A 41,769-nucleotide genomic window follows, 5' to 3' on the forward strand; every position below is an offset into this window, starting at 1 on the left:
CCGATCACGGTTGCAGCGGGTGAGACGATCCAGATCAGAGGTTGTGATTGTTATGGAGGTAACTGCGGTTCAGGGGGGTGTGCTAACCCGCATGTGGGTTGGAAAACGCCTCATCACGATTACTTTTGTCCAAATTACTTCTATTCGCAAAACTACAACCCAAGCGCTGGTGGTAGAGACTTTACCAGTTTAATGGCAGCATTCCTCGCTTCCGGGGATACCATAATTGGCACTCCACAATGTTGGGGAGATTGGGATGAAGATAATAGTAATGGCGGTTATGACCACGACTTTGAAGATTTTGTCTTAATCTGGGCTTATCGAGATACCTTTACTGGCTACCATGACGGAGCCTCTGGAACAGTACCTCAATCCCAATGTCGGGCTTACGGTTGGGTGATGCAAGATGCCGCTCCAGGGTTGGATATTAATTACCGCATCCTGGTAGATGGCAATTTGGTAGCGAATGGAGTCGCTAACCAGTACAGGGCGGATCTGACTGGAACCTGTACAGGTGGCACGTGTGGATATAGCCAGGATTTATGGGGGTTAATATCGCCCAATGTTCAACACACCATACGCGTTCAGGGTCAAAATCCCTATAATTCCTCCTGGTTTGATTTGTCAGGAACATATAAAACGATTCGGTGCTCACTCCCGCCCAGCGTGGATTTGAAAGTGAATAACCAGGATGGGACAATCCGACTGACTTCTCCCGCTCAATATCTGTTGAGCAGGACTTCCAGCAATGCAGATACTTGTACTGCCTCAGGAAGCTGGACTGGAACGAAGGGTCAGTCCGGCTCGACGAATTATGCTGGCATCACAACCGGAAGTTACACCTATACGTTGACATGTTCCAATCCCATTGGCTCCGCTTCAGATAGTGTCACGGTGATTGTCTACAATCCACCCGCTGTGGATTTGAAGGTTAACAACACAGATGGTCCTCTGACTTTAATTTCTCCCGCAAACTTTACCCTGAGTTGGATCAGTCGCGATGCAACCAATTGTTCAGCAGCTAGCTCAAATGGCAGCTGGGTTGGGAATGTGGTCGTAGCTGGAAATCAATCTATGAGTGGAGTTTCGACTGGAACTCACACCTACACAATCACCTGTTCAAATCAGTATGAAAGTGCCAGCGATTCAGTCACGGTTATTGTGATTGCACCACTTCGTGGGACAATAGCGGTAACCTATGCGCGTTTATTGTTGTTTGCTCCTAGCCTAGATCAACCCGCACAGACCCTAACTGGCGAGGTAACAGGTGGTGTTCCACCTTATTCTATTTTGGTACGAGTTCGGGCACCATCGGGAGCCCAATTTTCTTTGAACAGGAACGGCTCGGCCTGGTCGGTGACTCCTGAGAACTCAGGAGATCTCAATTTTGGAACCACAGAAGAAGGTATCTGGACCGCATGGGCTGATTTGACGGATGATTTTGGCCAGATATATCGAACACCCAGCGTAGTTTGGGAGGTGGCATGGCATCCCGTGCGTGGTCGCCCGTAATTCGAATTCTACTTGCCGCCCTTACCGTGATGACCACTGCCAGTTGGGAAACAACATCTGTGAAGGCTGACAGTGGTGGAACCTGCCAGATGGCTTATGGCTTAACCCCAACAGCAATTCCTGATTGGTTAATGCCCGTGAGCGGGAACTCGAACCTAGCCACTGCCAACCGTTATGATGTTTTGGCTGCTGAGTTATTGACCTCCGGATTAGTCGATGGTGCTATCTGCCCAGCACAAGGGTTGAATCCTGATGGCTCTGCTAATGGTTGTGGAATCGAACTTACGAAAGACCAGGTGCTCACCTGGCAGAATCAATTTGACTCGGTGATTCTCTCTTCTTCTCAGGCTGCAGAGTTACCCCCAAAGGTAGTTAAAGCTGTCATTGCCGTTGAATCGCAATTCTGGCCAGTGGCAAATTGGACTCTAGGTGAGATTGGATTGGGTCAGATGACCACATATGGCGCAGACCTTGTTTTGATGTGGCGACCGGCTTATTTCCAAACCATCTGCCGGCAAACATACGGTGAAGTAGGATGTACCACCCAATATCAATTCCTGGATTCTTCAACGCAATACCTATTACGCGGAATGGTTTTACGAGATATCGAGGCCACCTGCCCGAATTGTCCAGGGGGTGTTGATCTTGAAAAAGGAAACCAAGCGATACGAGTTCTGGCTGAAACCCTCAATGCAAGTTGTTTGCAGTCAGCCCGAATTTTCAATCTGGCAACCGGAAGACAACCAGCTGCGTTTTTAAGTTATGACGATTACTGGCGTCTGGTTCTCGCAAATTACCATGCCGGCGCTGGGTGTGTTTATCAGGCTCTTCGAAAAACCGGAAATCCGAACAGTTGGAATAGCATTGCTGTTAATTTTTCCAGCGGGTGTGCCAGTGGTGCAGAATACATCCGACGTATTGAAGGGCAGATCAAGCCGTAGAAAAAGAGGTGTTATGGATTGGATTATTTTTGGTCTTGTTGTAACCTGGTTGGGAATCGTATCTTGGTTCGATATTCGAAAAAATGAAATACCACACAGCGCCTGGGTGGTTATTCCTCTCATTGGTGCAGGTCTTTATCGGATCTGGCAGGGAGACTGGACATTAGTCCTACTTGCTGCTGTAGTTGCAGCTGTTAGTGAACGGGATAGGATGTCTCAAGCATTTGGCTGGGAAGAGTTAAGCCGAATAATCACCTGGCTCCCATTGCTATTTTTGGGAGCATTCCTCTCGATTCAATCTTCTCCACTTTCAGCTCTGGCAATCATGGGCTTCTGGGCTGCCTGGGAATTGAAGTGGTGGGGTGGTGCGGATGCAGTGAGTGCAATTACAGTTTGTCTAATCTGGCCAGGGATGTCCTTTATTGTATCGTTTTTGGTTATTCACTTTATCGTTGTGATTGCTTCAGGATTGGTTTCAATGAAACGGGAACAGAAAATCAAGTTTCACCGATTACCGGGATTGCCGATATTGTTAGCCTCGGTATTGATCTTGAAAGTAGGGAATATCTTTTTAGGTTAATCCGCAATGTCTGGATTATGCTTATATTATCATAGCCAAACTTGCGAGGCCTCCCTCTCGTACACCGTGGCGAAACACTTGAGTACACACTACTAAACGCCTGGGACAAGGAGTGTAATGGTTTTGTTCTCTGAGGGCTTAAGGGGGACTGGTCTACCCAAATTTATTCGCCAGTTCATTAAGCCCATTTTCATCAAACGCTATATCAGCTCGATGAACTACCTCTCGAACAAAGGCTAATTCAGTATCTGAAGGTTTGTCATCAACCACAACAGCAATGCATATTGCTTTAAATATAGTTTGCCTTTCCTCAATAGAACAGTTCGCTAATAGGTTGAGAATTTCTTCTTTATCGAAGTTTACTTGTTTTGAAAAGTTCTCGATATCTGGAATACTCCCAATTTCCTGGATTCGCGTGGTAAATGCTCGAAGAAACCATGCTTCCGGACGCGTGACTTTTTTGTCAGAATAAATGGCTAGCCAGATCAGGTTCAGGAAAAGGCATTTATTCTGTATTCCTTCAAGGGGGAAATCGCGCACAGCCTCATCAATGGCGGCGCGTCTCCGATATTTTGTCTTGGCACGTTTCCCAATTTGGCTGGTATTGTAATAGTTCAGACCTACTCCAAGGGGGATATTGATGCCAGGGATGGCTCCCTTAATAATCTTATTTTGAAGAAGGTATTTACCAACGACAGGCAGGGCTTTGAGTGCTTGTAGACTACTGCCCGTAAGTGTTTTTTTTATGAATACTCGTATAAATTCAGGAGCGAGTTGTTGTAAGCTTTTATTTAGTGCCTCTCCTGCTTTAACGCCGAAAGCAAGATCGATAAGATCAGTGAGGTCTTGCGGATCTTCATAATCCAGCGGATGTCCGTATAGGATACCGATATCGTACGCAAGGCGTAGTTGGAGCAGACTGGTGTATCCCAAATCTGCCACAAGAGTCGTAATGGCAGCAGGTATTATAACCTTCGAGGCTCCACCACGTTTACCAATAGTTGCTACTATTGCTCCTGAATAAGCTAAACTTGTCATGCCACCACTGATTGCTGCAAACTTTTTCGCTAATGCTATCCTTAAGTCGACGATTGCATCTGGTGGCAAACCAGGATACTCCTTCTGAAAGTATTCTGCCGTTACCTTTTTCTGATAATTGCTCAAAGCGAGATATAACAACTTCTCAAACCAGGCACCTTTATAAATATCTTCTGGCATCATATTTCTAAAAAAGGTTTTGATCTCTTCAAGCGTTTTCTTTGAGGATTCTTCGGTACCATCTAGCAATTGATCAACCATGTAACTCCCTTTTGCGGTCTGGGCTTGCTGTTGAAATAGATTCTTCTATTTGTTTAGGAAGAGGAAGGACAAGTTATTCACAAATCTTGATGAAATGAGAAATGGTTTACCCTTTAGAAATCAGTATATACGAATTCTAATAAAACTTGGTAAATAAACCTTTCAGATATGATTCTATTGGCCACCTTGGATAACTTCATTCCATCATTATAATTATTAATAGACAATCTTTGATTAATCGTTGGCTGGACAGAACCTTCTGGGCGCAGAAGTGAGTCCAGCTTTAATTTTTAAGCACTTGCACTGATGCAGAATGGATAGGAGCGCCTTCTGATTGCTACTTTCGCCGTTTTAGCCCTGTTTTTTGCCTGTATGGTCTACGATCTCCGCAACTACCAGGTCCCCACACCATTAACCGTTGGTGGGATGGTTGGTGCAGGTGTGTATGCCCTTCTCAATGGCTTATGGGCTCCAGTATTGTTGATGATTGCACTAACTCACGTATCAGATTTCAACCCCCGAGAAAAACGTCTGGCATTCGCCCTCACGCTGTCCGCATTTTCTGCAATTTTTCAACCTTTAGCGGCGTTGATTTGTCTTCTCATCCTTGTCGTGTGGGTACTTTGGGAATTTGGTGTTTTGGGAGGTGCGGATGTCAAGTTGATCATTACTGCTACCCTGGTTCTTGGAAATCCAATTTTTCTGATCCCGATAACAGTTGTCGGTGGAGTGCAGGGCGTAATCGCGAGCCTTCAGAAAAAGAGGGAAATTCCTTTTGTCGTATCAATTTTTTGTGGGACATTGTTGTTCGTTCTCTATCCGTATTTCTAAAGAAGGAAGGAGGTGATTGGCATTGCGTTTCCTGAATGATAACCGGGGAATCGAGTCGACTGAGGTCGCATTGATCATTGCAGTAGTTGTTCTGGTGGCTTATGGTGCATACCGGTTGCTGGGCCAAAATATCGCTGCCATCGTGACTGATATTGCTGGAAAAATTTAGTCAAATCAATGGTCTGCCAGCAATGTTCCCTTCGGGGATGTTCCATAAACTGGCAGATCAATTATTCCTCAAGGAGGATTATGAGGTTTATTAAAGACACACGTGGGATGGAATTGCTTGAGGCTGCAATTACAACTCCAATTGCGATTATGGTGATGTTGGCGATTGTCAACCTGGGGATGTTAGTCTATGCCCAACAGGCAGTGCAAGCCGCTGCCAGGCATGGTGCGCGTATGGGAAGTGTGGCGCAGCAATGCCCAGCCTGTTATGCCATGAGTGGAGCAAGAGACGCAATCGCCCAGGCTGGGATTCTGGAAAATACATCGGTCAGTGTCTTGGCTCCTGGAGGAAGTGCCGGCAGCATTTTAAAGATTCAAGTCAGCGGCAGTGTACCCAACTTTATGGCTCCTCTGACCAGCCTGTTTCCAGGTTTGCCAGGGCAGACGTTTACTGTCCGTGCTGATTCAACATTTCGGCAAGAAGGCTGGTAATATGCTGTGGCGAGATCGACGTGGCTATTCAATGACTTTCTGGGCGGTATTCATTGGGTTGGTGATGATACCTGCCCTGGCATTGGCTATTGAACTCGGACGGTATTTTTATGCCATTTCAGAAGTGGCAAAGGCAGCGGATGCTGCAGCAGTTGCCGCTTCCGCTGAGATCAATCAGCAAGTTTTTCAAGATACCGGAAGTCTTGTCCCTACTTCAAGAACCTGGGGGAACGCCCAGGCTTATGTGACGTCAAATACAGCCAGCTTATCCGCTAAAGGGGTGCATGCCTTTGTTACAGGAATTCAGGTCAGTGGGGGAGACAACACTGTACGGGTTTCTGTATCCGCAGATTTATCTATCCTGTTTCCATCAGTAGTTCCCAAGGTGCTAGTAACTCAAACTGGCGTGGCCAAACTACGTGTCTTCACACATTGATCGTTTCTTACCCATAAAGGAGCGTGGGCATTATTAAAAAGAAATTGACCATCTAGGATAAGCCCCTTGTAATTGATATACTCTGATTGACAACTCAATAATTCTTAATCAATCGTTGGCCGGACAAAACCCACTGGGATCTGTTCGGCATTTTCTTTTTAACCATAGATGACGAAGGTTTTATAAACAAGGAGGTCAGATGATAAACGATGTAGTTCTAGAAGGAATCGTGGTACGTGATCCATGGAAATTTATGGATGACCTGTTCTTCCGGTTGGCGATCTATAGAGACAGTGATCTGCCTGCCAAGAAATTGGATCTGGAACGTGATGCAGGCGATTACATCAACGTCCGGGTCAATGGCGGAGCCAATGGGTTGATCCATATTCGCCGCGGCATGCGATTGCGAGTGCATGGTTTCCTCCAGTCTCGAGATTTCCGCGAAAGCTTGGAAGAGTTTATCAACAAAGCGCGGAAATCCAAGAATTGTACTGACCTGACGGTGGATATCAAAGCATGCGATTTGAAACAAAACCAGGTATTCATTGATCGAAACGTGGTAGAGGCAGTCGCCAGGCGCATTATTGTGTTGGATTCTGCCACACCGAACGAGAAAAAAGCCAGATCAATTGAGAGAGTTACGACTGGCAAGCACGCTGAAGCGGAAAACAATTCACGTGAGATGGAATCTACTTCTGGAGAAATTGACGCAACTGCTGAATAACTCATCCTATCAACAAACCGAAGGTGAGCATGGGTAATTATCTTTTTGGATTACCTGCAAAAGGTCTAAGAGTGTAAAAAAAATAGAGAGATGGATGAGTTCAGACCTGAAGCGAATTCTTAATACTTCAGGGTACGTGGAGGATCACAAGATGACGTCCGAATCCCTTGCATAAAGCAAGCTGGATTTCGAGAACTGTCATCGTAAGCTCCCATTGGTATTGGGAGTGTGTGATCCTTCTTTTTATTTCCGGGAGTCCCCGGATAGTGGGCTTGCACTTTAACAAACAACCTTTTCCTCCCAGGAGGCGTCATGGCGTGCTGAGAAGCAGAAAGGTTCATATCACAAGGAGAAAACAATACTGTGTGGGTGGGATGAATGACTCATCCCACCCATATATTTTCACATCCATAGGGCTGCAAATGTCAGCGATGAAGAAAAAGTCTTCACCATTGTCGTTTTCTGCCCTGTGTTTATTCACGGGTAGCAAATAACGTCGGAACACTCCTGGTACTTAGCCATGAGTTGATCTCTCGAATCGACTTTTTATTAATCAACGTCGGATATTTCCACAAGGAGGATTATGCAAAAAACACAAGACCTTACCCAAGCACAAGTTGAACGTACTGAACGTGCACAATCTGCGATTCTCGCTGGCAAGTTCCAGGTCACCCGAACCAATCCCCACCAATGGACGGTCAAAAATGGCGACAAGCTACCGTATGTAGTCTCATTGAGACCATCTCAAGGTGATTCTGAAGAGGTCAATTGGGCGTGTACCTGTATGGACTATCAGCAGCGGGGACCTCAGATTCTCTGCAAACACATTGAAGGTGTCCGCCTTTTAGAAGCGGCGCAACCACAAATTCACATAATTCAAGAAAAGGAGAGTCACATGAATGAAACCATCCCTTCAAATGATGGGAACCTGAGCGACCGGCTGAGCCGCATCCTCTGGGAACTTCGCCAGCCATTGGACATGTCTCGCGTCAAACGCCGCCAAGCGCCAGGTATGGGATCCGTCCCATATCTGGAAGGATACGACGTTATTGATCGAGCCAACAGTATCTTCGGATTTACCTGGTCATTTGACTTGATTGGTGACCCGGTCATCGTGCGTTGGCAAAAAAAGGTGCTGATCTGGAATCAACAGGAAAAACGCAAGGTTCCTGCCCTGGATGCCAATGGGAATGTTCAGACCGAGGAAGTCGGTTTAGTGTATATCACTGGCAAAGTATCTGTCGATCTGGACGGAAAAACATACAGTCACGCCGATCTTGGTCGTTGTGTCTTCACTGGTGATACACCCGAAGCTCTTGATATGGCCTTGGCAGGTTCAGCCACAGACTGTCTGAAGCGCTGCTTCCGCCAGTTGGGTGAACAGTTCGGCAATCTGCTGTATGACAAGGAAATTGCTCAGAACGCAGGCCTTGATCAAAACCGATCCAATGGCACCTCATCTACGGCAATTCCAACTTCGAAAGCAAATTCAATGCCTCCCACCACCTCTATCGTACGCAAGTATGGGGATAGTGTCTCCGTGAATGGTAATGTCTCTGAACAGGAGGCATTTGACCAATTCAAAGAGAAAACCGGGAGAGTTCCTGCTTCAAAGGATGAATTGCGTAATTGGCTAGCCAGTCAACGCGCCACACCGACGCCTGCATCCGTTGCAGCGTAAAAATCACATACCAAAGAGAAAGGAAAAACACCATGTACCAAACGATTATCCTCATCGGTAATTTGGGAAAAGATCCCGAAATGCGCTTTACCCCTGGCGGACAACCGGTGACTACCTTATCGGTAGCCACAAATCGCCGTTACAACGGTCAGAATGGACAGCCAGTCAAAGAAACAACCTGGTTCCGTGTCACTGTGTGGGGAAAACAAGCAGAGTCCTGCAATGAATTCCTACACAAAGGAAGCAAGGTGTTAGTGGAAGGGCGTCTAACCCCCGATCCTGAAACTGGTGGGCCACATATCTGGGAAAACAATGGAAAAGTTGGCGCTTCATTCGAAGTAACCGCCTCAACCGTACGTTTTCTTTCTGGACGTGAAGACCAGGAGGAAGCAGAACCCGCAGTAAATACTCAGGTCCCGCCAAATGTAGACCCAAGCGAAATTCCATTCTAGCCAGAGTCAGAACGCACCGGTGAATCACAACGAAGGACATGCCATTCAGGGCATGTCCTTTCTCATTCCTATTGAAAGAATACAGGAGGAACACATGGTAAAAGCTGAAATCACAATCGGTACATGTTATGGAGATGCGATCATACCCGTTGAGGTAGTGGGAAAAGGCCCGAGACCTGGAACAGTATGGGTACGCGCGCTCAATGGACTGGAGCCATTTACCAAGAACAGCCACGGTGGCCCTTATCAGGACAGCACAACGGTGGTTCATATCCCTCACTTGAGGGATGTCCGTGTTGAGAATGATCCTGAAGTAGCACCAATCTGTGAAACGATTGCACCAGGAGAACTAGAAGTTCAAATCTCTCCGCAGGATCACTTGCTTCCAGCGGATTGGTTTCTGGAGAGTGCTTATGAAGACCAAACTTGCTCCGAGTAGAACCGCAGGTACGGTTAGAAGCAGTCAGGGGATCCCAAAAGCGCATGACAGTGCAATGATCCGGGAAGACTTTACGGTGTTCACGCCATCCGTTTCCGTCCAGGGATATCAATACCTGGTTGATTTTGGTTCGGGTAGTGAACCTCGTTTTCACAGGGTCAATAAAAACAAGGAGTGCTCTTGTGGTGCAGCTTATTGCGAAGCGATTGATGCTGTTCGTTTTTATCTTCAAGCTGGTGGTGCACGAGCGCCTGATCCAGAAGGGATGCCACCTTGTCCTATCTGTGGCAGCAAGACTTTCCGCGATCGAAATTGGGATGGCAAGTACACCAAGGAATTGGGGTGGCGCTGCACAAAAGGCGACCTGCGTCATTTCCTGGATGCAAAAGCTGAAAGGATAAAAAAGAACCTTGCAGAAAACCCCTGGCTCATACCTCCCGCACCTGGATACCCTGGTGTGCGGCGCGATGAATTGATGACCTGGGAAGAATGCGAAGCTATCAGCCGCAAGGTATTTCTTGAAACCGGATACGATCCGACCGCCTAAGGACATAACCCTATCGGAGGGGACACCACCCCTCCAGGGGTGGTCTGTCCCCTCAATAACAGGAGACAGACATGAACAACCTACAACCGTACCTTATAGAAAGTGCACACCCTCAAACTTACAACTTTCCCCGGCTCAAGCACCTGCCCGTTCGAGAGCAGCCGGCTTTCCGGGTAAGCAAGGATTCAGATGCATGCAGTCTGGCTGAATTGCTGGCAGTCATCATTGGTGGTTCAAATCAAATTGAGTCCGCTGAACAACTGCTGGCACAATTTGGCACGATCCAGAAAATTGCCCAGGCACATGTGAATGAGATTGCCAAAGTGCCGGGTATAAGCAACTTGACTGCACTGCGACTCAAAGCAGCTTTAGCACTTGGACGTAAGCTCCTTCAACCAGAAGATGAACGCCCAACAATTCATTCACCTGGAGATGCTGCTCAAATCTTGATGCCGATGCTGGCGCATCGTGAACAAGAATTCATGGTCGTGATGCCGCTTGACACACGCAACCGCATGTTGGATGTGATTGAGATATATCACGGCTCGCTTAATTCCTCGATGGTGCGGGTTGGCGAGTTATTCAAACCAGCACTGCAGCGGAACGCGGCGGCTATCCTGATCGCACATAACCATCCCAGCACAGATCCCACACCCAGTCCCGAAGATGTCAGCGTGACTCGTGCCATTGTCCAAGCCGGCAAACTTTTGGATGTGTCAGTCCTGGACCATTTGGTCATTGGATTATCACGATGGGTGTCCCTGAAGGAAAAAGGGTTGGGATTTTCATAATCCACAGGAGATAAAAATGGATCAACTACCTACACTACAACAACTTGAATACCTTGAATCTGGTTTCGAGGTGTCCAAAATTCTGGCGCATGCTGGGTTTTCAATGGAAAAGCCGGCGTTTTCAATCACATGGGGACAAATCGCTGAAGAAATTGCTCACACACTGGCCGATCATGGTTTACCTCCAGATCGATTTGAAGAAGACTTTTTAATCGACTTGGTGCAAGGAATCCAGAAAGTTCTTCAGAACGATGATGTACTTTTCTGGCGCAATTGCATTCGTGCCTATACCTCGGATCAACCCATTCTCAGAGCTTTGATGAACTCGCAGAACGAGGATGATGACGAAGGCTCCCTCACTGAGCAATACGAAAATGCAATTCGCTTAGGGGATGAAGAGGCATATTGGCCAGATGGTGGTGCATCAGCCGATTTATTCGACGAATTCTAGACAGACTCAGACACGCAGCTTTTTAAAACCTGCGTGTCTGATACTACAACAAGGAGATACAGAATGACCTGCAAAGTGACTGTTCAAAAGAATACTTTTTCTGAAAGCCTGGTAATTGTTGGGCGAGCGGTAGGTTCTCACTCCCATCTACCGATCTTATCGAACATTTTGCTCAGTAAGGATGAGGATCAGCTTCGCCTTTCGGCTACCGACTTGACCGTGGGTGTCACGGTTTGGATGGATGCCAATTTGGATGGTGACCTGGGTTTGACCTTACCTGCCAAAACACTGACCGATGTGATCAATAGTCTAACAGATCCCGAGGTTGTTTTTTCAGTAAATGGGAAACCGGAAGTTTCACTGAAGTGCGGAACTTATAAAGGGATCGTCAAGGGAATTGATGCATCCGAGTTTCCAACCATCCCGGAGTACCCTATCACCAATGGGGTTTCAATGGACGCAAGTATGTTCAAAGATATGATCCAAAAGGTTGCGTTCGCTGCCTCCATGGATGATACCCGACCTGTTCTGACTGGAGTCTTGATGAGCATGGAAGGAAAGACCGTATCCATGGTCGGAACGGATGGATTCCGTCTCGCTATCTGTAAAGCGATCCTTCCAGAACCGTTCACCAAGAAGCAGTTAATCATACCGGCTGCCGCATTGAAAGAGGTGGTGCGAATCCTGAACGCGACAAAAACAGCCAGGATCACTTTTGTTTTACCTCCGAATGGTAGCCAGGTGGTGTTCCGTTGTGAAAATGTGCAGATGGTCTCACAATTGATCGATGGGAAATTCCCCGATTACCAGGCGATTCTACCCAAAGGTCACAAGACCAAAGCAGTCCTTGACGCGGGAGACCTGCTCAAAGCCTGCAAACAGGCCAGCATCATTGCTCGCGAAGGGAGCAATGTGGTGCGCTTTCATCTTCAACCCGGAGCTGATCAAACAGGGAGGGTCAAACTGTTGGCTGAATCCGATGAGACCGGCGCCAGTGAGATAGAGCTTGAAGCCACGGTTGAAGGACAGGAATTGGAGATCGCATTCAATGTGAAATTCTTGCAAGATGGTTTGGAAGCCATTACTACCAAAAATGTGACCATTGAGGCGAATGCCCACAACACACCGGCGGTTCTCCATTCGACAGGAGATGAGGAGAATTTATACGTATTAATGCCCATGCATATCGATGGAAGGTAGATAATCACGGGGAAGCATTGGGCTTCCCCGTGAACCTTTCCAATGAAACTACAGATTCTTGGTTAGAAATAATAGAGCTCTTGATACCAGCGTACCCATTCAGATAAAGCTGGCTCATTTATCTCTTTAGCGCGGTTTATCAATTTTTCCGATGAAAACGCAAAGAACCGGTCGTTGTAACCAATCAATTTTTGAAATTCATCAATGGATGGCCGTAAGGAATCATTTCGAGGATGATATACCACCGAAAAATACACTTTCTTGTAGGGCCACTTGGGTGAAGGCGATATTTCAAGGCTTGTGGCAAGCAGTTGATTCCGCCACAACTGATTCATGCCACCTTTGAATGGGCATTCGTCATATTCTCTAATACGGTCGGCAGTAAACGGTGAAGTATCTTGCACCGTAATCTCCCAATAACGAAATTTACATTTGCTGTGGTAATAACAAAGATTTTTATTATCCAGGATTGCGGATGCTGGTGCGCAGGCATGAGAGGGAGTACGGCCAAGGCTTTTAAAGCCTCCGCAAGTTGTAAACTCCACTTCCGTCAGTTTATGTTCAATCATCCATAGGTTGAGATTGCCCAGATTGTCATAGTATGCAATGGCAATATCTGCGTCGGTTCCGCTCACATTTGTATGGTCATTAAGCACATTGTCAGGTTCATCCCAAAACTCAATCCGAAATCCTCGGTCTAGATGATCCGTCGCAATTGACTTGAGGTCTGTTTTTACAGCACGTAGAACCTTGGCAGCGATCAGCGGATCCTCGAGGAGAGGCAAGAACAAATTTGCGCATGCAGCCTGAGAACTCGCCATATGTCCAAGAAACTTATGGGATTTGAAGGGGAATCGTTGTTGATGATCCAGGAAACGTTCTTTTATTGGGCGATACAGCGGATAACCCTGTGATTTCAATTCATCCGGTAGCAACGCATCATAAGGAGAGTTCTTGAAAAATCCCGATTCTTGAGTCAGATGAGCCCATTTCCAATTTATCAAGTGAACGTACATTTGTAACTGAAAATCGGTAAGTTCATTGGGTAGCCGATATTTATTTCTATCGATTTCATAAATTTTCATAATATAGTCCGGCTTTCGTTTTTGTGGCGAATATAAAAAAGACCTTCTTCATTTTACTTGCGAATGGACAGGGCATGAAACCTGGTTGCTGAAACAATATTCAAGTTTCAGGCACCTGGTTTGATGTTCTGTTATGCAGTGCATGCAGAAACGCAAGAACGTTGGCTATTTTTACAATTCAACGTTGGTTATTCAATCCATATCTAATCCAAAGGAGGATCACATGAATGTATACGAAGACAAATACCTGCGCGAAAAAGTGAACCGCATTATTGCCAGGCAGAAGGAGGGCAAGATCATCATTGCTGCTTATAAGGATGGCAGTGGTTTACCTGCGAGAGAAGACCTTGGTCAGGAACTGACACGGGCAGCTTACCCATACGATTATGCAGTTGGTAAAGCCGGTTTCCTTAAGTACGATTCGGAACTCGGAGCTTACCTGTTTACCGCAAAATCAGGCGAGAAACTACCTCAAGTATTAGCTAACTACCGAGTTCTATCTTTAGGTGAAGCAATCCTCGATGTAAAGGACAGGAGTATCCGTATTCAATGCGGCGAAACCAGCGTTACCTTTACCGGAGCACAACCCTGGAAAGGTCTGTACGAAGTTCTGAGAGAGGTCAACGAAGAACTGGCTCGAGTCAATTCTGGGATTGTTGTTTGGAAGATTGTTCCGAAGGAAAGCGGGGATTCCAAATCGGGTGATCGTCTATTTCCTGAAGCGGTACCAAAGCTTCGGAACGGGCAAGCAATGGCACATGCCGCCGGCTATGCCTATGACACCGATCACAACCTGGCGTATATTGGCCTTGTAGGTTACAAGACCAGCCTGGAGTCACTACGAGTGACCCTTATGTGCGGGAAATCCCTACAAATGACTCAGGACGGCCTAAGCGATGTGTCCCTGATTCCCACTGATAAGTATGAACAAGCCTGGCAAGCCATGCCTGAATACACCAGTCATCATGTCGGGTTTGTATCTCGGCTTGCGCTTCCTGGAAAATGGGAACCAGAAGACCTCAGTGCATATCTGCTTATTTTTCGAGGAACACCTGATCCAGGAAAGGAATTGATACAGCTTTTCGTTGAACGAATCAAAGAAGCTCTGGAGGTGCCGATCCTGGATGAATGGTCAGTAGCCCTTTGGAAACAAGCTCGCAGTCGTAAGTTGGTTCAAGATCTGACCACAGGTGGCGATTGTATCCTTGGTGCCAGAATTGACCTGCAAGCTGACTGGAAAGACCTGTTATCTGAGTTATTAGCTCAGGAGGAAATCTCACTGACCATCTGAGAGAACAAGTAAAACTACTCGCAACATCACCCTGGAGGGGGCGCTTTTCATCCCCTCAAGGGGTTGGACGCGTCTCCTGCGGGGATTTTATTATCGCAAAGGAGTGAACAATGCGTCCACCAGCAATCGAAAGAATGGGGTATTACCCCACGGATGAACCGGTTGTCGAGATCATCCGCACTTACCTGAAACCGCCCAGCGAAAGAGGGCGGTTATTTGATCCCTGCGCAGGGGAAGGAAAAGCTGTTTCTTCCTTGGGCAACGCGCTCAACTGCGAAACCTGGGGTGTAGAACTCTCACCAGAACGAGCAGGGAAAGCTCAAAACGTGATGGATAAGGTTTTCCAGGCTCCCTGGCAGGCTTGTGTTCTGAGCGATGAAAGCATTTCCTGGCTCTATCTGAATCCGCCCTATGAATTTGACCGTTTTGAGGGTCAAAAGAGGCTCGAATGGGATTTTCTCAAGACGACCTCCTCCAAGTTGATGCGTGGCGGGCTGCTAACCTATATCATCCCTCAGAAAATTCTGGGAATGATTGAAGTTGCTCGGCTGTTAGCCGGACATTATGAAGCCATCACAGTCTATCGGTTTCCGGACGGATTGTACGAGAAATTCAAGCAAGTGGTGGTGTTAGCCTATAAGCGCAAGCTCTACCAGCTACCCACGGACAAGGAGATTCTTTCGCTTCAAAGCCTGGCATCAACTGAACTGGAGCCCATCCATTCCGCTGTTGAACCGATCTATGATCTGTTGCCTGCGCCATTACGAGGTGCAAATGGCAAACCAGTAGTGTTCAAACGAACGGATTGGGAACCGGAAGAGGTGGTTGAAGCCACGAAGGAAGCAGGTGTCCATAAGACCAGTGATTGGCTCGACCTGATTCGCCCAACGCGTGGTTTGGCTCAACTCTCCCAACCGGTCATGCCCTTGAAGAAAGGACATATCGCTATGCTCATGGCCTCTGGCATGATGGGCACGGTGAAGTTGACTGATGAAGAGGGTAGGCCAATGCTGATCAAGGGAAGGGTAATCAAGGTGGTCGAAAAGACTGAGCAGCCGGATGCCAAAGAAGCGGATACAGTCGTAGAAATCTACAAGGATCGTTTTGTTACTACGGTGGCTGTGCTGAAACAGGATGGTATCCAGGTGATCCAGGACGTTAAAGGTCTTTCAGAGTTTATGAAAGTTCACGGCGAGATGATCGCTGCGCATGTCCTGGAAACCTATAAACCCATCTACAATCTGGACCCGACTGCAACCGAAATTAAAGTCCTCGATAGTCTTGGTACGCAACGAAAAGCCCTTCCCGGACAAGAGCGTGCTGGATTGCTTCCTGCCCAAAGACATGCGGCAGCGGCGTTAGCTCGTTCAATTCGCAGAAATGGCGTGGCCAACTGCCAAGCAGAAATGGGGACCGGGAAGACGACAATATCAACTGGGGTGATAGAGCTGCTGGATTCTTATCCTGCAATCGTGCTTTGTCCTCCACACCTCGTACCCAAATGGATCCGCGAAATCGAGGAAGTGATCCCAGGAGCATATGCACGAGAAATCCGTCGCATCGGTCGGAATAGTGACGAAGTTTATGATGTGAACGATGTCCGTGAATTCCTGGATCAATATAAGGAAGCTTATGACACTGCTCAAAAGAAAGGAGGTTCAAAGCCCAAATGGGTGGCAGTAGTAGCACACACCTCTGCCAAGTTTGGGGCAGGATGGCAGCCGGCAGTCATCACCAGGAGAGCGAGAGACCCACTGACTGGAAAGATTGTGGATGCCTGTGCTTGTCCTGGTTGTGGTAAGGTCGTGATGGTCGAAAAGGACGGATTTGTGGTTCCGGTAACTGACGCCTCTGAATTGGCAGAAAAACGCCAATTCTGTCACAATCGAATCCCTGGTTGGGAGTTGGATGCAGACGGGAGGACGAAACTTGATGCCAACGGTGACTCGGTATGGGGCACACGTCCATGTGGGACACCCTTGTTTGAGTTCAATGGGGCGAGGCGACATAGCATTTCGGAGTACATCACCAAACATGCGAAGGGCGCTTTCAAGCTTCTGATAGCCGATGAGGTCCATCAGTTTAAATCCAAGTCGTCAGATCGAGGTGTCGCGTTCCATCAACTGGTAACAGCTGTGAAGTGGACGCTAACGCTCACCGGGACATTCTTTGGTGGCAAAAGCACTTCAATTTTCTGGCTGCTGCATCGCTTGAACCATGGCGTCCGTCGTGATTTTGCTTTCCACGACGAGAAGCGCTGGGCGCGGTTGTATGGTGTGCTTGAAACCACCCGAAGACGAAGACGCGATGATGATGCGGACGAAGATGGGGTGTACACAGGAAACCGGCGCTATCGCAATCAAGCGAAGGAACAACCGGGCGTCAGTCCGGCCATCGTGAGTCGGTTATTGGATACCACCATATTCCTGAGCCTGAAGGATCTGAACCTGGCTCTACCATCGTATAAGGAAGAGGTGGTTGCCCTGGATATGCTCGATGACCAGGGACAGCAATACCACAGCATGGACAGCGTCTTGAAACAACTGGCTATCCAATCCAGTCGCTATCTATCCACCTGGCTTCAATGGACACTGGCGCGACCGAATTCAGCTTTTCGGGATGAGGTCGTCGTTGTGGATGAGGTGGATGGTGAGGATGGCAAGTCAGTCCGCAAGGTGCCGCTGATGGAACTGCCGGCTATCAACCCAAATGGTCACAAGTGGCTGCCAAAAGAAAACTGGCTGGCCGACTTCTGCAAACTGGAGAAGCAGCAAGGGCGTAAAGTGCTGGTCTATGTTCGTCAGACCGGCACACGCGACATTCAAGATCGGGTGATGATGCCGCTGCAAGCCAACGGACTGAGAGTTTCCATCCTGAGTGGAAATGTTGACCCACGCAAGCGTGAAGAATGGATCGCCAAACGTGTGAATACAATCGATGTTTTGATATGTAACCCCCGGCTTGTGGAAACGGGTCTTGACCTGGTGCAGTTTTCTACCGTGGTGTTTTTCGAGATCGAGTATAGCTTGTACACGTTGTGGCAAAGCGTCCGGCGTGTATGGCGGTTGGGGCAGACCCAGCCGGTCAAGGCAATTTTCTCGGTCTACTCCACGGCGATGGAAGCAACTGCCTTGGCCCTCATGGGAAGGAAGATGAAGGCTGCGCAGCTCGTCTACGGCGATGAAGTCGGAGGAGCAATTGTACCTGAAGAGGAAGGCGACTTCTTGACTCAGCTAGCGCGTGATGTGCTGGATGGGGCGAAGCTATCCGACTTACAGACCCTGTTTGCGGATGACCTGCAAGTCAGCCACAATCCGATGGGCAGTTTGACGACCCCGAGCGCGGTAATTGTTCCGGGTCCGAAGGTGATGACCTGGGATGACTGGGTTAGCCAAAAGACCGTGGTTGTCAGACGGACAAGGAGAAAGGAGGTGGTTCCGGAAGGACAGATGGGATTTGGAATTTAGATGGACATTAAAAAGCCTTGGGAGATTATTACCCAAGGCTTTTTAATAAAATCTAATAATTAGCCTATTCCTGAAATGGTTTAGGATCAAAATCGATCCACTCTATGTTATTGACAAATTTAAACCTTCTAGCCATCACTTCAAGTGCGGAAGGATTATTATCAATTAATATAAAATGCCTTCCCAATTCTTGTGCAGCTGCACCGGTGGTGCCACTGCCTGCGAAAAAGTCTAATACCTTCCCATTTTCGGGTGAAGAAATCTGAATAATGCGTTTTAAAATACCAAGTGGTTTCTGCGTAGGATAACCAGTCTTCTCTTTACCATTCGTTGGGACGATTGTATGCCACCAAGTATCAGTCGGCGTTTTCCCGCGAGCAGTTTTTTCCGGTCCTACAAGACCTGGAGACATATAAGGTATACGCTCCATATCATCATAATTAAACACATAATCTTCTGGGTCCTTTACGTAAACAAGGATGTTGTCATGCTTGGTGGGCCATTTCTTTTTTGACCGAGCTCCATAGTCATATGCCCAGATTATTTCGTTTAGAAAGCTATCTCTTCCAAAGATCTTATCTAGTAAAATTTTACAATAGTGGACTTCCCGATAATCAATGTGAAAGTATAAAGAGCCGTTAGGCGCTAATAATCGATAAGCCTCCAGCAATCTCGGCTCCAAAAAATCCAAATAATCATCAAATAAATCCGAGTATGATCTTGCTCCGATTTTTATTGTCTCGTATCTTTGGCCTTGAAAACCCACTCGGTCACCATTTTCTGACCGTACAGTCTTAATTTGTGTGCGCTGTTGAACTTTACCAGTGTTAAACGGTGGATCTATATAAATTAAATCAACAGATCCGGAAGCAATATCTTGCATGATTTTTAAATTGTCGCCAAAAATAATTTTGTTTTCCATATAACTCTCAAAAATTCCTAATCAGTGGTTAATAACTTCAGAGTTGTCTACACTTGTCTTGATACTAATTACTCAAGGATCGCTGTAACTGACGATTTCGTGTGCTCCCTTAGTTTAATTAGATCGGTATACAAATCATCCATTATTTTCTTAACTTCTTTGAATTGTTCTTGTTGTCCCATTCTGATCGCAGCATATACTCTCTCGGCTAGTTGAGAATCAGAACATCTATATACGTTTTCGATTTGATTAAGGGTTAAAGCAGCACATTCAAATGGGATTTCTGTGTGTTGCCCACGTGTTCTTTGCCCGACTAAATGGACAACCTCTTGGGGAGGAATAACGTACCAAACACCATCATAATAGATAACCAGTGTTTGGTATCTTATCGCACGAATTTGGTTAATCGTATTTGAGGTGCAATCCTTGACGTCAACATGATACCAAACTCCATCGATATTTACCTCAGTGTCACCTGAAGAAAAGTCATTGGAACGACGAACATTAGTTACTAATTTTATAAATCTATCCTTAGCTTTTTGACCCTTTTGACGTAATGACTCGGCCATTTTTACTCCTCCTTATCCAAGAAATCTCCAGTTCTTTTTTGGTCTCAATGGAAAAAACTAATAGGATACTAGACTTATTCCTTGAAACTATGAATTATCTGTTTGGATGTAAATAATCTCTGTCTCTCGACAAAGACGTTTGGTCTGGTCGATTTCACTTAATTCATATTTTGAGTCGGGTTTTTGAAAAATATCCAAACCGCGGTCACTTATGATCTTCCACCCATTATCTGCTTCGATACCACGCCGATGCACAGTCGTGCTAAAGTCGTAACTGAGAATTACGCCGTGTTTGATCACACTAGTTTTTATTTCATCTAGTTTTTTGCTTACTTCTCTCTCTTGATAGGCATCTTCTGCAGATGTTGTCAGATTAAGTTGGACAGGCCCCCCCGATGTGTCAATGATCCCGATGAAAGTGATTAAATTTCGAATTTGATATTCTAACCTAACATAAGGGTCAATAATTTGGATTGACTTTGCACCGCTAAGGTATGGCCCAAATAGATTCTTATAACTATGCCCTGTCTCTTCTTCATGGATGTGAATTGTTTTAGGTACTAGAACATTTTCACTGATATCTAAAGGGCTGGAAGTCATACGGATAGGCAAATCTGTTTTTTCTTCAGGTTGATCTTCATCATCTGATGAAATCGGCACTTGCAGGTGAGTCTGGTACTGAGGTAAATCGTTAGGATCTATATATTTAGCAGGCCGGTGATATTTTTGAAATTCATCAGGATATGATGTTTTCATAGTTATGGGTGCATATTCCCTGTCAAGTTTACAAAGCTCGTCTCGCACGCGCTGGCGGAACTCTACCGCAGGATTCACGCAATAACTATAAAAATCCTGTTCGGAAGGTTGTTTGTCGGGGAAGAGTATTTTTAATAGACCAGTTGCACCTGCTTCAACATTCTTACTGTCTCGCATATCGTCGCAGTTTTCAACCTGCATATTAGTTTTTACAAAATCTCGAAAACTTATATCTGCCCGTAGCATGTGGAGAATTTCACCAAAGATATCTCCCTTCAGGCCAAAGCAAATAGAGGGTGTATCTTTACTAATTCTTGGCAAATCCCATCCCGGCAATAATCCAGAAAAGCGATCTAGAAATGCTGTTTCTCGCAGAAAATTAGGGAAATCTCGGAACAAACCAATGACTTCGTGAAGGGGGCGTTTATTTTCGTCAAGATCGATATTTGCCAGAATTACGATTCCAGCTTCAGCAGTAATTGAACCAGCACTACCTCTCCCGAAACGACCTGCTTCCAAATAGGATTTTAGAAGTGCAGTTAATTCTCCCGACTTATCTCCTTTAACTTTCTGCGCCTCATCAATTACAACGCTGTCAAAACGCGTAATTAATCCTGGAGTCTTGCGTGCATCATTGTAAAAAAGCACAGGGGCAGAGATTGCTCCAGATCGGACAGAAACATATCTGGACATATTCTCATAAACAAAGCTTTTACCCGTTCCCTTAGGCGCAAGCTCAATTAAATTGAATCTGGGTTCCACCATCGGAATCAATCGGCTAATTAAAAGCAGCTTTTGTCGTTCACTGTAAATATGGTGGTTAAAACCCATCGAATTGACAATAAAGTTAATCCATTCTTGAGTGGTAAATTCCTTGCGCCGTGCAATGAAGAAATCTAAATCAAGACTGGCGAGTTGGAATGGTGTAAATGCCCGCATGATCACCTGGCCGGGACCATCATCGGTCGGGGGGGCATATGAAAGCGTACCCACCCCCCATATTCCACTGCTTAGTAACATTTCATTGTCCCGAACAATGTTGGGCGGTACAGAGCCTTTACTCTCATCTAAAAAAGGGATAATCAAATGACGATCACCCTTTGCCAGGTCAACATACACTGAAAAATCATCTAGTAGTTTCACGTCATTTTGTTCGTAAAGACGGTTCTTGATTGTTTCCCGTTCACTTTTATCAGGAACAAACCTCCGAACAAAATCAGCAATTTTGGAGCGCGATTCATCGGTCAGATCAGGAGAGTCCCCCACATAATTTGCCACAATCCATTCTCGAACATAAACCGGGATAGCCCGACTACCGAATCCTGCTTTCCGTGCAAAGGATTTATTGATAATCAATGACCCAAAGTTGTCTAATGCTTTTTGCTCAAATGTTTCCATAGCTTGCTCCTAAAGGTTATCCAAGTCGAACTTTGGCTTTGCAGGCTCGATGATTTCTATCGGTACCATGATATCGTTTATACAAGGCTGCCCAAGAAATTCGTATGTAAGTCTGATGTGTAGTTTTCGAAGACCAGTCTCTGCATTCCGGACACATCGAGATGGAATAGCAACTGGGAGCCGGACTAATTTTTCAAGACTTCCAAGTTTGAGTTTACTGGTTTCAAGGTTAACATCCATGATTTCTATTTGACATTCATCGCATGAATAATTATTTAAGTTGGTAATTTCGAGTAAAAGGTCAAATTTCGTACCAACATAAATTTTGTTACCTCCTGTGATTGCAATTGCCAATTGTTTGGGCGACACAATGACAGGTCGATATACTGCGGATGGGATGAGTGTTTCTTCGGGTGTTAGTCCACCGTGAATATATGCATTTTCATCTGTTGGCAAGAAACGGTAAAGCCGGCGAGCAACCAGGTAATTGGTTTCTAATTCCAATAAATCCCTTTTCAATAGATAACAATCGTATTTATAATTTTCAGGCAGTTTCTTTATTTCTTCATCCGAAATAGAAATATAGCGATGATGTTCATCGTCCGCGCGTTTTCGATAGTAATCCCCTTGAATTACGTTAATGGTTCCCTTAGGGATGCGTGTGGATCCGTGATCCGAAATAATCACTACAGTTAGATCTCGTTCCGCTCCAATTCTTTCAGCAAAAGCCCGAATGTCTTGCGATAAGGAAACTAGATAATTGCGAATAGCTTGAGGGTGTGATAGGCCGGTTTGGTTCTCATCTTGGTGGAGAGTAATATCCAATGGTAAATAATTTAAGAAATAGATATCATGTTCTCTAGTAGAAATTGATCGAAATTCACCAATACTGCCCACATAAAGAACTTTCTTTTGTAATCGTGCTTTCCAAGTACTTTCCACTTGGTTCTTATACGATGTTTCTTTGAATGGTTGATAATGACCTGTAATAATACATTTTTTACTTACCTCAGTACAAGAAGGCAACATCGAGAAGCAATAATCCATTTGTTGCTCGTAAAAGCCTTGTACTTGTAATTGATGCAACAAATCTGGATAAAATTTGGCATTTAAATTGTCTGCCATAACAACCAATACCGGACTATCCAGCTGTTTCCATGCATTACTGAGGTCTAATAACCATTTCCATGCCATTCTCTTTGAATGATATTTTAAGCTGCCATAATTTGAATTCAGCCAATCAGAATAACAACCAGCAAATTCTGCAATTTCGTCATTCAGTTGACCTGTATTTTCTAACCAGAATCGATATGGTAAGTAAGACTCTACTGCCCAAAGAACCCATTCTTCCTCCGTCCAGTTGGATTGTGGCTGGACAGGTTGAGGGCGAGTGATTAGTAAATCAAGAGCATTAAGGATTTGTGAAACATTCGGGATTTCTTGGATAGGTTTAAATTTCGCCCTAATTTTTTCCACCAAGGGTGCATCAATATTTAATTGACCTTTTTGAAGTATCTGATAAATCGTATTAAATTCGATTTCCAACAAGCCACTCATCTGATCAACAAGGTGATTTAATTCCTCTACATTGCCCGGTGTGTTTTTGCCGGAAAGATAAACTCTAATTTCATCAAGCACCCTTTCGTTGCCTCGTAGAAGAATTGGAACTTTTCGGTAATCAAGCTTGCTTTCTCGTAGATGTAAAAATGCAGTTCCAAAAAGACGTTTTCCTATGGCTTCCGGGTAGCCAATCAACATTTTCATGGCAGACAGATTACGAATTAATACTTGTGGCGATTCTTCTAACCAGCCTAAAAGGACTTTTTCACCATTTCTTTTCTCAGATTCTAAGAGAACACGAAGATCCCTAAGTCTTTTTAAATACAAATCTCTAACGATTGGACGATTAAGCGCTGCATCCCATTGGTCAGTCTCGTAATTGGTAATAAAATCTCCGATCCTTTTCAAGCCTCCATCAGATATGAGAAAATTTCCAAAAAATACTTCCAACAAGTATTCTTCAAAAGTTGCATTTGCTGATGCGGGAATGCTTAGATCAAGTAGAGAAGACTCTTTGATTTGTTGATCAGTAATTGATTCAGGAATTGAGATTCCTATTTGTTTGGCCAGCTGTTTTCGGAAATTTATTTCCTCAACAGTGATGGTTTCTTTTCCATATCGTTTTTGTAGGATGCTTAACCATTTCCCAACTTGATTATTGGTTATTACAACATGAAGGTCTCTCTGAGAATGAATTGTACTTACGATGCGATCATATCCTGAAACGTATTGATCAATATCGTTCAGGGTTACATCCGCATCTGGAACATGAACATCTAGGGAAAGGTCAAGAATTGTAAGTTTAATCACTCGATTACCCCGGTTTACTTTTTGAACTCATCTCGGATTGTCTCCTCTATGGCAGCCAAAATATCCGCATCCGTAATGATATGATCTTGTTTGATGTGAGAAATAATATCTCTTAAGAGGACGATTAGACCCACCTTATCTCCGGGATTCTTGAACCTGTAAATCCTTTCTTTGGGATCTAACTTGGGTGCTGGCTCGGGGATTAATTTGCTTTCATCGTCAAGGTTGGTAAATGCAATGCGCTCAACCTTGCTTGCTTCGTTCTGGCCGTTCGTCGTTACCAGATAATAGGTGCAGCTCTCAGCAATTTCAATTTCCTGGGGAAGAGAATCAACTGTTATGAACTGTTTTGCAGTCAATGGGTCTTCATTCTTTGTAACACGTACTTTCACCCCAGCTTCAGGAAGTGAAACTGTTAACTTAGTCGAGCCATGATATTTTACTGCCCAGGTTCCCTGATAGCTCTGAGTTAATTCAGACGTACAGGTAAAAACAGGTGCCGGTACTTTAGGTAGACTGGTTTCAATCTTTATAAGTGCATCCTGGAATTTGTTGACATAACCAGTCGTTTGATCATAAGACCAGTCATCTACCTTACCAAGGGTGAATCCATAAGCGTTCGGGATCACTTCCAAGAAGGTTTTCTCAATATCAACCAATTTCTGCAAAGCTTCAAGCACTGTCTTTGTTGAAGGAGTTTGCCAATCTGAAGTTAGAAGTTTCTGCTCAGGATGTAAACTTTTCAACCAGGTATTAATGGCGTTGGTGTAATCCTGATACGTTTCTCCTTCTGGATGGAATAATTTCGATAATTGGGAAACAATGTTCGTTTTTATTGTAGTAGCTCGTGTTTCAATTTCTTGCTTGTCTTTTAGCAGCTCCTTAATGATTTCACTTGCTTCATCATCGCCCAATTCGGCATCTGGATTGTAGCCATAAGTTTGTTTGATTTGCTCCAATAGAATCTGGCTACCTGAATTACCCTCAGCGTTTTTCGTCAAAAAATCTACCAAGCTTTGAGCACTACTGTCATCGTTATAAACTCCTACTGCCCGCTCAAGCCGAGTCCGCTCTTTCCACCACCCTTGTAATGCACGCCATGCTTCAGCAAGAGTTTGTTGAGTGCCGGCAGCGGCTGGTTCGCTCGCAAAAAGGTTATAAATTTCATTAATCAGTTTCGCGGTTGCGGGCGTTAATGGACGTCGTTCAAGTGTCGCTAATGGGAACTTGCCAGTTGCTACATCAATGATAGTTTCAGGATCGCTGGTATCTGAATACCCTAATCCGGCAGGGTTGACTTTCAATCGAATTTCATCACCAAAATGACGTATTGCACAGGCCAGGAATAAGGCTAAGGCATATGGTCCAAGACCATATGGAGCTTCAGTCATTTCTGATAGGAGTGACCATATATTTAGAGTATCACCGCGTTTTAAGCCCTTGATATTATCGATTAAGCCAACCAGACCTGGAAATTTGATCTGGTACTTAGAAGGATTGCTTTCCAATTCATATGTGGCAATATTACCTGAGTAATCCCCCTCCTGAATCAAAACTCCGTTGTTTGCCAAAGCAAGTTTCAAATATCGTATTTCACCACGATTTTCTTTCTCTCCGTGATCAATCTGCACTGGCTTGTCCAGCTGAACGAGTTTTCCAACTGCATCGCGGAGGGCAGCGTCTTTTGATGCTGAAAAACTCTTGGGATGAGCCTTACTAAGATATTCATGGCTGGTCGTGCTACGGCTGGTGAATAACCGATTCATCAAAACGTCGGCCGGATCATATTCATTCACTGGGTCGGCTACCAGGGTTTTTCCATCCTCACGGTACCAAAGTAATCCTTTGGCTTCCAGGTATCGTTCGCGAGCATGAATAAAATCACCTACCCGACCAGTCTTTTGGTTTTCTTTACCTAGCATGTCGTCAGCTAAAGCTTTTTCCTGGAACTCCATCTTATTGTATTCGTCTGTCAACATGAATTGCTGGACCGCGATTAAATTAATGACGGCTTCCCGAATCGGAATCGCTGTTCTGGGAACGCCGGCAATTACAGTGGCCAAATGATTGGACTTCACAGCTTGTTGTGCTTGTTGTATCTCCTGATCGTTTTCACATAAAACATAAACCATCGTGCCGTCGTATCGCTCACTCCAAGTGTTTTGTGAAGCACGCTTCTGTTCTTGAAACTCCCAAAAATCGATCTCTGCTCCATCTGGCTGCTTATATTTGGCAGCCAATTCTTGAGGGGTCGCGAACACGCGAATTAGGCGCTTATCACCCAAATAATCCTGGTTATGGCCTTTGGCGTCCGTCCAGATTTCCCATCTTTTTTCTGCTAATTTACCCACCTTTTCTGATAGGTTTAAAGGTTGGTTAAGGATATCTTGCTTAATCCCGTTGACCAGAGTGTCTAAGTCAGCCATATTGCTTCGGCGGAACTCGTATTCACCTGATGGGGATTGGAACAAGATTTTATTTGACATCAGGCTTTTTAGTTCGCTGCCTAACATCTTCTTGTCATTCCCTGATACGAGGTTCAAACCGAATTCCAATGTCTGTTGGGTCACATTCACATTGCATACTCGATAGACAAAGATCAGGTCTAGGACTCTTTTTGTAAAAGCATCAATTTCACGGCTCAGCGTGTTTTTATAAGCGAACCGTCGTGCTTCTTCTACAGCAGCCAGATAATTTCGGATATGGTCACGGATATCTGGACGTACCATCAACGTGGTATCTGTGAAACTGGGTTTGAAATAGGTGGCAAGATATTCTGGTGTGTATATTTCCAGCTCACCATTCGGTCTGGTCACATCGTAATTCCGCACAAACCAGGAGTATCCACCTTCCGGAGGATTCTCACCAAAACGCCGGAAAAACGAGAAGACTGATCGTGCATCCGATCCCAATTCTTTCGACATCTTCGTAAGGCAAAATGTCGTCATCGGGTGAGCCGGATAAATATTCTTCACAATTTGATCCAGGAGTTGAGGTTCATCCAAATAATCAAAGATTTTCATGCGCTTGGCATCGCCGGCCATTTTAGTCAGCAGCCAGGAATTCTTTTTTATAACCTCATCCTGCCAGGTCGTATTTTCAGTTTTTGGCGATACCAACGCAGCGATAATTTGTTCCAGTTCTTCGGACTCAAGGCTGACTTCAGTAACTCGGTCCCTTACCACTCGAAAATCCATTTGAAGCGGTGTGTTCGCTCCATATGCTTCAAAACGTCGATGCCCTGTTCCAATGAATATTAATTGCATCCCATCAATGCCATCTTTAGACATTTCTGCAAAACCCTGGAAGATGCTCATGCTGACACGACCCTCGGATAGGGCATACCCAAATTCATCAGCTAAAAACACCAACCCCTTATAACGCTTTTGGAAATCATGATTCGCTAGAAGATCTTTGAGAATATCCAAAAGGCTGTCGTTCTTAAATTTCATCTTGCTCTTGGTAGCCTTTTGGTAGGCTTCCTGGAATTGATCCATGGCTGAGTTTTGATTTAATCGGAGATTGGATTTGAGCTGTTCCAATGATTGACGTGGATCATCGCCTCCTAAATGACTCAGGAAGTCATTGAAAGTGCCGACCAGATGGCCAGCCTGTTCATCATGCTCATATTCTTCAATCCATTTCAATGCGCCTTTAAACTGGGTATCTAAAACGATACTTTCTGCGCCTTCATTTTGCAGGGCTTTTTCCAGAGCGCTGATCAGCATTTCATCAAATAGTTTTGCCTCTCCAAAATCACAAGGAGCGACCAAATAACGACCATCACCACGCATGTTGCGAATTTTTTCAGAACCAGTTCGGTCGCGTTTAGCCCAGTTATCAAAGAAAGCTGTCATCTCCAGATCGGTTGGCTTGGAGGAAAAGTAATTTGCCAGCATGAGACACAAATGGCTTTTACCTGTACCATAACTGCCCGTCAGCATGAATACTTTTTCTTTATTCTCTTTACTGGGTAATTGCGCCTGTGCTAAGGATATAAACGCTTCGCGGTGAGAGCGAATCGGGACATAACCCCGCATATGATCGCGGTTTTCATTGTCGTTGTAGTAATAATCAAGCAAACGAACTTGATCGCCGTAGGCTGTGTGGAAGTTTACAAGATCAAATATTTTCGTCATAGTGATCCTCCCCTTGGGGTTTAGATTGCTTCGAACTCGTTGAGCGGCAGAATGCGTGGTTGGCCGCTGGAATTGTTGAATTGGGCTGTTGCCAGAATTTCATCGCTCTGAATGAAAAAGGCAAAGGTTTTTTCAGTTACTCCTGGAGAACGCAACTGAACTTTCATCCAGTGCAGCAATGCCTGTTTATCTTCAGGTTTCCAGGTGTTGAAAAGGAAGTCTGGATTATCAATCAGAATAAACTCTTCTGTCACTTGCAATCCCAACAAATATTCCTTCAAAAAACCGAAACCGCATTGAGTAATTTTTGGCAGGTCGGGTTGTTTTATAAATGCCTGTTGAAGGTCAAGATAATAAATGCCGGCGCGTTGTGCTGCTGCTCGTTTTGCGAACGAAGTTTTCCCTGATTTTGCTGGATAATGCACAATAAATGCCCGCTTATCTTCGCTGCTTTGTTGGTCCAGATACTTAAAAAAGTTGATCATCGGGATTCACCTTTCAAGTATTGGGTTGCTGCAGATAACCAGGTGGTGTCTCGTTTAAACCGTACCTGATCCAACCCCGACCGAACTTCTACAGATAATAGTCCAGCGTTATGTAATTCGTCTAAAGCCTTGCGAACTGAAGCCTGGTTCTGCCGGAAGATACGACCGGGGCTGAAATTCCCATCCACAATGAGCGGAATTTCAAGGGAAGGCGCGCCAGGATAATATTGATCACGATAAACCAGGAGGCTGCTGAGCCAAACCAGCGGCGGAATAACAGCTGTATTTGAATTGAACTCGTATTTTGGGCCGCCAACATGAGTAATCAGGTCAAGCGGCGAAAAGATTTCCTCGGTATAACAACGGATTGCGCCACGCAATTCAGCCGGTGCTTTCTTTTTCAGCGTTTGTTCAGACCACTTGTCCGAAGCGCTGGTTAACACTTGGGTGATTTCACCAAGATCCACTTCCGCTTTTCGAACCGGTAATTCATTAAACGCGATACTCCAGATCACCAGACTGGCGTTCGAGGCCAACATGTAATGGAATAACCACAAAAGACCTTTATTATCCAGGTAGGGGGATTGAGCAAGCACCCGCGTACCAAATGGTGTCAAAATGTTTTCGGAATTTATCAAATAGATTTTACGGCCAAAGGATAAAGTGGCTTCCGTTCGGGCTGAAGGGATTGAAAGAAGCTGGGCGATCTGTTCAATCGTGAGTTTACTGGCTTTCAAATCACTGAGCTGATGCAGGATACGGCTGAGATGGATGCTGTGGATCTCATAATGACGGGTCAATTCCAAGCGCGCATTCGCCGGAAGTAACCCGGAAAGAGTCAGTCCAGGAATATCTTTTTGTAACGGGATAAATTCAATCGTCTGTTCAATGGCGACGGTTTTTTGCGGTTTTGGAGGATCATCAAATAAATTAGGCTGTATGGGCATATAAGTTCCTCCTAGGCTTCCGTTTCTTCATCAATTTCATCTTCTTCTCCTGGTTCTACAACCAACCCCTGGGCAGCTTCTTGCGCAGCGATTTCCTGGTTGAGCGCGACCAGCCGTGTAAAGATTTCGCGTTGGGCTGCCGGTGAAGGCATGAAGCGGATCTTCTTGCGGTCATTGGGGTAAAAATCGTGCTGCAAATTAATATCTTCCCAGCCATAGCAAGCTATAACGGAGTTATCCATATCGATTTGTAGATTACGTATATACTGAATATCTCCATCATTAACCTTTGGATTATTGAACAAGTTGTAAATTTTTGTCAGACCAAGAATTCGTTGTTGCATAATTTGTTGTCTGTAATTATAGAAATTCTTACCTGTTTCGTCAGTTTTTTCAATTTCCTTCTTACCAATAGATTGAGGGAATGGAAAAGTCTGATAACAATAAGCAAGAGTATAAGAGTTTCTTGCTTCGAGAGTTGAAGCAAGGCGTTTTTGCCAAATTTCATGAGTACTAGATTGCAGAAGTGCAAAATGATAATAATCATCAAAAGTGAATATCCCTAATTTGCATGATAGTATTTGGTTCGGGTCTGTAAATGACAATATATGATGTTCACTAACTAGACTTCGAACCAATATTCGTGAAAGGTCACTTATGGCAATTCGTAACCCTTTTCGATATTCTCCATAGAGCCACCACTTCAGTCTATTTCGTTCCCTATTTACTTTATCTCTTTGGGGTTTTACTTTCTCTTGGACAATACTCATTAAATCTGGGTACTCACTTGCCTTTTTGAAATCATAGTCATGAAAACAGATCGCATATCTTTTTGATTTTTGACCCAAGTTTGCATTAACATCTTCTCCAGTAAGATATGGAAACAAACACTCCGAATTATTGGGATCTTTCGTTATCAGGTTCTTCGCAGTTTGCTCATCCAGAATAAAACCTATGCCGTAGGGAATATCACCTTGAAATGAAGTGCCAAGATTTTGGATTAATTTATGTGGGGTCGTTTCGGGTACATCATCTAAATATGACGAAATAAAGGGTACATTAGTATTATCCAAATAACGAAGATTTTCTCTTGTAGATCTTATTGATTTTGATTTAAACATAGCAACTAAATTAACTTCTACATTTGCGTCCCCTCGCCATTTAACATATCTATCTGCAAAGTAAATTTCAAAACCTTTTTCTAATAAGTATGAAATCCCTGTTCGTCTAGTATCTCCTTGTGCAATTGAATTTGTTGCAACAAATCCTGAGCAACCCCACTCGTTGAGTATTTTTTCTGCAAGTCGAAAAAAGTAAGAACATAAATCAGCTGCGCCAATACTAGGAATAAAGGTGGATTTTAAATATTGTAGGAAATAATCTCCCAGCTCTCCACTTATTTTCAATCCACCGAGAAACGGGGGATTTCCGACGATTACATCAAACCCTTTGGCTTCTTCCTTCCAAAAAATTCCGGGGAATTCTAATCCCCAATGAAGGGAGTAAGCATTACCTAATGAAATTTGTACTTTGTTTTGCAATATATTTTGAGCTTCGTTGAGTTCGGATCCATTTTGATATACTTTTGCCAAGATGTGTAACTCATTGGCAGTGATCTTCACCCCCATTTTTTGTGCCACAACTAAGTTTCCTATTTGTTTATAAGGCGTTAGAATTTTCTCTACTTCTTCCAAATTTAATTCTTGCTGGTGAACGTCCTCAGCACGACTCACAATCTGGTTAGCAATTTTTTGAAGTAAAGTATTGGCTTCACCCATCTTCTGTTGTAGTGAGTGAACTTGTTGCAATAACAGATACTGGCCTCTGGCTTCAGCCACTTCTGACTTTGCCGTAGACTTACTAAAATCGTCTTGCTTTAGTAAGGTTTCAATTTCCTCCAGGCTGGCACCCAGCAGGCTGTTGCCCTGTTTAAGGTGATGATCTAAAAATGAAAGTGGCTGTCCTAACTGCATTGTAGCCAACCACAACGAGAGCTTGGCAAGCTCGACGGCCATCTGGTTGATATCCACACCATACAGGCAATTCTCCACGATGCGTTTACGCCAGAGATCAGCGTCCAGGTTGATGTTGTCATTTGTCCAGGGGGTTCGGGTGAATACCCAGAGGATAAAGTTGGTCATCTGATGGGCGATGTGCACCAAAAAATGTCCGCTGCCCATGGCGGGATCACAGGCGCGCAGGTTGAGCACCTGGCTCTCGACAAATTGTTCCAACTCGCTGTCAACCCGCTCCTGCAGCCGGCGGCGTTGTGCTTCACCGGGCGTTGCATCGATTTCGGCCAGCCATTGGGTGAAATTGGGCTCAAATTCCTGCCAGCGCTCATTCAGCAGGCGCAGTACTGTCTGCTTGACCAGACGTTCCACCAGGTCTTCGGCGGTGTAATGCGTGCCGGTGGCTTTGCGCTCATGCGGGCTTTGGGCGAAATAAACCTTCCCCTTTTTCAGGAGCTCATCATTCGGTTTGCGCTCCGTCTTCTCAGCGCTCAGATATTTGACTTTACCGTCTTTATCCCGCCGCGCCAGCAGCTCTTCTTCGGCAATAAACAAGCGATACTCGATCATGCCTTCATACAGGCTGCCTAAATGCCGCACCGACAGATCACGGTAATCGATGCGCTCCGGATCCGTTTCATCATTGGGATCTGAAAGGTAAGCCAGTTCGACCAGTGCTTCCGCCAAAAATCGGTTGGCGATCTTGCATTCCTTCAAATAAACTTTGTCGTCATTCTCAAACAGGCCGCCATTATACGGCGGGATACCCATATATTCGTCGCTGTACTGAATGGCATTGAACAGTGTGTTAAGTTGATCCCAAAGATTGGTCTGCTGGATAGCGTTATTACCGGGGTTGAGGTGAACGGCATAGGCATCTTCCACCAACCGGTTCAGGCTGATAGCCTGGTAATCCTCTCGGTCCATTGGCAGAAGGTTGCGCGATTCGGCGTAAAAAATGAATAACAGTCGATACAGCAAATAGGTTGCATTGCGGTAAATCTCATCCCGCTCCGCGTCGGTGAAAGCCCGTGTTCCACTGGGGTCGATGGCATGCACCAACCCCATGCAGAGCTGCGCCATAATTCCATCCCCGCCACCGGGGGTATTCAGATTATCGCTGACACTGGTCTTTAGATATTTTTCTGTGGCCTCAGTCGCTTGAATCGATTGCTCAAAAAATGCATCCAGTTTATTTTTGCCAGTGGATTCATCCTTTTCCAACGAATCTTCAAGCCGGACAATATGATGAAAGAGATAGGCTGCCAGCCGGTCATCCTGCCCTTTGAGCAAATCGATCAGATCAATTTCTAAAAAGGATTCATATTTTCGAAGGTTTTTGGCATCCAGCAAGCGCCATTGATCCCCGTTGGTTAAAATGATCCAACGAAGATCGTGTTCCTGTTTTTGCAGCGCCAGGTTCACCGCCTGGATCATCCAGTGCTGACCTTTAGGCAGCGTGCCATCTGGCGCATGCCCATCCAACTTTTGGCGCTCACCAACCACATAACAGATCGCGAGCGGACTCTCACGTTCCCACGGCGCGACCAGATACCAGGCTTCAGGAAATTCAGATCCCACTTCGACCAAATCCAAAGTTTGTTGATTCAGCAGGGGGCGAATCCAGGTTTCGACCAGACTATGTGGAGAAGAGAAATCAGCATTTCGATACCAATCCCGGGCACTTTCGTGGACGAGATAGTTGGCAGAAGCGATTTCTTCTTCTGTGGGATGAAGATTTCTCAGGAAAATATTGTTAAAAAGGAGATGGTTGGTGTATGCCATAGTAAAGTTTTACTTTTGCTCCGGATGGATGTTGTATTTCTTGGATCGCAGAATATAAGGATCCTCGCCACCTTCCAGGTGGTCTATAACCGCTTTCTTTACTTCCGGGCGGTCAATCGCGCCAGAGGCAACTACACGCCCAGATGTCGCGCCGGCCTTAAGCACAATAAATTGATCTGAATCGGATGCCACGGCCACGCTGGAATTATGGGTTGTCAGAATAAATTGGCGTGAGTTCTTACCACGACGCAGCTTCTTAGCGATATCCTCCCAGACTGAAATGATATCTAATGCATCTTCGGGTTGATCAATTACAACCGGCATTGTGCCATCACATAATGCAATGATGAGCAGGGCAGTGCATTTCTGGCCAATCGAGAGCTCGGTCAGATCATCGTAAACTCCGCCTTCTTTGCGGAAACGAATGGAGGGTACATCAGCAGGGAAGCAATTATGTTGCAATGCCAATACTCTGGTGAAATCATCGGTTGACCAAGCCTTTTCAATCACTCTTTTTGCCCAAGTCTCTGTCAAACCAGCCTCAGCTGCTAGGTGAGCATCATTGCGGTCAAGAATAAGTTGTACAAATCGTCTCGGTAGAATGCCGTTTGCAATCTTGGTTCGATCCGCAACAGAGGGGGCATTCTGACCGCCCTTTAGTAGTTCTGAAAGGTTGTTTTCGTAATCAGTTCGGTCAGCAGCATGATTAAGAATAAGCTGCAGCTTCTCATCCGATAATCTTGTTAATTCATCATATTTTTCTTTGCGGATATCGAATTTTCTGCGGTAAGCTCGTTCAAGTTGGTCTAAATATGCATTTCGGTTGCTCAATAATCCAGCCAGGTTTTCACTCAGAGAACGGCAATCGCGTTCTTCCTTTTCTTGGGTAGCTAGTTGCTTTTGCAACCGCCTGCGCTCACGCTCTTTGGCTTCACGATCTCCGCCAATCTCCTTGAGTAGGGCAGCATATGCCTCTGATACTTTAGTAAATTCGGGCATCCAGGTTTCGTACGATTTGGTGATCTGCTCTTTTGTGGAGATTAATTGGGGTATTGAATTTGCTAATGCTTGACTGACGATGGCTTTAGCCTGGCCTGCACTAGCATGTTGTTCTTTGAGTACAGGATCATTCGCAAGTTCTTGAGGGAGATCCTCGAGAGAATGATTGCCTAAATCTACTTGCCACTCCCGAACCTTATCGATAAGCTCGTTTACATAATTAATCTTTTCTTCGAAAGTTTCTTTTTTCTTTTCAACTGCCTTCACTTCATCGAACAGTGGATCTGCTAAGTACCGGTTTATCGATTCTATTTGCTCCTTGAGTGTGCGTATCTCACGCTGGCAATTTTCCAATCGCCCTCGAGCTTGAATAGCTTGATTTAGGGTTGCGTCATTTTCTAACAACCTGGTTCGAACATCAGTAATCTCAGCTTCTGTGGGTCTGGTGTCAATAAATCGATCCATCAATTGCAATTGTGCATTTTTATCTTCAGCAATCTTGATGACTTCGGTTTGACTGTATGCGAGGATTGGGAATAAGCGGGTGATGTCCCCTTTGTACTCATCGTCTGTTGATAAATTCACACAGCTTAATGTACTATTGCATTCTAAGCTGCGAGGACCATTCGCTCGTCCTTCAAAGACTCGACGAATTCGATACTGAGTTCCATCTGCAACCTGGTAAATTACTTCAACTGGATTCCCAGCTTCGAGACGTTTTTCAAGTTTCTTAATATGGTCTTCCAGCAGGTTTTCGTCAGATGAAGGTGCCTGGTCTAATGCAAAACGTAGAATTTCAATTGCCAATGATTTTCCGACACCTTTACCACCAATTAAACAATTAAGCCCTTCATGAAAATCAAATCTCTGGTTTCGCAAGAAACCTGTTGGACCAACCTTCATCCCAATGATCTTTGAATAACCATTCTCTCCGTGCATTCCCATTAACTGAATGCGAACTTCTGGATCTGCAAAGCATTGGCGAAGACCTTCAATATCTAATTGATCAAGCTTAAACCAGGAATGCCGGCTTCCAATGCCAGCCGCCGAATGTTTCGTTGGTTCTTGTGGATCTGAATTATCTGATGCCTGGTAAAAAGCTGGTATACGTTTGATGTGGTGTGCTTCATCAAACCCAGCAGGTAATCTTCCACTAGCACATTCGACTGCATCAAACTGGGCCTCATTGATAATTTTCAGCAGAGGAGCGGGAACATTTATGCTGCCGTCCTCTTTGATTTTAAGGTTGTCGTTGAAAACACCTTTTAGCTGATCGATATGTGCCAGAACTGCCAACCCACCTCTAGAATGTATCGTATCAACTACTTCATAGACACTTTTTGTGCAAACCGTCTCTGATTTTCCAAACTCATCAGGCTTTAAATCTAGTTTCCCGAGTAAACCTTCCACGTCTTTTTGAGTTGCACTTGGATCAAATATAGCAACGAGGTGGCCGAGTTCCAGGGATAGCTCCACACCTGGGAAAATCACAAGGTCTCTGCCCGCAGCAGCTTTTTTCATCTCATCGATCCATGCCGCATTGTTGTGATCGGTTACTGCAATCCCTTGCAATCCCATGTCTAATGCTGCTTGGATAATTTGCTCAGCGGTTTGTTTTTTATCTAAATAACACCTGGATGCCGGTGTGTGTACATGAAGATCGAGTTTGTAAAAATGGAGACCTGACATATTTCCTCCCTAACTTCCTTGATCTGACATTTGTGAAAAAGGGTGTGATATTTCTTTACGCATTCTTTTCATTGTCCCTTCTTCTGAGGTGTTACATCTTCTGGATCAGAGCCAGGGACCCTAAGGGCGTCTTTTTCTTGATCCTTGGTCCATTGAATAATCGTCTCTTTTCTGAAGCGCCAATGCTTTCCCACTTTGAAGCCAGGTAACCGTTTATCTTGAACAAATTTATAAACAGTCGATAATGGGAGTCGTAAATATTCAGCTACTTCCTCTGCCGTCAGGAATTCGGAGTCCATAAGAGCCTCCCAAGTATATTGTTTAAACACAGTTGCTTGAGATTATTATAGCATCGCAAGGGAAAAGAGAAACAAAAAAACGCCCCTCAGTTTATTTTTGAGCGTTTTATCGTTTGACGAAACCTACTTCGGATCGAATTACTTGTTCAATCCGTATTTTTCAAACACATTCTTTATTATTTCTGTAGCCTCTGGAGAACTGGTTGAAATGTTGTCTTCCTTTAGAAGTCTTTCAACCTCAAAAATGGCTAACACTAACCTAGAGCGATCCTGTCCTTGTAAATGTGAAAATCGATAATATAGTTTCAGTAACTTGGGCTCAGGTTTCGGAAGATCTAATACTTTGTAAACATCAATTCCGAGTGTCCCCGCAATGCTCAGAATTTCTGGTCCTTCAGGTAAAAACTCGCCATGCAACCAGCCCAATACCTTGGAAGGTGGATAGCATAACAGATCGCAAAAGGCTATGAAATCTTCCTCACCCGCCTGGGATCGGCTCCATCGTTTGTACGCTCTGTTAAACCAGGCCGGAAAGTTGGACATGTGGTTTTACTTTTCAAGGATTACGATGTGGAATATGAAAAATATGTTCGCCTCTAATCATATAATATTTTCTTCAATCTGACAACGAATCCCCCTTCATTTCATCAGATCATCTTGAGAGTATTTGATCCTCTTGTTGATCATGGACCGGGCTTGTTTTAAAAGGATCGCACAATCCTAATTGACCCGCCATCGCCATCATCTGGTCACGGCTATCTGTGCCAAATTTCTTTTTCAAAGCACTTATATGTAATCGAATGGTCGCTTCGGTTAACCCTAGTTTTAGCGCAATTTGTTCTGGCGTATATGCCCTTGCCAGTAATTGCAAAACACTGATTTGCCGCTCTGATAATGCCGGCGCTTTTCTTTTCGGTTTAGGTGGCTGACCCGCGAGAACAATCAAGCCATTAACTTGCACTTCTGGGCAATCATCCAAAGCGTAACCAGGCACATTTCTGCCATCCCGGATGATCTTTACCAAATCCTGAACATCGTCGACCACATTTTGGTAAAGAACAGACCCTTCATCATTGAAAACCACGATGGATGGCATCGAAGAAATCCTCCCCTATGTTGACCTGAAATAATGGCTCATAACGCATAAATCCCCCCTGAACAAGCATGCATCTATCCAGAGAGGACCTTGTAGTTGATGGTATAGGTGGGAGTTGGTCATTCTAGAGTCGTATGCGCAAGTGAGGTAACAGTAGAAAATTTGAGGGTTTATATTAGAACATCTGTTCAGTAAAATTATAGGCGAGATTATCTTATTGTGCAAGTAGATGAAGGAAAAATCTATATATCAATTTCGATAGGTATCAAGGCAAATACCCTATCGAAATTAATAGATTGAGGTAGCTCAGCCTGGGTGTTATCCTACTCGTAACTCTTTTAGAAAGGATCGCCAATGAACACATGCTTTCTGACAAAATCAGTCAAAACGCAGAATACCAGGCTTGTCTCGCAGCTAGACACCATTCATGATGACTTAACCCGCTTATTCGGATACGTATCTCAGCTTTCGGATTTATCAATTGAACAGTTGGAAACCCTTGATATTGAAGATCAAGTAGACGAGATCCACAACAGTTTGAGACGATTTGAAGCTCGCTGCATGGCAAACAGGGTAATGATAAATGAAAATGAGTTTGCACAGATGGCAAGCGATGTGACTGAAATTACATCACCAAAATCAACTGGCGATTGGTACACCGTGCGACGCGAAGCCAAACGCGCCAATAAACTGGCCAGCCAGTTGACTGACTCGATCAGAAAAATTCGCACGGGCTTAGGCGAAAATCAAGATGCCGGCGTAATTCCAGAAGATATCCTTCAGATCAAACAAGCTTTTGGAAATCCTGTCAACGATTTCGGGTCGGATGACCTGCTGATGCATGGATAAAGTACAAAACACTATTTCTTAGGAGTATCGTTGGATGGAAGTAAGAATTCACCGGACCAAATTACCTCATAACGTCATCATCAAAGCACCAGGGTTATTGCCGATGTTGTATACCCCGCGTGAAATTTGTGAAGAACTGGATATTGCCGAAAGTACATTGCGGGATTGGTTACAAATAGATGTTCCCCACCAAAGAGACAACCGTAACAGGATTTGGATCAACGGAGAAGAGTTTGCCAGATGGGTAAACAACCAACGTAAACCTAAAGTGACCAATAAGCTAAATGAAGATGAAGCGTATTGTTTGCGTTGTAACCAGGTATCCAAATTACTTTCTCCTCAGATTCAACCGATCAAGGGAAACCTGGTCTTAATCAAAGGCACTTGTGCAAATTGTGGAGCCGTTATTAATCGTGGAGCCCATCGTGATCGAACGCCAGAACTATCTTAAGGTCAAAGAACATCTCAAATACCTCGATGAGGTTCTACAGTTGAACCAAGCTTCTGTTGAACGCTATCGATTCTATTTGCGTCATCTACTCCTGTGGGCGGATGATCAAAATTTCCGCCATGTCCAGACTATTCGGCCGACCCTACCGTCCTATCTGGCTTCATTACCAGGTAAGGAAGGAAAAAGAACCCTGGCCAGCGCATCCCAAAAGAAGATCATTGACTCAAGTAAGCGCTTTTTCCGTTGGGCAAAAGTAACATATCCTCGTGAAATGAACAGCCTTCCTGTTTCATGGATTGATACTTTACGCCGACCTCGCCAACCGCAGTTATCTTCAGAGAATGTTTTTGTTTCTTTGGATGAGGTACAAGAATTAATCAATACCCCTGTACCCGAAAATAACCTGGCCTTATTACGCGATAAAGCAGCTGCTGCCATGCTCTTCCTTTCAGGTATGCGTGCCAGTGCCTTCACCACATTGCCGATTGAGGCGGTTGATCTTGAAAATCTGAGACTTCGCCAATGGCCAGAACTGGGCGTTCATACCAAGAATGGAAAGAAGGCGACTACTTTTCTGTTGAACATTCCTGAAATTCTTGCGCCGGTTCGCCAATGGGATGAATTTGTCCGTAAGTCACTTCCTGGCTCAAGTCCCTGGTATGCACCGATCGCGCATTCCTGGGGGGATCAGTTTCTTTCACAGGATGAACCGGGAAAGACGCGCTCCCAGGCGCTTCAAAAACGCTTGGAGTTATTGTTCTCCTCGGCGCACCTTGAATTTAAATCTCCTCACAAATTCCGGCATGGACACGCCGTCTACGGGTTACTTCATGCCCAGACCATGGCGGATTATAAAGCAGTCTCCATGAACCTGATGCACGAGAGTATCGAGATCACTGACAGCACTTACGCTCCCATGTTATCTTCCGATGTTCAAGAGCGGATTGCAGGGCTGTCAGGGAAGGCGATGTCCACGCCGGGTGATGAGCTTGAGGTCTTCCTTAATAAGCTTGACCGAGAAAGCCAGAAAAAGGCATTGATGTTTATCGCAGGGAAGTTAGCTCAATGAAGATTTCTTGGTTACAGACGCATGTTATCAGCTGGGCTGGCTTTGCGATGCGCTTGCTCCACATCCACTTCGGCTATCTGGGCATAATGACGTACCATATCAAGCGATCCATGACCCAGAAGCGATTGGAGGGTAAAAACATCTCCTCCAGAACGCAGGTAGGTGATGGCGAAGGTATGCCTGAATTTATGCGGATAAGCTTTCCTGATTTCTGCCCTGTCTCCCAACCGATTGATCAAGACACGCAAACTATCCTTGTTGAAAGCTCGGTCCGCATGGCTGATGAAGAGGGGGGCGTCGGGATCGTCCCCATCCTCTCGGCTGGCAAGATAACGCCAAACCGCTTTTCGCGCAACTTTACCCAGGTACACAGTGCGTCCTTTACCGCCTTTCGCGCCACCTGCCACTCCATGACGAATGGTGACTTTTCCGGTTTTAAGATCTACATCGTTGATGATCAGAGAACACAACTCAGTTGCTCGCAATCCAGTATCCAGCAACATCAACACAATCGCCTGGTCACGGTTGGAACTCGGCCGGCGCATTACAAATTTCTTCCTTTCCTCAGTCTGCGATTCACGGGAATAAACACACGCCTTGAGAATTTTTTCAACGTCTTCTTTGGAAAATGTTTCAACAGGATGTTTTTGAAACTTCGGGGCAGTGATTTCTTTTGCGGGATTGGGAAACTTGAACTCCACCTGCAGCCATCCGAAAAAGGATCGAAACGTTACCCACACATTTCGGATGGATTTAGCGGACAGCGGCTCGGAGCTTCCGTTCCAACGGCTCGGTTTATATTCGGTTCTCAACCAGGCCATGTAGCCGGTCAGGTCGGAAGATTGAATTTCCGATACCTCTCGATCTCCGATGTATTTCAACCAATGACCGAGAGTGAACTCATAGGAGGTAATTGTGCGTTGGCTTAATCCCTCTGCTGTTTTAAATTTTAGGAAGCCGTCGATGGCTTTGGCTAAGGAAAGTGAAACTTTGGATTTTGACGTACCCGGCGAACTGCGGTTCATAAGAAATTCCTCCATTTTTGGAAAAATGTCTACCGCTGTGCGCCAGGCTAACGAAAAACCAGAGCCCGACGGACTCTGGTTTGACTTTAGTAGCGGGGAGTGGATTCGAACCACTGACCTCCGGGTTATGAGCCCGACGAGCTACCTCTGCTCTACCCCGCATCAATGGGCGTATTGTACTCGCTCCCCATCCATCCGTCAAGGGCATTGACAGGCTAACAGGCTGGCCGCCAAAAAGGATTTCAACAGAATACGCGACTCACCGTCGGGTATTCTACGGAGCCATTACTCGTAGCGCAGGGCTTCTACCGGTTCCAGGTTGGCCGCCCGGTTAGCCGGGTACAACCCAAAGAACAAACCGATGGCGGTTGAAAACATGGTCGCCAATAAAATCGCATCCAAATCGACCCGTGGGTGGAAGGGAGTGCCCGATTGAACCGCCACTTGTCCAACGATAAAAGAGATCAACCAGCCAAAACCAATTCCGATCAGCCCACCGAATAAAGAGAGCAGCGATGACTC

36 protein-coding genes and 1 tRNA gene are annotated in these 41,769 nt (G+C 45.1%); 20 read left to right on the top strand and 17 right to left on the bottom strand.

The features are described from left to right. The 3 genes from KGZ93_06405 to KGZ93_06415 all read left to right on the top strand — a co-directional run. Positions 1-1,512 (top strand): hypothetical protein (locus tag KGZ93_06405; GenBank protein MBS3909242.1); only part of this gene is annotated, 1,512 nt, incomplete at its 5' end. Next, on the top strand, positions 1,485-2,453 hold the full coding sequence (locus KGZ93_06410; GenBank protein ID MBS3909243.1) for a hypothetical protein: 969 nt from the start codon (positions 1,485-1,487) through the stop codon (positions 2,451-2,453). The genes KGZ93_06405 and KGZ93_06410, both read left to right, overlap by 28 nt. Positions 2,454-2,466: 13 nt before the next feature. Beyond that, positions 2,467-3,033, top strand: a complete 567-nt coding sequence (locus KGZ93_06415) for a hypothetical protein (GenBank protein ID MBS3909244.1) — start codon at positions 2,467-2,469, stop codon at positions 3,031-3,033. Positions 3,034-3,186: 153 nt separating this feature from the next. On the opposite strand, the gene KGZ93_06420 is transcribed toward KGZ93_06415, so the two are convergent. Further along, positions 3,187-4,332 (bottom strand): EcsC family protein, encoded by a 1,146-nt coding sequence (locus KGZ93_06420; GenBank protein ID MBS3909245.1) that lies wholly within the window; start codon positions 4,330-4,332, stop codon positions 3,187-3,189. Positions 4,333-4,704: 372 nt separating this feature from the next. On the opposite strand from KGZ93_06420, the gene KGZ93_06425 reads away from it, so the two are divergent. The 12 genes from KGZ93_06425 (at position 4,705) to dnaN (ending at position 12,544) form a co-directional block, all read left to right on the top strand. Beyond that, positions 4,705-5,163, top strand: a complete 459-nt coding sequence (locus KGZ93_06425; GenBank protein ID MBS3909246.1) for a hypothetical protein — start codon at positions 4,705-4,707, stop codon at positions 5,161-5,163. Between the two features lie 16 nt (positions 5,164-5,179). Beyond that, positions 5,180-5,332: a hypothetical protein gene (locus KGZ93_06430; protein MBS3909247.1), complete on the top strand. Its 153-nt coding sequence runs from the start codon at positions 5,180-5,182 to the stop codon at positions 5,330-5,332. Positions 5,333-5,412: 80 nt separating this feature from the next. Further along, complete coding sequence (locus KGZ93_06435) at positions 5,413-5,823, top strand: pilus assembly protein (protein ID MBS3909248.1); 411 nt, start codon at positions 5,413-5,415, stop codon at positions 5,821-5,823. Position 5,824: 1 nt separating this feature from the next. Further along, complete coding sequence (locus KGZ93_06440; protein ID MBS3909249.1) at positions 5,825-6,259, top strand: hypothetical protein; 435 nt, start codon at positions 5,825-5,827, stop codon at positions 6,257-6,259. 199 nt (positions 6,260-6,458) lie between these two features. Continuing rightward, positions 6,459-6,983, top strand: coding sequence for a hypothetical protein (locus KGZ93_06445; protein MBS3909250.1), 525 nt, complete (start codon positions 6,459-6,461; stop codon positions 6,981-6,983). A gap of 583 nt (positions 6,984-7,566) precedes the next feature. Beyond that, complete coding sequence (locus KGZ93_06450; GenBank protein ID MBS3909251.1) at positions 7,567-8,664, top strand: hypothetical protein; 1,098 nt, start codon at positions 7,567-7,569, stop codon at positions 8,662-8,664. A gap of 32 nt (positions 8,665-8,696) precedes the next feature. Then, the gene (locus KGZ93_06455; GenBank protein MBS3909252.1) at positions 8,697-9,116 is read left to right on the top strand and encodes a single-stranded DNA-binding protein; all 420 of its coding nucleotides are present in this window, start codon (positions 8,697-8,699) and stop codon (positions 9,114-9,116) included. A 19-nt stretch (positions 9,117-9,135) separates the two neighbouring features. Beyond that, positions 9,136-9,555 carry a hypothetical protein gene (locus KGZ93_06460; protein MBS3909253.1) on the top strand — a complete coding sequence of 140 codons (420 nt, stop codon included), beginning with the start codon at positions 9,136-9,138 and terminating at the stop codon, positions 9,553-9,555. Next, the gene (locus KGZ93_06465; GenBank protein ID MBS3909254.1) at positions 9,530-10,102 is read left to right on the top strand and encodes a hypothetical protein; all 573 of its coding nucleotides are present in this window, start codon (positions 9,530-9,532) and stop codon (positions 10,100-10,102) included. The genes KGZ93_06460 and KGZ93_06465 overlap by 26 nt, the downstream gene beginning before the upstream one ends. A 71-nt stretch (positions 10,103-10,173) precedes the next feature. Next, a complete protein-coding gene (gene radC, locus KGZ93_06470) occupies positions 10,174-10,893 on the top strand; it encodes a DNA repair protein RadC (GenBank protein ID MBS3909255.1) in 720 nt (239 codons plus the stop codon). 16 nt (positions 10,894-10,909) lie between these two features. Next, a complete protein-coding gene (locus tag KGZ93_06475; GenBank protein MBS3909256.1) occupies positions 10,910-11,344 on the top strand; it encodes a hypothetical protein in 435 nt (144 codons plus the stop codon). A gap of 63 nt (positions 11,345-11,407) precedes the next feature. Next, positions 11,408-12,544: a DNA polymerase III subunit beta gene (dnaN, locus tag KGZ93_06480; GenBank protein MBS3909257.1), complete on the top strand. Its 1,137-nt coding sequence runs from the start codon at positions 11,408-11,410 to the stop codon at positions 12,542-12,544. Positions 12,545-12,606: 62 nt separating this feature from the next. Here the strand turns inward: dnaN and KGZ93_06485 are convergent, their stop codons facing one another. Continuing rightward, a complete protein-coding gene (locus KGZ93_06485; GenBank protein MBS3909258.1) occupies positions 12,607-13,629 on the bottom strand; it encodes a hypothetical protein in 1,023 nt (340 codons plus the stop codon). A 223-nt stretch (positions 13,630-13,852) separates the two neighbouring features. Between KGZ93_06485 and KGZ93_06490 the strand changes: the two genes are divergently transcribed. Further along, positions 13,853-14,920 (top strand): hypothetical protein, encoded by a 1,068-nt coding sequence (locus KGZ93_06490; protein MBS3909259.1) that lies wholly within the window; start codon positions 13,853-13,855, stop codon positions 14,918-14,920. Between the two features lie 110 nt (positions 14,921-15,030). Continuing rightward, positions 15,031-18,387: a hypothetical protein gene (locus KGZ93_06495; GenBank protein ID MBS3909260.1), complete on the top strand. Its 3,357-nt coding sequence runs from the start codon at positions 15,031-15,033 to the stop codon at positions 18,385-18,387. 64 nt (positions 18,388-18,451) lie between these two features. Here the strand turns inward: KGZ93_06495 and KGZ93_06500 are convergent, their stop codons facing one another. The 12 genes from KGZ93_06500 to KGZ93_06555 all read right to left on the bottom strand — a co-directional run bounded on the left by KGZ93_06500 (position 18,452) and on the right by KGZ93_06555 (position 37,853). Beyond that, positions 18,452-19,309: a site-specific DNA-methyltransferase gene (locus tag KGZ93_06500; GenBank protein ID MBS3909261.1), complete on the bottom strand. Its 858-nt coding sequence runs from the start codon at positions 19,307-19,309 to the stop codon at positions 18,452-18,454. A gap of 68 nt (positions 19,310-19,377) precedes the next feature. Then, positions 19,378-19,878: a hypothetical protein gene (locus tag KGZ93_06505; protein ID MBS3909262.1), complete on the bottom strand. Its 501-nt coding sequence runs from the start codon at positions 19,876-19,878 to the stop codon at positions 19,378-19,380. Positions 19,879-19,965: 87 nt separating this feature from the next. Beyond that, positions 19,966-22,032 (bottom strand): BREX system Lon protease-like protein BrxL, encoded by a 2,067-nt coding sequence (gene brxL / locus KGZ93_06510; protein ID MBS3909263.1) that lies wholly within the window; start codon positions 22,030-22,032, stop codon positions 19,966-19,968. A gap of 9 nt (positions 22,033-22,041) precedes the next feature. Next, positions 22,042-24,402 carry a PglZ domain-containing protein gene (locus tag KGZ93_06515; protein MBS3909264.1) on the bottom strand — a complete coding sequence of 787 codons (2,361 nt, stop codon included), beginning with the start codon at positions 24,400-24,402 and terminating at the stop codon, positions 22,042-22,044. Between the two features lie 14 nt (positions 24,403-24,416). Further along, the gene (locus tag KGZ93_06520) at positions 24,417-28,541 is read right to left on the bottom strand and encodes a hypothetical protein (protein MBS3909265.1); all 4,125 of its coding nucleotides are present in this window, start codon (positions 28,539-28,541) and stop codon (positions 24,417-24,419) included. Positions 28,542-28,561: 20 nt separating this feature from the next. After that, positions 28,562-29,026 (bottom strand): hypothetical protein, encoded by a 465-nt coding sequence (locus KGZ93_06525; protein ID MBS3909266.1) that lies wholly within the window; start codon positions 29,024-29,026, stop codon positions 28,562-28,564. After that, the gene (locus KGZ93_06530; protein ID MBS3909267.1) at positions 29,023-29,973 is read right to left on the bottom strand and encodes a DUF4007 family protein; all 951 of its coding nucleotides are present in this window, start codon (positions 29,971-29,973) and stop codon (positions 29,023-29,025) included. Before KGZ93_06530 ends, KGZ93_06525 begins: the two co-directional genes overlap by 4 nt. 11 nt (positions 29,974-29,984) lie before the next feature. Then, positions 29,985-33,770: a hypothetical protein gene (locus KGZ93_06535; protein MBS3909268.1), complete on the bottom strand. Its 3,786-nt coding sequence runs from the start codon at positions 33,768-33,770 to the stop codon at positions 29,985-29,987. 9 nt (positions 33,771-33,779) lie between these two features. Beyond that, entirely contained in the window at positions 33,780-36,458 is a 2,679-nt protein-coding gene (locus tag KGZ93_06540; protein ID MBS3909269.1) for a PHP domain-containing protein, read from the bottom strand. 68 nt (positions 36,459-36,526) lie between these two features. Then, on the bottom strand, positions 36,527-36,757 hold the full coding sequence (locus KGZ93_06545; protein ID MBS3909270.1) for a helix-turn-helix domain-containing protein: 231 nt from the start codon (positions 36,755-36,757) through the stop codon (positions 36,527-36,529). Between the two features lie 138 nt (positions 36,758-36,895). Then, complete coding sequence (locus KGZ93_06550; GenBank protein ID MBS3909271.1) at positions 36,896-37,300, bottom strand: hypothetical protein; 405 nt, start codon at positions 37,298-37,300, stop codon at positions 36,896-36,898. A gap of 109 nt (positions 37,301-37,409) precedes the next feature. Beyond that, on the bottom strand, positions 37,410-37,853 hold the full coding sequence (locus KGZ93_06555) for a hypothetical protein (protein MBS3909272.1): 444 nt from the start codon (positions 37,851-37,853) through the stop codon (positions 37,410-37,412). Between the two features lie 354 nt (positions 37,854-38,207). Between KGZ93_06555 and KGZ93_06560 the strand changes: the two genes are divergently transcribed. The 3 genes from KGZ93_06560 to KGZ93_06570 are packed head-to-tail and all read left to right on the top strand — an operon-like array spanning position 38,208 to position 40,222. Beyond that, entirely contained in the window at positions 38,208-38,702 is a 495-nt protein-coding gene (locus KGZ93_06560; GenBank protein ID MBS3909273.1) for a hypothetical protein, read from the top strand. A 34-nt stretch (positions 38,703-38,736) separates the two neighbouring features. Continuing rightward, positions 38,737-39,153, top strand: coding sequence for a hypothetical protein (locus tag KGZ93_06565; protein ID MBS3909274.1), 417 nt, complete (start codon positions 38,737-38,739; stop codon positions 39,151-39,153). Then, a complete protein-coding gene (locus tag KGZ93_06570) occupies positions 39,128-40,222 on the top strand; it encodes a tyrosine-type recombinase/integrase (protein ID MBS3909275.1) in 1,095 nt (364 codons plus the stop codon). The genes KGZ93_06565 and KGZ93_06570 overlap by 26 nt, the downstream gene beginning before the upstream one ends. A gap of 11 nt (positions 40,223-40,233) precedes the next feature. Here KGZ93_06570 and KGZ93_06575 read toward each other — a convergent pair whose 3' ends face one another. The 3 genes from KGZ93_06575 to KGZ93_06585 form a co-directional block, all read right to left on the bottom strand. After that, positions 40,234-41,247: a tyrosine-type recombinase/integrase gene (locus KGZ93_06575; GenBank protein ID MBS3909276.1), complete on the bottom strand. Its 1,014-nt coding sequence runs from the start codon at positions 41,245-41,247 to the stop codon at positions 40,234-40,236. 90 nt (positions 41,248-41,337) lie between these two features. After that, positions 41,338-41,409: transfer RNA gene (locus KGZ93_06580), tRNA-Met, on the bottom strand. A 123-nt stretch (positions 41,410-41,532) separates the two neighbouring features. Continuing rightward, the coding region (locus tag KGZ93_06585) for an FtsX-like permease family protein (protein MBS3909277.1) at positions 41,533-41,769 on the bottom strand (237 nt) is incomplete at its 5' end.

The organism is Actinomycetota bacterium (assembly GCA_018333515.1).
Taxonomy (GTDB): domain Bacteria; phylum Actinomycetota; class Aquicultoria; order Aquicultorales; family Aquicultoraceae; genus Aquicultor.

Excerpts from the sequence above, each read along its gene's own strand:
- radC (MBS3909255.1), top strand. The coding sequence starts at position 10,174 with ATGAACAACCTACAACCGTACCTTATAGAAAGTGCACACCCTCAAACT.
- KGZ93_06575 (MBS3909276.1), bottom strand. The coding sequence starts at position 41,247 with ATGAACCGCAGTTCGCCGGGTACGTCAAAATCCAAAGTTTCACTTTCC.
- KGZ93_06550 (MBS3909271.1), bottom strand. The coding sequence starts at position 37,300 with ATGTCCAACTTTCCGGCCTGGTTTAACAGAGCGTACAAACGATGGAGC.
- KGZ93_06500 (MBS3909261.1), bottom strand. The coding sequence starts at position 19,309 with ATGGAAAACAAAATTATTTTTGGCGACAATTTAAAAATCATGCAAGAT.
- KGZ93_06490 (MBS3909259.1), top strand. The coding sequence starts at position 13,853 with ATGAATGTATACGAAGACAAATACCTGCGCGAAAAAGTGAACCGCATT.
- KGZ93_06420 (MBS3909245.1), bottom strand. The coding sequence starts at position 4,332 with ATGGTTGATCAATTGCTAGATGGTACCGAAGAATCCTCAAAGAAAACG.
- KGZ93_06465 (MBS3909254.1), top strand. The coding sequence starts at position 9,530 with ATGAAGACCAAACTTGCTCCGAGTAGAACCGCAGGTACGGTTAGAAGC.
- KGZ93_06495 (MBS3909260.1), top strand. The coding sequence starts at position 15,031 with ATGCGTCCACCAGCAATCGAAAGAATGGGGTATTACCCCACGGATGAA.
- KGZ93_06560 (MBS3909273.1), top strand. The coding sequence starts at position 38,208 with ATGAACACATGCTTTCTGACAAAATCAGTCAAAACGCAGAATACCAGG.
- KGZ93_06475 (MBS3909256.1), top strand. The coding sequence starts at position 10,910 with ATGGATCAACTACCTACACTACAACAACTTGAATACCTTGAATCTGGT.
- KGZ93_06565 (MBS3909274.1), top strand. The coding sequence starts at position 38,737 with ATGGAAGTAAGAATTCACCGGACCAAATTACCTCATAACGTCATCATC.
- KGZ93_06415 (MBS3909244.1), top strand. The coding sequence starts at position 2,467 with ATGGATTGGATTATTTTTGGTCTTGTTGTAACCTGGTTGGGAATCGTA.
- KGZ93_06535 (MBS3909268.1), bottom strand. The coding sequence starts at position 33,770 with ATGGCATACACCAACCATCTCCTTTTTAACAATATTTTCCTGAGAAAT.
- KGZ93_06530 (MBS3909267.1), bottom strand. The coding sequence starts at position 29,973 with ATGCCCATACAGCCTAATTTATTTGATGATCCTCCAAAACCGCAAAAA.
- KGZ93_06545 (MBS3909270.1), bottom strand. The coding sequence starts at position 36,757 with ATGGACTCCGAATTCCTGACGGCAGAGGAAGTAGCTGAATATTTACGA.
- KGZ93_06540 (MBS3909269.1), bottom strand. The coding sequence starts at position 36,458 with ATGTCAGGTCTCCATTTTTACAAACTCGATCTTCATGTACACACACCG.
- KGZ93_06440 (MBS3909249.1), top strand. The coding sequence starts at position 5,825 with ATGCTGTGGCGAGATCGACGTGGCTATTCAATGACTTTCTGGGCGGTA.
- KGZ93_06410 (MBS3909243.1), top strand. The coding sequence starts at position 1,485 with ATGGCATCCCGTGCGTGGTCGCCCGTAATTCGAATTCTACTTGCCGCC.
- KGZ93_06435 (MBS3909248.1), top strand. The coding sequence starts at position 5,413 with ATGAGGTTTATTAAAGACACACGTGGGATGGAATTGCTTGAGGCTGCA.
- KGZ93_06520 (MBS3909265.1), bottom strand. The coding sequence starts at position 28,541 with ATGACGAAAATATTTGATCTTGTAAACTTCCACACAGCCTACGGCGAT.
- KGZ93_06525 (MBS3909266.1), bottom strand. The coding sequence starts at position 29,026 with ATGATCAACTTTTTTAAGTATCTGGACCAACAAAGCAGCGAAGATAAG.
- KGZ93_06455 (MBS3909252.1), top strand. The coding sequence starts at position 8,697 with ATGTACCAAACGATTATCCTCATCGGTAATTTGGGAAAAGATCCCGAA.
- brxL (MBS3909263.1), bottom strand. The coding sequence starts at position 22,032 with ATGGAAACATTTGAGCAAAAAGCATTAGACAACTTTGGGTCATTGATT.
- KGZ93_06450 (MBS3909251.1), top strand. The coding sequence starts at position 7,567 with ATGCAAAAAACACAAGACCTTACCCAAGCACAAGTTGAACGTACTGAA.
- dnaN (MBS3909257.1), top strand. The coding sequence starts at position 11,408 with ATGACCTGCAAAGTGACTGTTCAAAAGAATACTTTTTCTGAAAGCCTG.
- KGZ93_06555 (MBS3909272.1), bottom strand. The coding sequence starts at position 37,853 with ATGCCATCCATCGTGGTTTTCAATGATGAAGGGTCTGTTCTTTACCAA.
- KGZ93_06485 (MBS3909258.1), bottom strand. The coding sequence starts at position 13,629 with ATGAAAATTTATGAAATCGATAGAAATAAATATCGGCTACCCAATGAA.
- KGZ93_06425 (MBS3909246.1), top strand. The coding sequence starts at position 4,705 with ATGGTCTACGATCTCCGCAACTACCAGGTCCCCACACCATTAACCGTT.
- KGZ93_06505 (MBS3909262.1), bottom strand. The coding sequence starts at position 19,878 with ATGGCCGAGTCATTACGTCAAAAGGGTCAAAAAGCTAAGGATAGATTT.
- KGZ93_06445 (MBS3909250.1), top strand. The coding sequence starts at position 6,459 with ATGATAAACGATGTAGTTCTAGAAGGAATCGTGGTACGTGATCCATGG.